51 protein-coding genes and 1 riboswitch (2 of these 52 cut by a window edge) are annotated in these 57671 nt (G+C 60.6%); of the genes, 28 read left to right on the forward strand and 23 right to left on the reverse strand.

Going from position 1 to position 57671, the window contains the following annotated elements; genetic code table 11:
- The 4 genes from ACIOTL_RS13505 to ACIOTL_RS13520 form a co-directional block, all read left to right on the forward strand.
- A protein-coding gene (locus ACIOTL_RS13505; protein WP_105657996.1) for an MFS transporter crosses the window boundary here: on the forward strand, positions 1–1141 show its 3' portion. The gene continues 482 nt to the left of window position 1, outside the view; 1141 of the gene's 1623 nt are visible here — the last part of the coding sequence; its start codon lies beyond the left edge, outside the window; it ends in the stop codon at positions 1139–1141.
- 8 nt (positions 1142–1149) lie between these two features.
- The gene (locus tag ACIOTL_RS13510; RefSeq protein WP_105657995.1) at positions 1150–1626 is read left to right on the forward strand and encodes a MarR family winged helix-turn-helix transcriptional regulator; all 477 of its coding nucleotides are present in this window, start codon (positions 1150–1152) and stop codon (positions 1624–1626) included.
- A gap of 415 nt (positions 1627–2041) precedes the next feature.
- Positions 2042–2593, forward strand: a complete 552-nt coding sequence (locus ACIOTL_RS13515) for a hypothetical protein (RefSeq protein ID WP_400343090.1) — start codon at positions 2042–2044, stop codon at positions 2591–2593.
- Between the two features lie 181 nt (positions 2594–2774).
- Complete coding sequence (locus ACIOTL_RS13520; RefSeq protein WP_105657993.1) at positions 2775–4061, forward strand: aspartate kinase; 1287 nt, start codon at positions 2775–2777, stop codon at positions 4059–4061.
- Positions 4062–4140: 79 nt separating this feature from the next.
- Here ACIOTL_RS13520 and ACIOTL_RS13525 read toward each other — a convergent pair whose 3' ends face one another.
- The gene (locus ACIOTL_RS13525) at positions 4141–5748 is read right to left on the reverse strand and encodes an alkaline phosphatase D family protein (RefSeq protein WP_400343092.1); all 1608 of its coding nucleotides are present in this window, start codon (positions 5746–5748) and stop codon (positions 4141–4143) included.
- A gap of 139 nt (positions 5749–5887) precedes the next feature.
- Here ACIOTL_RS13525 and ACIOTL_RS13530 point away from each other — a divergent pair, with 139 nt between their 5' ends.
- Positions 5888–6643 carry an aminoglycoside 3'-phosphotransferase gene (locus ACIOTL_RS13530; protein WP_105662405.1) on the forward strand — a complete coding sequence of 252 codons (756 nt, stop codon included), beginning with the start codon at positions 5888–5890 and terminating at the stop codon, positions 6641–6643.
- 12 nt (positions 6644–6655) lie between these two features.
- On the opposite strand, the gene ACIOTL_RS13535 is transcribed toward ACIOTL_RS13530, so the two are convergent.
- Entirely contained in the window at positions 6656–7327 is a 672-nt protein-coding gene (locus ACIOTL_RS13535; RefSeq protein WP_105657990.1) for a response regulator, read from the reverse strand.
- Complete coding sequence (locus ACIOTL_RS13540; protein ID WP_400343094.1) at positions 7324–9018, reverse strand: ATP-binding protein; 1695 nt, start codon at positions 9016–9018, stop codon at positions 7324–7326. Before ACIOTL_RS13540 ends, ACIOTL_RS13535 begins: the two co-directional genes overlap by 4 nt.
- 186 nt (positions 9019–9204) lie before the next feature.
- Here ACIOTL_RS13540 and ACIOTL_RS13545 point away from each other — a divergent pair, with 186 nt between their 5' ends.
- From ACIOTL_RS13545 to ACIOTL_RS13560, 4 genes are all read left to right on the forward strand, one after another.
- Positions 9205–10629 carry a CitMHS family transporter gene (locus tag ACIOTL_RS13545; protein ID WP_105657989.1) on the forward strand — a complete coding sequence of 475 codons (1425 nt, stop codon included), beginning with the start codon at positions 9205–9207 and terminating at the stop codon, positions 10627–10629.
- A 335-nt stretch (positions 10630–10964) separates the two neighbouring features.
- Positions 10965–11858 (forward strand): LysR family transcriptional regulator, encoded by an 894-nt coding sequence (locus tag ACIOTL_RS13550; RefSeq protein ID WP_105657988.1) that lies wholly within the window; start codon positions 10965–10967, stop codon positions 11856–11858.
- A 167-nt stretch (positions 11859–12025) separates the two neighbouring features.
- Positions 12026–13426, forward strand: coding sequence for an LCP family protein (locus ACIOTL_RS13555; protein WP_400343096.1), 1401 nt, complete (start codon positions 12026–12028; stop codon positions 13424–13426).
- 160 nt (positions 13427–13586) lie between these two features.
- Positions 13587–13967: a twin-arginine translocase TatA/TatE family subunit gene (locus ACIOTL_RS13560; protein WP_400343098.1), complete on the forward strand. Its 381-nt coding sequence runs from the start codon at positions 13587–13589 to the stop codon at positions 13965–13967.
- 231 nt (positions 13968–14198) lie between these two features.
- On the opposite strand, the gene ACIOTL_RS13565 is transcribed toward ACIOTL_RS13560, so the two are convergent.
- The 3 genes from ACIOTL_RS13565 to ACIOTL_RS13575 all read right to left on the reverse strand — a co-directional run bounded on the left by ACIOTL_RS13565 (position 14199) and on the right by ACIOTL_RS13575 (position 17608).
- Positions 14199–15329 (reverse strand): ferrochelatase, encoded by a 1131-nt coding sequence (locus ACIOTL_RS13565; protein WP_105657986.1) that lies wholly within the window; start codon positions 15327–15329, stop codon positions 14199–14201.
- Positions 15330–15482: 153 nt separating this feature from the next.
- A complete protein-coding gene (locus tag ACIOTL_RS13570; RefSeq protein WP_400343099.1) occupies positions 15483–16832 on the reverse strand; it encodes a TIGR01777 family oxidoreductase in 1350 nt (449 codons plus the stop codon).
- A gap of 221 nt (positions 16833–17053) precedes the next feature.
- Entirely contained in the window at positions 17054–17608 is a 555-nt protein-coding gene (locus tag ACIOTL_RS13575) for a DinB family protein (protein ID WP_400343101.1), read from the reverse strand.
- 77 nt (positions 17609–17685) lie between these two features.
- Between ACIOTL_RS13575 and ACIOTL_RS13580 the strand changes: the two genes are divergently transcribed.
- From ACIOTL_RS13580 to ACIOTL_RS13590, 3 genes are read left to right on the forward strand one after another with little or no spacing between them, the layout of a single operon-like run.
- Positions 17686–18585 carry a 3-methyladenine DNA glycosylase gene (locus tag ACIOTL_RS13580; RefSeq protein WP_400343103.1) on the forward strand — a complete coding sequence of 300 codons (900 nt, stop codon included), beginning with the start codon at positions 17686–17688 and terminating at the stop codon, positions 18583–18585.
- Positions 18586–18617: 32 nt separating this feature from the next.
- On the forward strand, positions 18618–19049 hold the full coding sequence (locus ACIOTL_RS13585) for a hypothetical protein (RefSeq protein WP_400343104.1): 432 nt from the start codon (positions 18618–18620) through the stop codon (positions 19047–19049).
- Between the two features lie 48 nt (positions 19050–19097).
- Positions 19098–20675, forward strand: coding sequence for a sodium:proton antiporter (locus ACIOTL_RS13590; protein WP_105657981.1), 1578 nt, complete (start codon positions 19098–19100; stop codon positions 20673–20675).
- On the opposite strand, the gene ACIOTL_RS13595 is transcribed toward ACIOTL_RS13590, so the two are convergent.
- Positions 20672–21802 (reverse strand): methyltransferase domain-containing protein, encoded by a 1131-nt coding sequence (locus ACIOTL_RS13595; protein WP_400343106.1) that lies wholly within the window; start codon positions 21800–21802, stop codon positions 20672–20674. The two genes, ACIOTL_RS13590 and ACIOTL_RS13595, sit on opposite strands and share 4 nt — an antisense overlap.
- A gap of 179 nt (positions 21803–21981) precedes the next feature.
- Between ACIOTL_RS13595 and ACIOTL_RS13600 the strand changes: the two genes are divergently transcribed.
- Entirely contained in the window at positions 21982–22974 is a 993-nt protein-coding gene (locus tag ACIOTL_RS13600; protein ID WP_388024565.1) for an ankyrin repeat domain-containing protein, read from the forward strand.
- Between the two features lie 3 nt (positions 22975–22977).
- Here ACIOTL_RS13600 and ACIOTL_RS13605 read toward each other — a convergent pair whose 3' ends face one another.
- Positions 22978–23388, reverse strand: a complete 411-nt coding sequence (locus tag ACIOTL_RS13605) for a YchJ family protein (RefSeq protein ID WP_400343108.1) — start codon at positions 23386–23388, stop codon at positions 22978–22980.
- A 220-nt stretch (positions 23389–23608) separates the two neighbouring features.
- Between ACIOTL_RS13605 and purS the strand changes: the two genes are divergently transcribed.
- From purS to ACIOTL_RS13630, 5 genes are all read left to right on the forward strand, one after another.
- Positions 23609–23860: a phosphoribosylformylglycinamidine synthase subunit PurS gene (purS, locus tag ACIOTL_RS13610; RefSeq protein ID WP_102598679.1), complete on the forward strand. Its 252-nt coding sequence runs from the start codon at positions 23609–23611 to the stop codon at positions 23858–23860.
- Entirely contained in the window at positions 23860–24612 is a 753-nt protein-coding gene (gene purQ / locus ACIOTL_RS13615) for a phosphoribosylformylglycinamidine synthase subunit PurQ (RefSeq protein WP_400343110.1), read from the forward strand. The genes purS and purQ overlap by 1 nt, the downstream gene beginning before the upstream one ends.
- Complete coding sequence (purL, locus tag ACIOTL_RS13620; protein ID WP_400343112.1) at positions 24609–26924, forward strand: phosphoribosylformylglycinamidine synthase subunit PurL; 2316 nt, start codon at positions 24609–24611, stop codon at positions 26922–26924. Before purQ ends, purL begins: the two co-directional genes overlap by 4 nt.
- Before the next feature lie 244 nt (positions 26925–27168).
- Positions 27169–28212 (forward strand): LLM class flavin-dependent oxidoreductase, encoded by a 1044-nt coding sequence (locus tag ACIOTL_RS13625; protein WP_332595241.1) that lies wholly within the window; start codon positions 27169–27171, stop codon positions 28210–28212.
- Positions 28213–28228: 16 nt separating this feature from the next.
- Positions 28229–28900 (forward strand): NADPH-dependent F420 reductase, encoded by a 672-nt coding sequence (locus ACIOTL_RS13630; RefSeq protein WP_400343114.1) that lies wholly within the window; start codon positions 28229–28231, stop codon positions 28898–28900.
- Here the strand turns inward: ACIOTL_RS13630 and ACIOTL_RS13635 are convergent.
- From ACIOTL_RS13635 to ACIOTL_RS13645, 3 genes are all read right to left on the reverse strand, one after another.
- Positions 28892–30274: an FAD-dependent oxidoreductase gene (locus ACIOTL_RS13635; protein ID WP_400343116.1), complete on the reverse strand. Its 1383-nt coding sequence runs from the start codon at positions 30272–30274 to the stop codon at positions 28892–28894. The genes ACIOTL_RS13630 and ACIOTL_RS13635 overlap by 9 nt on opposite strands.
- Positions 30275–30427: 153 nt before the next feature.
- On the reverse strand, positions 30428–31057 hold the full coding sequence (locus ACIOTL_RS13640) for an isochorismatase family protein (protein ID WP_400343118.1): 630 nt from the start codon (positions 31055–31057) through the stop codon (positions 30428–30430).
- Positions 31058–31117: 60 nt separating this feature from the next.
- On the reverse strand, positions 31118–32173 hold the full coding sequence (locus ACIOTL_RS13645) for an LLM class flavin-dependent oxidoreductase (protein WP_400343230.1): 1056 nt from the start codon (positions 32171–32173) through the stop codon (positions 31118–31120).
- Between the two features lie 103 nt (positions 32174–32276).
- On the opposite strand from ACIOTL_RS13645, the gene ACIOTL_RS13650 reads away from it, so the two are divergent.
- Complete coding sequence (locus ACIOTL_RS13650) at positions 32277–32873, forward strand: ABATE domain-containing protein (RefSeq protein ID WP_133834332.1); 597 nt, start codon at positions 32277–32279, stop codon at positions 32871–32873.
- 135 nt (positions 32874–33008) lie between these two features.
- On the opposite strand, the gene ACIOTL_RS13655 is transcribed toward ACIOTL_RS13650, so the two are convergent.
- The gene (locus tag ACIOTL_RS13655) at positions 33009–33356 is read right to left on the reverse strand and encodes a zinc ribbon domain-containing protein YjdM (RefSeq protein ID WP_133834331.1); all 348 of its coding nucleotides are present in this window, start codon (positions 33354–33356) and stop codon (positions 33009–33011) included.
- Positions 33357–33563: 207 nt separating this feature from the next.
- Here ACIOTL_RS13655 and ACIOTL_RS13660 point away from each other — a divergent pair, with 207 nt between their 5' ends.
- The 6 genes from ACIOTL_RS13660 (at position 33564) to ACIOTL_RS13685 (ending at position 41258) form a co-directional block, all read left to right on the forward strand.
- Positions 33564–34757 carry a siderophore-interacting protein gene (locus ACIOTL_RS13660; protein ID WP_400343120.1) on the forward strand — a complete coding sequence of 398 codons (1194 nt, stop codon included), beginning with the start codon at positions 33564–33566 and terminating at the stop codon, positions 34755–34757.
- A 112-nt stretch (positions 34758–34869) separates the two neighbouring features.
- Complete coding sequence (locus tag ACIOTL_RS13665) at positions 34870–36636, forward strand: lipase family protein (protein ID WP_332595208.1); 1767 nt, start codon at positions 34870–34872, stop codon at positions 36634–36636.
- A 154-nt stretch (positions 36637–36790) separates the two neighbouring features.
- Positions 36791–37816 carry a Fe2+-enterobactin ABC transporter substrate-binding protein gene (gene fepB / locus ACIOTL_RS13670; RefSeq protein WP_400343123.1) on the forward strand — a complete coding sequence of 342 codons (1026 nt, stop codon included), beginning with the start codon at positions 36791–36793 and terminating at the stop codon, positions 37814–37816.
- Positions 37817–37958: 142 nt separating this feature from the next.
- Entirely contained in the window at positions 37959–38666 is a 708-nt protein-coding gene (locus tag ACIOTL_RS13675) for an HNH endonuclease family protein (RefSeq protein WP_332488394.1), read from the forward strand.
- Positions 38667–38836: 170 nt separating this feature from the next.
- Complete coding sequence (locus ACIOTL_RS13680) at positions 38837–39049, forward strand: hypothetical protein (RefSeq protein WP_105657967.1); 213 nt, start codon at positions 38837–38839, stop codon at positions 39047–39049.
- Between the two features lie 175 nt (positions 39050–39224).
- Positions 39225–41258 carry a 5'-nucleotidase C-terminal domain-containing protein gene (locus ACIOTL_RS13685; RefSeq protein ID WP_400343125.1) on the forward strand — a complete coding sequence of 678 codons (2034 nt, stop codon included), beginning with the start codon at positions 39225–39227 and terminating at the stop codon, positions 41256–41258.
- A gap of 70 nt (positions 41259–41328) precedes the next feature.
- Here ACIOTL_RS13685 and ACIOTL_RS13690 read toward each other — a convergent pair whose 3' ends face one another.
- The 9 genes from ACIOTL_RS13690 to ACIOTL_RS13730 form a co-directional block, all read right to left on the reverse strand.
- Positions 41329–41652, reverse strand: coding sequence for a putative quinol monooxygenase (locus tag ACIOTL_RS13690; protein WP_400343126.1), 324 nt, complete (start codon positions 41650–41652; stop codon positions 41329–41331).
- A gap of 4 nt (positions 41653–41656) precedes the next feature.
- On the reverse strand, positions 41657–42076 hold the full coding sequence (locus tag ACIOTL_RS13695; protein ID WP_105657964.1) for an MmcQ/YjbR family DNA-binding protein: 420 nt from the start codon (positions 42074–42076) through the stop codon (positions 41657–41659).
- A gap of 10 nt (positions 42077–42086) precedes the next feature.
- Positions 42087–42503, reverse strand: coding sequence for a CoA-binding protein (locus ACIOTL_RS13700; RefSeq protein WP_332502855.1), 417 nt, complete (start codon positions 42501–42503; stop codon positions 42087–42089).
- 104 nt (positions 42504–42607) lie between these two features.
- Positions 42608–44026, reverse strand: a complete 1419-nt coding sequence (locus ACIOTL_RS13705; RefSeq protein WP_400343128.1) for an NtaA/DmoA family FMN-dependent monooxygenase — start codon at positions 44024–44026, stop codon at positions 42608–42610.
- Positions 44027–44028: 2 nt separating this feature from the next.
- A complete protein-coding gene (locus ACIOTL_RS13710; RefSeq protein WP_400343130.1) occupies positions 44029–45270 on the reverse strand; it encodes an acyl-CoA dehydrogenase family protein in 1242 nt (413 codons plus the stop codon).
- A gap of 38 nt (positions 45271–45308) precedes the next feature.
- Positions 45309–46931 carry an ABC transporter ATP-binding protein gene (locus tag ACIOTL_RS13715; protein WP_133834323.1) on the reverse strand — a complete coding sequence of 541 codons (1623 nt, stop codon included), beginning with the start codon at positions 46929–46931 and terminating at the stop codon, positions 45309–45311.
- Positions 46932–46959: 28 nt separating this feature from the next.
- Positions 46960–47652 carry an ABC transporter permease gene (locus ACIOTL_RS13720; RefSeq protein ID WP_286172245.1) on the reverse strand — a complete coding sequence of 231 codons (693 nt, stop codon included), beginning with the start codon at positions 47650–47652 and terminating at the stop codon, positions 46960–46962.
- Positions 47653–47861: 209 nt separating this feature from the next.
- Positions 47862–48818: an ABC transporter permease gene (locus ACIOTL_RS13725; RefSeq protein WP_133834321.1), complete on the reverse strand. Its 957-nt coding sequence runs from the start codon at positions 48816–48818 to the stop codon at positions 47862–47864.
- An 11-nt stretch (positions 48819–48829) separates the two neighbouring features.
- On the reverse strand, positions 48830–50461 hold the full coding sequence (locus ACIOTL_RS13730) for an ABC transporter substrate-binding protein (RefSeq protein ID WP_388024584.1): 1632 nt from the start codon (positions 50459–50461) through the stop codon (positions 48830–48832).
- A gap of 123 nt (positions 50462–50584) precedes the next feature.
- Positions 50585–50676: riboswitch (SAM riboswitch) on the reverse strand.
- Positions 50677–50961: 285 nt separating this feature from the next.
- On the opposite strand from ACIOTL_RS13730, the gene ACIOTL_RS13735 reads away from it, so the two are divergent.
- The 3 genes from ACIOTL_RS13735 (at position 50962) to ACIOTL_RS13745 (ending at position 55174) form a co-directional block, all read left to right on the forward strand.
- Complete coding sequence (locus ACIOTL_RS13735) at positions 50962–51825, forward strand: NAD(P)H-binding protein (protein ID WP_400343132.1); 864 nt, start codon at positions 50962–50964, stop codon at positions 51823–51825.
- 215 nt (positions 51826–52040) lie between these two features.
- Entirely contained in the window at positions 52041–53864 is a 1824-nt protein-coding gene (gene ggt, locus ACIOTL_RS13740) for a gamma-glutamyltransferase (protein ID WP_400343133.1), read from the forward strand.
- A gap of 203 nt (positions 53865–54067) precedes the next feature.
- Positions 54068–55174, forward strand: a complete 1107-nt coding sequence (locus ACIOTL_RS13745) for an IS110 family transposase (RefSeq protein ID WP_400343135.1) — start codon at positions 54068–54070, stop codon at positions 55172–55174.
- 291 nt (positions 55175–55465) lie between these two features.
- Here the strand turns inward: ACIOTL_RS13745 and ACIOTL_RS13750 are convergent, their stop codons facing one another.
- Complete coding sequence (locus tag ACIOTL_RS13750; protein ID WP_400343137.1) at positions 55466–56869, reverse strand: LLM class flavin-dependent oxidoreductase; 1404 nt, start codon at positions 56867–56869, stop codon at positions 55466–55468.
- A 57-nt stretch (positions 56870–56926) separates the two neighbouring features.
- Positions 56927–57671 carry the 3' portion of an acyl-CoA dehydrogenase gene (locus tag ACIOTL_RS13755; RefSeq protein WP_400343139.1) on the reverse strand. It continues 587 nt past the right edge of the window, so 745 of the gene's 1332 nt are visible here — the last part of the coding sequence; its start codon lies off the right edge, out of view — the gene reads right to left on this strand; the stop codon is at positions 56927–56929.

The raw sequence follows: 57671 nt of genomic DNA on the forward strand, positions 1-57671 counted from the left end.
GATCGGCGGCTTCGTTACTGACACCATCAACTGGCGCTGGAACTTCTTCATCGCCCTGCCTTTCGCCATCGCTGCGGTCATCCTGATCCAGCGCACCTTGCACCTTCCGGCCATGGCCAAGCGCAAGGTCAAGATCGACTACTGGGGCATCGTCCTGCTTTCCTCCGGCGTCTCGCTGCTGCTGATCTGGATGTCGCTGGGAGGCTCGCAGTTCGAGTGGGCCTCGACGACCAGCTACCTGATGATTGCCGGTGCGGTAATCCTGCTGGCGCTGTTCATTCTGGTCGAAGCCAAGTCCTCCGAGCCGCTGCTGAGCCTGGGCCTGTTCAAGAACCGCACCTTCACCTTCGCGGTCATCGCCTCGCTGGCCGTTGGCGTCTCGATGTTCGGCACCTCGGTGTTCCTCAGCCAGTACATGATCATGGCCCGTGGCGCATCAGCCACCATGGCCGGCCTGATGACCTTCCCGCTGATGGGCGGCCTGCTGGTCATCTCCACCATCGGCGGTGCGATGATCTCGCGCACCGGCAAGTGGAAGGCACTGGTAGTCACCGGTTCGGTGCTGATCGTCGTTGGGCTGTTCCTGCTGGGAACCATCCACTACGACACCAACTACGCGTTGGTCGCCGCCTACATGTTCATCCTCGGCGCCGGCATGGGCCTTGTCATGCAGAACATGGTGCTGGTGGTGCAGAACTCGGTCCACGTCAAGGAACTGGGTGTAGCCTCCTCGGCCGTGAACTTCTTCCGCACCTTGGGCGGCACTGCGGGTACCGCAGGCCTGGGCGCCATACTGGCGACCACTGTGCCGAACATGATCGCCGACCGGCAATCCGATTTGGCCGCAGCCCTGGCTTCCCTGGGCGACCAAGCCAAGGAGCTGACCGCAGCATTGGGATCGGGCACCCTGCCTTCAGTTGCAGCGATGCCTGAACCGGTCCGCGTGATCTTCGAGTCCATCTACGGCGACGCAGTGCCTTCGCTGTTCACCATTGCCGCTCCGCTGTCGCTGCTCATCGTCGTGGCTGTCTGCCTGATCCCCAACCAGTCGCTGAAGACCCAGACTGCAAGTGAACGCATGCAGGAGCTGGCTGCTGAGGACCAGGACGCAGCCAAGGCAGAAACGCCAGCTGGCAACTAGGAGATCCGGTGCAGGTTTCAAGCAAAGCCGAAGACGTTCCCGCCGCTCAACGCCCCGATCTCTATGCGTCAGCCGAACAGGAATTATTTTCACTGATCGCGCTGACGGCGCGTGCCAAGCGGGAACTGGCCACTCGGCTCGACAGCCGGCTCACCCCGGGATACCTGCCCGTGCTCGGGATGATTCTGCGCAGCCAACGCATCACCCAGTCTGAAATCTGCGAACACTTGCTGGTCGATAAAGCTGCGCTATCGCGCATGATCACCAAGCTGGAACAGCTGGCGCTGGTCAAGCGTGAAGTCGACCCGGAAGACCGGAGGGTGTTCCACATCCTGCCTACCGAGCTTGCGGTTGAAAGGTGGCATGAATGCTTCCAAGGGTGGCGTACAGAGCTCCGCTCGCGCATGACCAATTGGGACAATGAGGATCTGTCGGCACTCATCGACCTCCTGAGCCGATTGAATTTGGAAATCAAGTCCCTCTAAAGCAGTCCAATCCCTGGCCGGTCTTCTCGGAATTACCGAGAAGACCGGCCAGGGGCTTTTAAAGCCCACTACATGCACCGGCAGTTCACGGCTTCGCACAGCGCCCTCGCTCACGGCCCATTCCCCGGCGCCAAACAGCGGCGCCGCGGCCACCTTATTGTTGGAGCTTGCCAGGTTTCGGCACATGAGCACTTCAGTGGGCAGATCAGGGAAAATCGAAATCCGCACGGGTTCAAGAGTGGAAGGAATGGGCAGGCATCATGGATGCCGCGGGCCTGCGCGACATGACGCAGAACGAATGGATTCAGAGGCTGCTTCCGCTAATGCAGGACCCGCAGGAAAGCGGCAGGCTCCTGCGGGCCCGGCGCATCGCTTCGGAGTACCGACAGCTCCAAGTCCGCCCTAGACTGTCCTCATGGCAACAAAAAGCAGCAACCTCCCGGCCATCGCCAAGGCCACCGGCATTGAATGGGATCAGTGGTGCGCCAAACTGCGCGCTGGCGGAGCCGATCAACTTACGCACAAGCAGATAGCCGAACTGGCTTTCACCCACATGCCCCCAACCGTCGATACTCCGGACTGGTGGGCTCAATCCGTGGCTGTAGCCTATGAGCAGCACATTGGCCGACGCCTGCCCGGCCAATCCCAAGACGGCACCTTCCAAGGTTCGGTGAGCAGCACCATCGATGCTGATTTGGATACCGCGCTGGAACGCTGGATCGCCTGCGTCCAGGGGCGCCAGGAGTTCAACGGCCACCAGCTTTCCGAACCTGCACGCACCAGCGGCTCAGAGCGATGGCGCTATTGGCGAGCTGATTTCAGCGACGGAACCAAGACACAGGTAGACATTGGCCTCAAAGGTGGAAAAACCTCGGTTGCCATAAACATTACTAAGGCTGGAACACCTGAACAGGTGTCTGGATGGAAGAGCTTTTGGCGACAAATTTTGGCTGAATTCAAGGGGTAGCCAGTGTTTTTCAACAACCTGCATTGAGGTTCCTAGGCAATATGACCAATGGTTACCTTCACAACTAGGACATGTCGCCCCGTAGCTGTCACAATATTTATCTGGTAGATGTCTCGCGCCACAGTTCCATCAAAAAGCACCGGCGGCGAGGCACAGCTTTCAACAGGTGGAGTGAGTGCCCATGGGCCTAATTGTTCAAAAGTTTGGCGGTTCTTCCGTTTCAGATGCCGAAGGCATCAAGCGTGTAGCGCGCCGAATTATTGATACTAAGTCCAAGGGCCATGACGTCGTTGTCGTTGTTTCCGCAATGGGCGACACCACCGATGACTTGCTGGATCTGGCAGGCCAGCTTACCGATGATGCACCAGCCCGCGAGATGGACATGCTGCTCTCCGCTGGCGAACGCATCTCGATGTCGCTGCTGGCGATGGCGATCAACCAGCTCGGCGAGCAGGCCGCTTCATTCACCGGCTCTCAGGCAGGATTGATCACCGACTCGACCCACGGCAAAGCCCGCATCATGGAGGTCTCCCCACAGCGCGTACGCCGTGCTATCGACCGCGGATTCATCGCCATCGTCGCTGGGTTCCAGGGCATGAGCAAGGAATCCAAGAACATCACCACCATGGGCCGTGGCGGCTCGGATACCACCGCCGTCGCGCTGGCCGCAGCGCTGGGCGCCGATGTCTGCGAAATCTACACCGACGTAGACGGCATCTACACCGCCGACCCGCGCGTGGTCGCCTCGGCCAAGAAGATCGAGAAGATCACCAGTGAAGAAATGCTGGAAATGGCCGCCAGCGGCTCGAAGATCTTGCACCTGCGTTGCGTGGAATACGCCCGCCGTTTCGGCGTGCCGCTGCACGTGCGCTCTTCATTCAGCACCAACGAGGGCACCTGGGTGCTCCCGGATCCCGAAGACAAAATCAAAATTCAAGAGGGAGAACCCTTGGAACAGCCAATCATCTCAGGTGTCGCCCACGACCACTCCGAAGCCAAGGTCACCATCATTGGCGTTCCGGACATCCCCGGTAAAGCAGCACAGATTTTCGGTGTTATCGCCGCTGCGCAGGCCAATATCGACATGATTGTGCAGAACATCTCGACCCGCGGTTCGGGTGCCACCGATATCTCCTTCACCCTGCCGATGACCGAAACCAAGCATGTGCTTGAAGCACTGAACACCGCGAAGCCGGAGATCGGTTTCGAGGAAATCGAGCACAATGACGAGGTTGGCAAGCTCTCGTTGATCGGTGCCGGAATGCGCTCGAATCCAGGAGTCTCCTTCACCTTCTTCGAGGCCTTGCACCGCGCGGGCGTGAACGTGGACATGATCTCCACTTCAGAGATCCGCATCTCTGTGGTCACCGACGCCGACAAGCTCAACGATGCAGTACGCGCTATCCACACCGCGTTCGATCTGGATACCGATGTGGAAGCCACCGTCTACGGCGGCACCGGCCGCTAAGCGCCGACAAGCTGATAAGCTGATAAGGAGAACGCCTGCGAAACAATTACTGTTTCGCAGGCGTTCTCCCTATTAACTGCTATTTATTCGGTTCCAGTGTCTTGGTATAGACGATTTCGCCCAAGCCATTGCGCAGCGTGACGGTGAACAGGTCCTGCTCATCCAGCTCGACGTGGCCGAAGAACTGGCCCTTGCCATCGCGCGGCGACTGGTTGGTGCTGCCAGCCAGCGAGAAGTCCACACGTGGTCCGAAAGTGCCATCCATTTGGTTCGGCCCGAAGGAACCGGCATTGACTGGACCGGCCACGAATTCCCAGAACTCATTGAACTCGCTGAAGGCAGCACGCTCTGGAGAGTAGTGGTGCGCCGCGCAATAGTGCACATCCGCGGTCAGGAAGACGACATTCTTGATGCCGCGGTCCTTGATGGCCTTGAGCAGGCGGGCAAGTTCCAGCTCGCGGCCTAGTGGTGCGCCGTGGTCTGCATTGGAAATTGATTCCTGCGCCTTGCCGTCCGGAACAATGATGCCCAGCGGCAGGTCGTTGAGAATGACTTTCCAGGTTGCCTTGGACTTAGCCAAGGAATCGACCAGCCAATTCAGCTGCTCTTCGCCGAGAATTGAAGTGGACTTCTCTTCCATTCCGGCGGTGTTCTCGGACTTGTAGCTGCGCATGTCCAATGCGAACAGGTCCATTGCTGGACCACGCGAGATTTTGCGGTAGATGCGTGCTGCCTCGAATCCGGTGCCTGCGCGCATGGCGCGCGGGTCGGCGATCGGCTGGTATTCCTGCCAGGCCTGGCGGCCGCGGGCGGCAAGGGTGTTGATATCGCGCACGGTGTAGCGCTCATCTTCGATGACCTCACCCGGCCACCAGTTGTTATGGGTCTCGTGGTCATCCCACTGTGCAATCACCGGAACCTCTGAATACATGGCACGCACATTGTGGTCCATCAGGTTGTAGCGGTGCCGCCCACGGTACTCGGCCAGGGTCTCGGCCACCTTGGAGACTTCCTCGGTGACCAAGTTGCGCCAGATCTGGCCGTCCGGTTCCACAACTTCTGCGGCAATCGGACCGTCGGCGTAGATGGTGTCGCCGCTGTGCACGAAGAAGTCCGGCTTGGTTGCATGCATGGCCGCGTAGGCGCGCATGCCACCGATTTCTTCGTTGATGCCCCAGCCCTGGCCAGCGGTGTCGCCGGACCACACAAAACTCTGGGCACGGGAGGCGTCGTGGTTGCGGCGACCGGTCAACGCCGGTGCGGTGCTGAACCAGCCGTTCTGAGTCTCGCCAAGGGTGCCGTTATCGTCCTCGAAACCGATGCTGACTGCAAAACGGGTTCCGGCAGGCAGATGCTCGGCATTGATCTTTGCAGTGAAGTCAGTGGCCTCGCGGGCGTAGGCACCGCGCAAAGTCTTGGCGAAGGATCCACGGCCGCGGATGATTTCCCCTGCTTCGTCCACCGCACGCAGCTGCGCGCGCAAGCGGCCTTCCCCGGAGCTGCGAGCCCAGAGTACGGCGTTGCTGGCAGAGACATCCCCCATGGAAAATCCGCTGGTCAATCCCAGGCGGGAACGCACGAGTCGGGGACTGCTGGAAGCCAGCGCTGCTCCAGTGGGCCCAACCAAGGTCAATGCACCTGCGCCAATGGCGCCGGTGAGCAATTTGCGTCGCGAAATATTATTCATGGGATTCAGTGTTCACGACTTGATCAGCCATTTCCTTGAGCCCAGATGAACACCAAGAGAAATCATTCGTGTCCAGTCCACACCACGAATCCAGAGATCCTGAACTCCAAAGCACGCCCATTACTGGCAGACTAGAAAAATGAGTTCACCTCAAGTCATTTCTGGCCCGCCGTCGGCTGGCCACCCAATTCCTCCGGCTGTGCGCACTGCAGCCGGCCAGGCGGAAATCGAGGGTATCTGGCAGAACGCATTAGGCGGGATAACATACCGGATTGGACAGGGCGAGCAGATGCGCTTCGCCAAGTGGTCGCCGGGATGCCCTCCCGCAGAGGACGGCGATCTCCTGGCTGAAGCCCTGCGCATGCGGTGGGCGGGAGAATTCATCAGAGTCCCCGAAGTGCTCAGCTGCGGACAGCATGCTGACGGCCAGCTGCTCGTCACGGCAGCATTGCCCGGGCACAGTGCAGTCAGCGAGCTTGGCAAAAGCGATCCGGCGCGATCCGCGTTTGCAGTAGGCGCCGGTCTGCGCCACCTGCACGATCGGCTGCCGGTCGACCAGTGCCCCTTCAGCTGGGATCTGGAATCCCGCATCCAGCACCTGCCTGCCCGGGAGCAAGCTGCTTTGCTGGCTGAAATCCCGGAGCTTGATCTTGTGGTCTGCCATGGCGATGCTTGCCTGCCCAACACGATCATCACCGATAGCCATGATTTCAGCGCGCATGTGGATATGGGGAAATTGGGTGTCGGAGACCGCTGGGCGGATCTCGCCGTTGCCGCATGGAGCACCGAGTGGAATTACGGGCCTGGTTTCGAACAGCATGTCTACGCCGGGTACGGAATCGAACCCGATGAGCGGAAGGTGTCGTTCTACCGAAAGGTCTGGGACGCAACCTAGGAGGCCGAGCCGCTAGCGTGCCACGTAACGGTGCTCGGGACGGCCACGGGTTCCGTATCCAAGCTGCAGCTCCAGGGATTCATTGGCCACCAGCGCCGCCAAATACCGTTGCGCTGTCGCACGGGCAACCCCAATTGCCTCCGCGACCTCGGCGACGCTCATGGGTTCGGTAGCGTCCTTGACGCAGGAAAGAACTGCCTGTTCGGTGGGGGCGGCACCCACCGATGCGTTAGTTTCTTCGCCCCCTTGGAGCGCCCGGTACAACCGGTCCACGCCCTGCTGGTTGAACTCCGCGGTCCCGGTCAATTGGCGACGATAGCGAGCCCAGCCTTTGAGCTTGGCGGCCAGGGTCTTGGCCTCAAAGGGCTTGATGATGAACGCCAGTGCTCCCGAGCGCAGCGCTTTGTCAATATTCTTCGGTTCAATCGCCGCGGAAATCATGATCGCATCAACATCGAGTTCTCTCAGCAGCTCGATTCCACTGACATGCGGCAGGTAGAGATCCAGCAATACCAGATCAGGTTTCAGGCTCTGCACCATTTTGGGCACAACACGCGGATCCTGCACAGGCTCCAGGGCCTGGAACCCGGGAATGGCGTTGACCATCTCAGCGTGCAGCTCTCCTACCCGGAAATCGTCATCGACAATTAGCACCCGGTAGTTGCCACTGGAATTCTCGCTCAATGTTGCGCTCCTTCAATCTCGTCGTTTTCCGTATTGGCTGGCTCGACCAGTACCGCCGGCAATCTTGCTGCGATAACCGCCCCGGAACCATCCGTCCCGCGGTCCGCTATCCAGACGTCCCCGCTGCGGGCTTGGGCGAGCCGTCTGATCAGCGGCAATCCGACGCCATGCCCATGATCGCCACCCAGATGGGATCCGGTGCTGACATCCCGGGCGAAGATATCCTCGTCGGTGGTAATGCCGGGTCCAGAATCGGCCACGGCGATGTGCAAGGTGCTCCCTTCGGAGAGCAAGTCGATTTCTACCCAGGGTTCTGCATCTGTGCAAAGAGCTGCAGTGAAGGCGTTATCCAGCAGATTCCCCAGGACTGCGGTGGCGTCTTGGGCATCGTGGGCCGAGGCGATGTGTCCGAAAAGCATGGATTGGGCAGACACTCTCAGTTCTATGCCTTGTTCGTGGGCGCGCACCGCCTTCGCCGAAATAAAAGCCGAGAGGTAAGCGTCCTGGATGGCCTCCAGCCCGGGAACCTGAGCGATCTTCGGCCCGGATTCCATCACCTCACGCAGGTAGTCTTCTGCCTGTTCGATCTTGCCCAAGTTGATCAGCCCGAGGACTGCGTGCATCCGGTTGGCGAATTCATGGCGCTGGGCGCGCAGCGCATCGGCCATGTCCTGGACTGCATCGAGTTTGGTGCCCAGCGCTTCAAGGGTGGTGACATCATGGAGCAGCACGACCAGTCCGAGGTCCACTCCGTCACGGTCGACCTTGGTCACGCGGGCTATGAGCGAGTTGCCATTGGCCGCAAAGCGCACCGGTGCCGGGTCGCATTCCTTGATCGCCCTGACCAGCCGGTGATCCAAACCAGCGGATTCAAAGTGGCGGCCGACCACGTCTTCCAATTCGGTGCGGTGCGGCAGTCCCAGCAATTGCCTGGCGGCCCTGTTGCGCACGGTAATCCGGCTATCGGCGCCAATGCCCATGACACCTTCGGTAACACCGTAGAGCACGGCCTGCTGGTCCCTGACAAGCTGGGCAATTTCGGCCGGTTCCAGCCCAAGGGTCTGGCGCTTCAAACGGCGTACGGTGACTCGTCCGGCAAGCACTGCCAAGGCTGCGCAAATCACCGCAAGCAATACAATCCAGGCGAAGGACCCAAGCAGTGCCCCGGTCAAGGAGTCAGTGGTCACGCCCACGGAAACCTCTCCGATGACCGCACCCGCGTTACTGTAGACCGGGACCTTGGCGCGCACCGATTCACCAAGGGTTCCGTGTTCCCGGGAGACCGCTTCAATGCCTTCCAGCGCCACCGGGTCAGTAGAAACCATTTGGCCCAGTTCCTCGGGGTTCGGATGGCTCAAGCGCAGTCCGCGGTCCTCGGTAATCACCACGAAATACGCTTGCTCTTGCCCAATGACAGCGCCTGCCAGTTGCTGCAGTTTTCCATCGGCGAGCGCCTTGGCATCCAGCTCGTCCAGCTTTGCATAGTGCGAGACCTGCTCAACTACTTCCGGCAAGACGGCCACCGAACGAGCTATGGTCAGCGAGGTATCTTCGGCTTTTGAATAGACGCGGTCATAGCTGGCGAAAAGCGTTCCGGCGGTAACGAGAACAATCAGAACACCTACGACCAGAAATTGAAGCCGCATGATGCGTGATGCGAAATGCCGGGTGCCGGCGCCAGAACGGAACATGCCACCCAGCATAAACCCATCTTTCCACTCTCGTGATTTTAATGAGCAAAAAGTTGGCAAAGAACTTAAGCCTTCAACAATAAGCACAAGACGCGCAAAGTGAGCACCGACACGTACCTTGAATGGGTGCCCCTCCTAGCTTGTGGGGACTAAGGATTCACTCACACTGAAATGGAGGTCGGGTCAATGCTCGTTGTACTCGGATTCCTCATGGTCGCCACCTTCATGGTGCTGATCATGACAAAACGCATGACGCCGCTGCTGGCATTGATTCTGGTTCCAACCATCTTCGGCTTGTTCACCGGTGCTGGATTCGGCCTTGGCGACATGGTCATGGACGCGGTCAAGGACATGTCCAGTACCGCAGCCCTGCTGATGTTCGCCATCATGTACTTCGGCATCATGATCGACGTCGGCTTGTTCGACCGATTGGTCTCCGGCATCCAGAAGCTAGTGGGCAACGACCCCGCCAAGGTCGTCATGGGCACTTCGCTGCTCACCGGCGTAATTTCCCTCGATGGCGATGGCTCGACCACCTTCATTGTGGTTACCGCGGCTCTGCTGCCGATCTACCAGCGCCTGGGCATGAGCCCTGTGGTCCTGACCTGTGTTGCAGGCCTGACCAATGGCACGCTGAACATCGTTCCCTGGGGCGGCCCAACGGCCCGCGCGGCAGCGGCACTTGGCGTTGACGCCTCGGAAATCTTCGTGCCGATGCTCCCTGCGCTGGGAATTTCCCTCATTGTCATTGCCCTGTTCGCATGGCAGATGGGCGTATCCGAACGCCGCCGCTTGCAGCGCGAGCGTCCGGAAATCTGGGGCACCGAACTCGGTGGCGGCAACGTTTCCACCCCAACCGGAGGAAAGAGCCCTGCTGGCACTTCCCCTGCCGGAGGCAACCTGGCCGTACTGGAATCCGTGGCTCGCAAGGGCGATGGCACCGAAGCTTCCACCTTGGACGGCACCGTCCTGGATCCGGATCGCGAGACCCTGCGCCCCAAGACCTTCTACTTCAACCTGGCACTGACCGTCGCCATCATGGTGCTGCTGGTAGTCGATGTCACTCCGTTGCCCTACCTGTTCATGGTGGGTACCGCGATCGCCTTGATCGTCAACTTCCCCAAGGTCTCCGACCAGGTGAAGATGATCGCCGCGCACTCCAGCGAAATCATTGCCGTGGTCTCCATGGTGCTCGCCGCGGCAGTGCTCACCGGCGTGCTCTCCGGCACCGGCATGGTTGATGCCATGAGCCAGTGGCTGGTGGATGTCATTCCTACCTCCATGGGTCCATACATGGCAGTACTGACCGGGCTGATTTCGATTCCAGCTACCTTCCTGATGAGCAATGACGCCTTCTACTTCGGTGTCTTGCCAGTTCTCGCCGAAGCCGGCGCGCATTTCGGTGTACCAGCGGTGGATATGGCTCGCGCCTCCATCACCGGACAGCCAGTGCACATGCAGTCTCCGCTCGTTCCAGCCATCTTGCTGCTGGTGTCGCTCTCTCGTGTGGACTTGGGCGATCACCACAAAAAGGTGCTGTGGCGTGCGTTGGTGGTCTCCTTGGTCATGCTCGCTTCGGGCATGCTCCTTGGTGTCATCCACATGGGCTAACGCCCCAGGACCAAAGGTCCGTCGTCAGCCAGGCTCCGTGCCACCCGGACATTTCCAAGCGGGTGGCACGGAGTCCGGTGTTTAACCCGGGCTGACCCTGTTGGCAGCCCGCCGGAGGCTGCCGCATGCAGCTATTCGAGCACCCAGTTGCTTCTTCCCGCCAGCCATTGACGGTCTGCACAGGGCGCCGGTTCAGCAAGCACAGTTTCCCGTGAAAAACTGGAGGCAGGGCAAGACGTGCACAGCGCGTGCTTCCCCTGGACCGGATGGACACGCCACTGGGCCACACCGCGAATTCGACCGTCTTCTCCCGACGCAAAGGAAGGCTCCAGCGCATGGAAAGAGAACCTCTGGACAACAGCATCTCCCTGGCCCAGCTCGAAGCGGTTGTCATGATTGTGGACTATGGTTCCTTCACCGCCGCCGCGGATATCCTTGGTATCTCCCAGCCCTCCTTGTCCCGGCGCATTAGTGCGTTGGAGCGCACTCTTGGCATGCCCGTGTTCCGGGCCGCTGGAAGGGACATGGTGCTGACCGAGGTTGGCCGGAGCATCATTCCTGCCGGCCGCCGCGCACTGCGTGAAGTCGCCGCGATCGGAACCATTGCCTCTTCCACGCGTGCATTGGCCACCGGATCCCTGCGCATCGCGGGGTTGCCTTCCCTGGTTGGAGGAATCATGCCCGAATACATCGGCCCCTTCCATCGCCAGCACCCCGGTGTCCGGATAGAGATCCTGAGCGTGGAGGACGACGAGCAGCTTGCCGATGCGCTTCGCCTGAATCGCGCCGATGTGGCTTTTGGCGTGAACGAGCGCATCCCCGCGGACCTCATCGGCAAATCCCTGCGCGATCAGCAATTCTCGGCGGTCGTATCCGAGGATACCGAGGTGGACCCGGACACTGGGCTAAGCACTGAATTGCTCAATTCCCTGACTCTGGCCACCCTCCCCCAGGGCACGTCGATTCGCAAGATCACCGACGAAGTTTACCGGAGCTTGAAGGCCACCGCTCCGCGGCTCATCACCACAACGCAACGCGACGCATTGGTCCATCTGGGCATCGCCGCCGGCGGCATCACCTTGGTTCCACGGATCATGGCCAGCACCGCAGTGATCTTCGGCGGCAAGCAGGTCCCGCTGAGCTTGCCAGCCAGCAGGCCCCTGGGCGTCATCTACCGCCGCGAAGAATACCGCAATCCGGCGCTGGGCGAATTCCTCGAATACCTCTGAGACAGAGATCTCCAGGCGGTTTCCGCTCTCCTGAACCTGCGCGCGAAATCGGCCTTTCATGCGCTGCATGCATGGCTCTAATCAATCATGCTATTGGTTCCAGCGGCGTTCCACGTGGTCAGCTTGATGGGTAATCCGGCCATGGTCCTACCAAGGAGAGCAAGATCGTGAATTCCCAACGAACACCTTCCTCTGCCAGGCGTAGTTCCAAACGGCCGCGGCGCCGGGTAGCTGCCATCATTGCAGCGGCGCTGGTGCTAGCAGTAGTTGTGCCGACCAGCATTGCCTTCCTGCGCCTGCAGGGAAATATTTCCGTCTCGGCGCTCAGGGCGTCTGAAGCGGATGTCCCGGACTCCAGCGAAGGCCTGAATCTGCTGGTGCTCGGTTCCGATAGCCGGGATTTCAGCTCCACCGGCTTCGGCACGGATAACGGTTCCCGACGCAGCGATTCCATGCTGCTTGTCCACTTGTCGCCAGGCAACGAGCGCATCGAGGCGGTCCAGATCCCACGCGATACCGTATTGCAGCGCCCGGCCTGCGCGGATACCGGGTCCGGCGCCTATGCCGGAGGATACGGCATGATCAATTCTGCGCTGAATTACGGTCCCGCATGCTCTGTCGCCGCGGTGGAAACGCTCACCGGAGTTCACCTGAACCACTTCATTGAGGTGGATTTCGAGGGATTCATTTCAATCATCGACGCACTCGACGGAGTCAGCGTGTGCCTGGCCCAGCCAATGACCGATCCGAAAGCGAACCTGGATCTTCCAGCCGGGCTGCAGGAGCTGGACGGAGCCGATGCGCTTGCCCTGGCCAGGACCCGCCATGCCGTTGGCGATGGAAGCGACCTCGCTCGGCTCGGAAACCAGCAGAAGGTCATGTCCGCAATAGTCCAGCGTGCCACCAGCAAGGAAGTTCTCGCACGCCCGGACCGGCTCTACTCTTTCCTTGACGCGATTACCTCCTCGATGACCGTTGACCCGGAACTGAGTTCGCTACCGGAACTTGCAGGATTGGCTGCGCGGGTCAAGGACGTTCCCACGGACAAGATCACCTTCATGACCATGCCGACCCAGCCTGCACCATCAAACGCCAACCGGGTTGTCCCGGCTCCCGACGCGACCCTCATCTTTGAACGCATCAAGCAAGACATCCCGGTGAATCCGGATTCCGAGTCCGAATCCGGCTCCGAATCCGATGCAGGAGAAACTGCCACGGCGAAAACCTCCGCCCGGCAGCTTCCTGTCAGCATAGCCAACGCAGCGCGAGTGAGCGGACTGGCCGGCAAATTCGCCAACGAAGCCACGGAGCAAGGCTTCACCGTCACTTCAATCACTACCGCGGCGTCCTTGCAGGCGCAAACACGGCTGCTGATTCCGGATACTGATGCAGCCAGGAAAACAGCCGACGCATTCGCCAAGGCAGTCGATCTCGACATCGAGGCAACAGTCGCCGATGTCGAAAGCATCGAATTGATCCTGGGCCAGGATTACCAAAACCTGGGGCGGCCAGAAAAGCAGCCCGTCAAGGTGAACAGCCGCAAAGCAGACCAGAAACTCTGCGGCTGAGCCGGCCCCAAGGGCAGGCCGCGCCACCGGAAAATCCTGCCATGCCGCGATGGCTGCCAGGCGAATCTCCGTTTGCCCGCGGCTGTTGGCCTTCGTATTCCGGCTGGGCTGCACCTGCCAATTCCGTTTGACCGCGTCCCTTGCAGCGAGGTGATTCACAGTGAGCATTGCAGGCATCAATGGCAATGAATTCATCGTGCTGGCCATTTTGGCGGCCGTGCTGCTCGGACCTGAAAAATTGCCGGACTACGCAAGGAAACTAGCCACGCTGATTCGCGAGTTGCGCCGACTCGCCTCTGGTGCCCAGGAACAACTCCGCGAGGAGCTTGGCGAGGATTTCGCGGACATGGATCTGAAGAAGTTCGATCCGCGGCAATATGATCCTCGAAGGATCATCAGCGAAGCGCTGCGAGATCAACTCGAAGAGCCGCCTGCCCAAGGATTCCCGGATTCTGCCCGCTCAAGGGGACCCGAGACAAGGAGTTCATCATCACCGCCAGAACCCTCCGGTCCGGTCCCTTTTGACGACGAAAGCACTTAGGACGCCACTGCTCCTTGCCGCAAGTGTCCGCTGGCCGCGCGAGCAGTGAATACGGATCCGGTGGACAGGATTCATTCATCGCAGTCCCCAAAGCTCCACCCGGTTCCTTCATCCGGATCGCACGGATTCCGGCATCTATCCGCAACCGGTCCAGCTTCGCTGATTCGTCGGCCAACCGTGATGGCCGGCCGAAAAAGGATTCCCGGGATCGGCCACCAGCCTGCTGCCGGCCTAGCTTGCAGGCATGCCGGCGCTCCAATTCGGAACGGTATTTTTCCTAGTAGTGCCTTCACAGCAATTCAGGGAGCAGGCGCCACTGCCCGGGCCCAGCGCTTTGCTTCCGGCGATGGTCGATGACTCCGGCTGCTCGCCACGCACTTGCGCTGCCCGTTCCAGGACCAGATCGACCAAGCCGCTGACAAACGACGGTGAGGTGCCAACACTGCCGGCACGGAGAAACGCCATCCCCAACTCGCGCGCGGTATCTGCCGCTTCGGTATCCAGATCGAATTTGACCTCCATGTGGTCCGAAACGAATCCGAGGGGTACAACCAGAACGCCCTCAGTTCCAGTTTCCGCAAGCTCGCGCATGCGGTCATTGATGTCCGGTTCCAACCAGGGAGTGTGCATGGATCCAGAACGGGAGCAGTACACCAGTTCGGCATCCAGCTGCTCCTCACCAGCTAGTTCCCCGCCAATCCAGGCCATGAGCTCCTCATGCTGCCGCTGGTAGCCGGCGGTGAACTTCTGCGATGATTCTTGCATCGCAGTAGGGATCGAATGGGTGACATATAGGATCTTGTGCCGGTTGCGGTCCAGGCCGCCGACGAGCTGCTTGAATTCCTTCAATCCCTTCCGCACGCAGTCCAACTGCGCATGAGCGAATCCCGGATGATTGTAGTACTGCCGGACTTTATCGATCACCACCTCGAGGCCCTCTTCTTGCAGTGCCGCCACAGTTCCGGCGAAATCCTCACGGTATTGCCGGCACGAGGAATATGAGGAGTAGGCCGACGTATCGATGGCCAGGAACCTTCTCGAGCCGTGCCTGCGCGCATGGTTTCCGACCACTTCGGTGAGGTACGGTTCCCAATTCCGGTTCCCCCAGAGCAGTGGCGTATCGATGCCGCGGGCTGCGAATTCCTCTTGAACGGCTTGCTGCAAAGCCTGGTTCTGCTCATTGATCGGAGATTTTCCGCCGAACATGTAGTAGTGCTCGCCCACCTCTTCAAGGCGCTCGTCCGGAATCCCTCGTCCCCGGGTAACGTTTTGCAGGAAGGGCAGAACATCTTCGGGCTTTTCCGGCCCGCCAAAGGACATCAGCACAACTGCATCAAACGGCGCTACCTGCATGTTTCCCATCGGGATCGTCCACGCTTTCTTCTCGGGCAACTGCCGCCATGGGCAAAATTCCCCGGAGCTGGCAGTCGCAAGCAATTACCTAGATTAGCTTTTATCTAGCCAAGCTAACAATAATTGCTTTGCCTCCTAATCGCCAGCGGGCGTCGCCGACCCCTAACGACTGCCCAGGCTATGAGCCAGTTCCAGCTCAATGCGCTCATTGCGGAACTGATGACCGGCATCGAGCAATTTGCGCGGGACAATTTTCTGATCGGCCATGGCCAGAAGGTGGGACCCTTCGGCTCCCAGCAGCAATTTGGGAGCCGCGGCAGGAACCGGAATGATGGCAGGCCGCCGCACTGCGCGCGCCAAGGCCCTGGTGAATTCGGCGTTGCTCACCGGCTGCGGTGCCACCGCATTGACCGGACCTGCCAATTGCGAATCCCAGAGCGCGCGATGGTAGATGTCCAGCAGGTCATCAAGCCCGATCCACGAAAGCATCTGCTTTCCCCCTGCAAGGGGACCGCCCAGGCCTGCGGAGAATACAGGACGCAAAACGGCGAGCATCCCGCCTTTGGGGCTCAGCACGATACCGGTCCTGATCTGCACCCGGCGCATGCCGCTGTCCCCGGCATTCGCCGCACGTTCCCAGCGGTCCACCACGTCAGCCAGGAAATCCGGAGTCCCGGCCCGCGGGGAATCGGTCTCGTCCAATGGGTGCGGTCCGGCTGAAGCACCGTAGAATCCGATGGCCGAAGCGCTGATGAAGGTCCGGACACCTGAACGTGACGCCAGCAGGGCAAGGGATCGGGTCGGTTCGATGCGGCTGGAGAGAATTGCCTGCCGATGCGCTTGGCTGAACCGGCCGAAGATGCTGACTCCGGCCAAATGGATGACCGCGTCGCAGCCATCGAGCAGGCCCGGGTCAGGATCCAGCGGATTCCAGCGCCGTTCGCTTGCCGATTCCGGCTCGTGCCGCACGAGCTTGACGACCCGGTGCCCGCCGGTGGACAAGAAGGCGCACAAAGCCTGTCCGACTAATCCGCTTGAACCGGTCAGCGCTATCACCAGCGGCTTCAACCCGGCCTGCGCCGCCCGCTGGTGTGCGGCAAAATCGTCTGCCAGCTGGCGGTGGCGGTATGCAAGCATCGATTCGATCTGCCGTCCTGGCATATTCGACTGGATGCAGTCACCCACGGTCGTGCACTGTGCGCCCGCGGGCTCGAAGTAATGCTCATGCCGCCACTGCACCACCCGGGCAGGAAGGCCGCGAACCCCTTCGGGTTCAAGCTGGTCGACGAAACTGCGGTTCTCCGCGAACCCCTCAGGCTGGTGCTTGGCATTCCACAGCACTCCGCCGGGAAGGCCCAGCACGGCCGTCCCGTCCTTCAGCGAACCGGCTTCTTCAATGACCTTCAGCGGAAGCCACGGTGGCAAGAGCCGCTGCATGGCCCCGGGTCGCGAGAACCAGTCAAAGACAACGGATGCAGATGCCGGAAGTTGGCTGGAGCGCTCAGTGTTCATGGCCCCATCCTAGAGGCTTCAGGCAGGCCGGTTCCCGAGGATGGGAAATTGCTGGATTCCGTCGCAATGTCTGGTCCGGCGCCGCAATGAATCCCTCGGTTTCCTGCAGCACGCTATCCCGGCAGACTTGGAGCAGGAACAAGAACTTCTGGACAGAGCTTGATTGCGGACAACTAACGGACCGGCTGTTGCCCGAAGCGGCTGCCAATGCAACCAGAAAGCTAGGCATACCATGCAGGAAGATAGTCGAAGGGAGGATCCTCGCCCACCCGCCCGTCGATGGCTTCACGCAAGAGATCCGCATGCCCTGCATGCCGCCCATACTCTTCAATCAGGTCGCAGATGATTCTGCGTATCGACGCATGCTTGCCTTCGAAGGCCAACCCCGAGCCCGTGTCCAGCTTCCTTTCCTCGATAACGGACTGCTGGATTCCTCGGCTTTTGGCCACGGCCCGGTCGTAGCGTTGATAAAGATTCTCCGGATCCTCTTCCAGATCAACCACGAAGTGCTCGCGCCCGTTGGCAGTGAACCCAAGGAGGACTTCAGGTCGTTGCCCGGCAATGAAGTAGGTGAATTTCTCATCTTCGACAAGGGCAAGATGCTGGAGCAATTCGCCCAGGCTGAGCTGGCTGCTGGGCAACTTGGTTGCCAGCTGTTCGATGTCCAGCCCGTCGGCCTTGTATCTGAAAGTGGCGCGCAGCCTGTCAAGCATCCCGAACAGATGCTGCTGGTCGGAGCCGCTCATTGGCGGTTCCCAGGGAGGCAGGATTTCCATGGCGTACCCCTTTGCGAGAAGTGTGAGTTGGCGTACCAAACTGGTTTCATCGGCCCATGAATTGAATAATTAGAAGTATGCCTCTGACCGCCGCCATTTTGGAACCCTCGCAGTGGATGCCGCATGCCGCTGAGCATGAAGCACGGGCTCGGGCCTTTGGCGAACCTTTCGTGGAACGGCGGATGAAGGGCAAGAAGCATCCCATCGAGGACTTCCTGTTCACCTATTACACGCAAAAGCCGGGCCAGCTCTACCGCTGGCATCCAGGGATGAACGTGGTTCTAGCCGGAGACGCGGCCCAAGAACGCGGCGAGTGGAAGTTCTACCGCAGAGTCCAAACCGGACACGGTACGGGATACCACTTCGATGCGGAGGCATTCGGCAAGGCGCGTGCCCGGGCCATCGAGTTTGCCCGCATCATTCTGGCCGGCACCGCGCAGCGGCCAGGAAACTTCTCCTGCTTCGGCCTGCATGAATGGGCGATGGCCTACAAATCCGAGGCCAACGGCATCCGCCATGAATACCTCCCGCTGCGCTTGGGTGCGCAGGGAACCGACGAAGTGGTGGAAACCCACAAGATCCGTTGCACCCACTTCGATGCATTCCGCTTCTACACTCCCCAGGCGATCGAGTTCAACGAGCTGCAGCCGACCAGGGAAACCCAGCGCGACCTGGAACAGCCCGGTTGCTTGCACGCCAACATGGATCTGTATAAGTGGGCCTATAAGCTCTCCCCTGCGGTGCCAAGCGGCTTGGTCATGGACTGCTTCGAGCTCGCCTGGGACATTCGCACCATGGATATGCAGGCATCCCCCTATGATCTGGGCGATTGGGGCCATGAACCCATCCGCATTGAAACTCCCGAGGGCAAGGCCGCGTACGTGAGATTGCAAAAGGAATTTGCCCAGCGTGCCGACTCGCTGCGCAATCAATTGCTGGAAGTCGCCAACAACCTGCCAATCTTCCCGGAAGACTAGAACTTATTCGCGGCCGCAGGCAAGATTGATCCATGGTTACTGCACGGGGCCTTCGCCTGATTCCGGCCGGTATCGCGCTCGGCTGCGTGAGCCTCTCGCTGGCTTCCTGCGCCACCAGCATCGGACAGGGGCCGCAGACCCAATTGGAAATCACCATTCGCGATGACGGCAGCGAAATTTCACAGCAGTACTCCCTGGAATGCACCGGCGAACAAGCCGCTGAATCCAGCACATTGCCGAACGCATCCAAAGCTTGCTTGCAGCTCGAGCTTGAACCCGGTGCCATTGCCGGAGAAGTTGATCCCCAGGAAATCTGCACCGAAATATACGGTGGACCGCAACGGGCCGAAATAAGCGGAATCCTGCACGGCGAGACGGTGAGAACGAGCTTTTCACGGCATAACGGCTGCGCCATCGATCGTTGGGATGCCGCCTCATTTCTACTCGGTTCCGTGAAAACATGAGTCGATAACCCCTGAATAACTGCGCGGAGAAACTAGAATAGTAAGACTATGGAGTTTTTCCTGCTGGTTATCGCGCTGCTATTCGCCACGATCTTGATTGTCGGCATCGGGGAACGCATTAAATTGCCCTACCCGATCTTGATGCTGATTTTCGCGACGCTGGCAGGTTTCTTGCCGTTCATGCCCGAAATGCATATTGAGCCCGAGCTGATCCTGCCGATCTTCTTGCCGCCTTTGCTTTTCGCTACGGCCCAGCGCAGCAGTTGGTCGGTGTTCCGCTTCCGCTGGAAGGCCCTGATCCGGCTGGCCGTGGTGCTCATCGTGGTGACAGCAGGCACCGTGGCCGCTACCGCGCTGGCCTTCTCCCCCATCGCTTCCATTCCGCTGGCATTGGCGTTGGGCGCAGTAGTGGCCCCGCCTGACCCGGTCGCGGTGGATGCAATTGCCACCAAGGTGAAAATGCCGCGGCGCCTGACGTCCCTGCTGGAAACCGAGGGCCTGTTCAACGACGCAATGGCCATCGTGATCTTCCAGCTGGCCGTCCAGGCAACCCTGAATGGCTCGGAAGTCGGACTCGAAATCATTCCGCAGTTCCTGCTCGGTGCCGCAGGGGCGGTAGTCCTGGGTCTGGCCATGGGCTGGGCCATCGGCGCCTTGAACCGCTTCGTTCCCAACCTGGCAGCGCGTTGCGCGGCCACCTTGGTGGCACCTTATGCGGTCTACATGATTGCGGAGGAGCTGCATATTTCAGGGGTCATCGCAGTGGTGGTGACGGCCCTTGAAATGGTGCGGCGGGACCGCCCCCAGGACTCTGCCGAACGCCTAACCCGGCAATCCTTCTGGGAAGTGCTCGAGCTGCTGGCCACCGGCCTGGCTTTCGGCTTGATGGGCATCGAGATGAACCAGGTGATCCAGGAGGAAGGCAGCAACCTGATCGGCTTCATCCCGGGCATCGCCGCGATCTGCTTCGTGGTCATCGCAGTGCGTGCGCTGTGGATGCTGGCGACCTACTACCTGCCCAACCGCAGCAAGCCCAAGATTCCTGCGCGCAAGGATGCGCTGGTGCTCACTTGGTGCGGCATGCGAGGGCTGGCGACTTTGGCCTTGGCCCTGGCACTGCCCAAGGTCGCAGCGGATGGATCGGCCATCGAGGGACGCAACTTCGTGGTGGTCGCCGCTTGCTCCGTCTTGCTGTGCACTTTGGTGCTCCCGGGCCTGACCTTGCCAGCGCTGATGCGCGTGCTGAAGCTGCGCAACAACGAGCAAGATGCCAAGCGTGCCCGCCGGGCCCTGGCCCGTCGCGCCGAGGCTGTCGCACTGGCGGCGCTGCGCAAGAACGTGCAGCTCGAAGAGCTGCCGGAGAATTACCAGCAGGCAGTGCGCCGGCGCATGAACTCGCTGCATACCATCCTGGCCAAGGACCCGGATCCGCACGATGCGATCTCGGACGAAAAGTACACGCAGATTCGCGCGGTGATCGCCAAGGCCGATTCGATCCAGGCCATCGCCCTGGAAGCCGCCCGCGACGAGCTGCTCAAGGCCCGCCGCGAACCGAATATCGACCCGCACATCGTTGACGAGATTGTCGGCCGCCTTGACCGACGCACCGCAACCCTGGATCGCTAGGCGGCCTTGCGCTCCAGCTTCACGATGACTTCGTAGTGGCTGGTCTGCGGGAACATGTCCATGACGCGAGCCTGCTGCGGAGCGTAGTTCTCCAAACGCTCCAGGTCCCTGGCCAGTGACTTCGCGTTGCAGCTGGAGTAAATGATGTGCTGGACATCGGACTCGTTCAGCCACTTCGATAGCTCTGCGGAGATACCGCGGCGCGGAGGATTCACGATTACCGCCTCTGGCGCCCAGCCGGCACCCAGCGCGAATTCGGTTGCGTCTTGGACCCTGAAATGGATGTCATCCAGCTCCATGGTCTTGGCGCTGGTCTTTGCCGATTCAACGGCTTCCCCGCTGGTCTCGATGCCGTACACGGTACGGTCCTCGGTAGCGCAATGCAGTGCGAAACCACCCACCCCGCTGTACAGATCCCAAACGCTTTCGGGGTTGGCATCGTTGATCCATTGGCGGGCCTGCCGGTACAAGGCGGCAGCGATCTCGCTGTTGGTCTGGAAGAAGCCCTGGGGGCGCAGGTGCATCGGTACGCCGTTCAGCCCGAATTCCAAGGTGGTTCGGCGGGTAAGAATGATTTCTTCTTCGCCTTCCAGCACTGCCTTGTGCTCAGGCAAGAAGTTCACCGACACCACGCTGTGGCGTGGAAGCTGCTCAAGGAATTGCGGCAGCGAATCACGCAGTGCCACAAAATGCTTCTTGGTGCGCAATACCCAACGGACCATCACCGAACCGGTATCCGACAGGGTGAGAATCACATGCTTGAGTTCGCCCTTGCGCTTGGGAACGTCGTAGGGAATGAGCTTCAGATCATGAATGAACTGCTCGATGACCGGGAATACGGCACGTAGCGGTGCTGCGATGACTCCGCAGTTGCGCAGATCGACACCGTGGCCGTCGGCATCCAGGATGCCGATGGTCGGCTGGCCGGTGGTTCCGGAAATGACCATTTTGGCTTTGTTGCGGAAGCCCTGTTCGCTACTGGCTTGGGGCGGAAGGAATTCCAGGCCTGGGAAGCCGGCCAGCAGCTGCTGGCAATCCGCTACCTTAGATTGCAGTTGCTGGGCGTAAGGCACCGTCATCAAGGCGCATGAGCGGCAACGGGAGGCAGAAAAGTAAAGGCATTCCATGGTGCTTATGATTTTAGCGAAGATCGGCCGGCACCGAGCACAGAGAAATCTTGGCGCTGATTGACCGCAAATTTTCAGCTTTGGCCGCTAAGCTCGCAATTGATCAAAAGTTACTGAGCAGAATCCCTGCATGATGCGAAAGCCATACGGGGAAGGGTTGTTTAACCGCGAAAGGACAGATGGCACTTCATACCGGGCTATCCACGCATCGCCGTGGCATTGCATTGCTTGCACTCCCCCTTGCTGCCGTGATCGGCGCCTGCACGAGTTGCGCCGCTTCTTCACCCCAGGCTCATGAAGTTTCTTCCACCCCGGTTCCCGCCCCGTCTTCCAGCAGTGCCACCGAAAAATCCCTGCCCGCTCCGAGCAAGGCCGCAGCAAGCTCCAGCGTCCCGCTTCCGGCTCCAACCGGGAACAATGCCACTGCTCCCACCACGACTCCGAGCAATTCAGCCAAGCAGCCCGCCGGCACTCCGGCCAAGCCCGAAAGCTCCAAGACATCGCTGTCGCCCCTGGCCTCGGGTGCCAACACTGGTGCCTCCATCAAGGCGCTTCCCAGTTCAGCGGCCGAAATGTCCAAGGCCACCACGCAGCTGTTCGCTGCAGTGAATCGAGGCAAGCTGAAGGACGTCAAGGCGGCGCTCAAGGATGGAGCTGACCTCGACGCGCAGGACGAGGCCGGTCGCACCGCGCTGATGCGTGCAGTCATCAACAAGAACCCTGCCATCGCCAAGACCCTCTTCGAAGCAGGCTCGGATCCCGACAAGAAGGACGACTTCTACGAGTCGCCGTTCCTGCGCGCGAGCGCCAATGGCCAGGTTGAAACGCTGAAGCTTCTCATTGACGGCGGGGCCGACCTCACGGCGGTGAATCGCATGGGCGGGACCGCTTTGACCGTCGCCAGCGAGAATGGCCGGGTTCAGGCCGTGCGCCAGTTGCTCCGCACCGATATCCCGGTAGACCAGGTTAATGACCTGGGCTGGACGGCCCTGCACGAAACCATTGTCCTGGGCCAGGGCACCGCCAATGCCATCACCATCGCGCGTTTGCTGATTATCAACGGGGCGGACCCGCATTTGGAGGACCACTCCGGTTCTGATGCATTCAAGCTAGCGCGTGAACGCCAGCAGAGCCAGATGCTGACCATGCTGCAGGCTGCAGCCAAGCGCTGAATCCTAGAGGGCGTCGAGGTAGAACCAGGCGCCGTCCTGCTTCACGAAGGTGCTGACCTCATGCTGCTGCGCTTCATGCCGGCCGTCGCGATAGTACGCAGCGAATTCAACCACCCCGCGGGAGGCCGCCGCGCCGCCAGCACGGGTTGAAATGATCTCCAAGCCGGTCCAGCGCATCCGCGAATCCACGTCCAGTTCCTTGGGCCTCGTGCTCTCATGCCAGGTCGCCAGCAAATACTGCGACAGCCCCAGCACGAAGGCGCTGTAGCGTGAGCGCATCAGCTGCTCCGCGGTCTGCGGCAGCAAGGAGCCATCTTCCCTTCCGTCATGCAAGGGCTTGCAGCAGTTTTCGTAGGACGGCTTCACAGCGTCCAGGACTCGGCAGGCGCAGACGGTTTGACTAGCATTTTTCACAGTTTCAGCATACGCGTCGAGCGCGCTTCGACAACCCGTGAGCCTAAGATCACATGACTTAAACCGCAGGATATCGGTGCTATCGCGCACAGGGACGTTTTCCCCATCACATTCACGGGTAGACTATGAAGGCAAGCTCGCGGAGCGCCAAATCCCCCTGGTGTGAGACGGCATCTCCGTGTGGCATTTAACTTAACCTCGCCAACAGGAGATATGCCGGATGCCCCGCATCGTTGTAGATGTCATGCTCAAGCCAGAAATCCTTGACCCTCAGGGCAAGGCCATCGCGGGAGCTCTTCCCCGCCTAGGCTTCACCTCCTTCGAAGCTGTCCGCCAGGGCAAGCGCTTTGAACTGTCCGTGGACGGCGAGGTGACCGAAGAAATCCTCGCCCAGGCTCGCGAGGCTGCAGAAACCCTGCTTTCCAACCCGGTGATCGAAGATGTCGTCAACGTCGAGGTATTCGAAGACTAATGAGCGCCGAACTTCCCCTGATTGGCGACTATTCAACGCCAAGCACTGAACTTTCCGGAGCGCGCATCGGCGTGGTGACCTTCCCGGGCACCCTCGATGACCGCGACGCCGCTCGCGCCGTGCGCGCAGCCGGTGCCGAAGCGGTGTCCCTGTGGCACGCCGACACCGACCTGCAGGATGTCGACGCCGTGGTGATCCCCGGCGGCTTCTCCTACGGCGACTACCTGCGCGCCGGCGCGATCTCCCGCTTCGCACCGATGATGGCGAAGATCGCAGATGCCGCGAACTCCGATGCCAAGCTGCCCGTGCTGGGCATCTGCAACGGTTTCCAGATCCTCACCGAGTCGCACCTGCTGCCCGGATCGATGATCAAGAACGACCACTTGAAGTTCATCTGCCGCGATCAGCTGCTGCGCGTGGAGAACAACCAGACCGCATGGACCAACGGCTTCGAAGCCGGCCAGGAAATCACCATCGTGCTGAAGAACCAGGATGGCCAGTACGTGGCCGACGAGAAGGTCCTGGACGAGCTCGAAGCTGAAAACCGCATCGCGTTCTCCTACATGGGCTGGAACCCGAACGGCTCGCGCCGCTCGATCGCCGGCGTGGGCAACAAGGCCGGCAACGTTGTCGGCCTGATGCCGCACCCGGAGCACGCCATTGAGGCCGGCTTCGGCCCGGACCACCGCGGCACCGACGGGCTGGCATTCTTCACCAGTGTTCTGACCCACCTTGTTGGAGGCAAAAAGTGAGCCAGGAAGCCACTAAGGAATTCAATATCGACACCGTCGATAACGCAGCGGGCACCCCGGATGTAGAACTGCCATGGGCAGAGCTGGGCCTGAAGGACAACGAGTTCGCCGAGATCGTGAAGATCCTGGGCCGTCGTCCGACCGCCGCTGAATTGGCCATGTACTCGGTCATGTGGTCCGAGCACTGCTCGTACAAGTCCACCAAGAACCACCTGCGCCAGTTCGGCCAGAAGGTCACCCCGGAGATGAAGAAGGACCTGATGGTCGGCATGGGCGAAAACGCCGGTGTCACCGACCTGGGCGACGGCTGGGCCGTGACCTTCAAGATCGAGTCCCACAACTCGCCTTCCTACGTCGAGCCGTACCAGGGTGCCGCTACCGGCATCGGCGGCATCGTGCGCGACATCATCTCCATGGGCGCCCGCCCGATCGCCGTGATGGATCCGCTGCGTTTCGGCGCGATCGACCACGAGGACTCGCAGCGCGTCGTGCACGGCGTGGTCTCGGGCATCGGCGGCTACGGCAACTCGCTGGGCCTGCCGAACATCGGCGGCGAAACCGTCTTCGACCCGATCTACCAGGGCAACCCGCTGGTCAACGCACTGGCCGTGGGCGCACTGCGCCACGAGGATCTGCGCCTGGCCAATGCCTCGGGCGTGGGCAACAAGGTCGTGCTCTTCGGTGCGCGCACCGGTGGCGACGGCATTGGCGGCGCGTCGGTGCTGGCCTCGGAGTCCTTCGACGACACCAAGCCCTCCAAGCGCCCTGCGGTGCAGGTGGGCGACCCGTTCGCCGAGAAGGTGCTCATCGAGTGCTGCCTGGAGCTGTTCAAGGCCTCGCTGGTCGAGGGCATCCAGGACCTGGGCGCTGCGGGCATCTCCTGCGCCACCAGCGAACTGGCCTCCAACGGCGAAGGCGGCATGCAGGTCGAGCTGACCAATGTGCTGCTGCGCGACTCCACCCTGACCCCGGGCGAAATCCTGATGTCGGAGTCCCAGGAACGCATGATGGCCGTAGTCACCCCGGAGAACATCGAGGCGTTCGAGGCCGTCATGGCCAAGTGGAACGTGGAGTTCTCCTGGCTGGGCGAGGTCACCGACACCGACCGGTTGATCATCACCTGGGATGGCGAAGTCATCGTGGATGTGGATCCGAAGACCGTCGCCCACGACGGCCCGGTCTACGACCGCCCGTATGCCCGCCCCCAGTGGCAGGATGCGCTGCAGGCTGACACCTTCAAGTCCTCGGAAGCCGGCGCCAACCTGCCAGCTACCGGGGAAGAGCTGAAGGCCGCCGCCCTGGAGCTGATCGCCAGCCCGAACATGTGCGACAAGTCCTGGATCACCAGCCAGTACGACCGCTACGTCGGCGGCAACACCGCGCTGGCCGCCCCGGACGATGCTGGCGTAGTCCGCATCGACGAGTCCACCGGACTCGGCGTGGCCATCGCCACCGATGCCAACGGCCGCTACACCTACCTGGACCCGTATGCCGGCGCCCAGCTGGCGCTGGCCGAGTCCTACCGCAACGTCGCCACCTCCGGTGCGATCCCTGCGGCGGTTTCGGACTGCCTGAACTACGGTTCCCCGGAGGACCCCGACGTCATGTGGCAGCTGGCCGAGGGCATCCGCGGCCTGTCCGATGCGTGCATGGAGCTCGGCGTACCGGTCACCGGCGGCAATGTCTCGCTGTACAACCAGACCGGCGACAAGGCCATCCACCCGACGCCTGTGGTGGCGACCCTGGGCAAGTTCGACGACGTCGCCCGCCGCACCCCTTCGGGCTGGCGCGAAGAGGCCGACGGCCAGGCCATCTACCTGATCGGCACCACCGCCGATGAGCTGGACGGCTCGGAGTTCGCCAACCTGCGCGGCCACCTCGGCGGCCTGCCGCCAAAGGTCGACCTGGCAGCCGAGAAGGCACTGGGCGCAATCCTGATCAATGCCAGCCGCGATGGCATGATCGACGCCGCGCACGACCTGTCCGAGGGCGGCCTGCTTGCAGCGCTGTCCGAGATGGTCCTGCGCTACGGCGTCGGTGCCCGCGTGGCCCTGGACGAGATCAAGCAGCGTGACGGCATCGATTCCTTCACCGCGCTGTTCTCGGAGACCCAGGCCCGCGCCTTGGTTGCCGTTCCACGCAGCGAAGAGGTCCGCTTCAACGACATGACCAGCGCCCGCGGTGTCACCGTGGCCCGCATGGGCATTGTCGATGCGCAGTCCGGCGCCCTGGAAGTCCAGGGCGAGTTCACCGTATCGGTGGACGAGCTGCGCGAGGCTTCCGAGGGCACCATGAAGAAGTACTTCGGCTAGTTTCTGGCCCACCCCTGGACGGCGGTTCTCCTCATCGAGGAGAGCCGCCGTTTTGCATGCCTGGATGATGTGGCGCTAAGCAGTGCTCCAAGGTCTGCTCCAGCCCCGAGTCCGATGCGTTCTGGCGCCTGTGCGGCTGGGCTGGAGACCGGTCGAGGCGCAATTTCCGGATATAGTTGACACGTCAATAACTTTGAGTCATGATTGATGCATCAACAAAGTTCTGGACTACAGGGAGCACGCAATGAACGCCTTCGAGAACATCGAATTCGGCCTCGACACCTTTGGCGACGTACCCAGCGACAAGTCAGGCAAGCTGGTAACCCATGCCCAGGGCATCCGCGCCACGGTCCAGGAAGCCATCGCGGCCGATCAGGCCGGCGTCGATGTGATCGCTGTCGGCGAGCACCACCGCCCCGAATACGCCATCTCCAGCCCCGAGACCGTTCTGGCGGGCATTGCCACGGCGACCGAGCGGATCCGCCTCGGATCCGGCGTGACCGTGCTGTCTTCCGACGATCCGGTCCGCGTCTTCCAGCGTTTCGCCACCGTAGATGCCTTGTCCAACGGACGTGCCGAGGTCATGCTGGGCCGCGGCTCCTTTACCGAGTCCTTCCCGTTGTTCGGCCATGACATGGCTGACTACGAACTGCTTTTCGACGAGAAGATCGACCTGTTCCACAAGCTGCTCGACGAGAAGCCGGTGACCTGGCAGGGAACCAAGCGTGCACCGCTGGAGGATATGGAAGTCTTCCCGAAGACCGAGTCCGGCCGCCTGAACACCTGGGTGGGCGTGGGCGGTTCCCCGCAGTCGGTCATCCGCACGGCGCACTACGGATTGCGCATGATGCTCGCTGTCATCGGCGGGTCCCCCGAGCGCTTCGCACCCTACATCGACCTGTACCGCCGGGCCAACGACCAGTTCGGCCACCCAACCCTGCCGGTGGGCCTGCACTCCCCTGGCTTCGTGGCAGATACCGACGAGTTGGCCCGCGAGCACATGTTCGACGCCTACAAGGAACAGCGTGACCGCATCGGCGCGTCCCGTGGCTGGAGCCCAATGGGCCGCGGTGAATTCGAGCACGAGATCAGCGAAGGCTCGCTATACGTCGGCTCGCCGGAAACCGTGGCCCGCAAGATCGCCAAGACCCTCAAGACCTTGGATATCGGCCGTTTCGATTTGATCTACTCCGGCGGCGCGGTAGAAGTTGGCGCCCGCTTGCGTGCCGTGGAACTCTACGGCGAAAAGGTCATCCCGCTGGTACGCGAAATGCTTTCCGAGAGCTAGACCCGGATTCGAAGACATGCCTGAAGGAGAGAAAATGACACAGCAGACCATCGGCATCCTCGGCGCTGGAAAGATCGGCACGGTTCTTGCCCGCCGCGCCTTGCAGGCCGGCTACAAGGTGCTCATCGCCGGCTCCGGCGACCCCGGCACCATTGCCCTGACCATCGAGATCCTGACTCCGGGCGCGCTGGCCGTGGATCCGGCAACCGCCGCGCGGGAAGCCGACATTGCCATACTGGCCCTGCCGCTGGGCAAGTACCGGAATATTCCGGTTGCCGAGCTCGAAGGCAAGCTGGTCATCGACGCCATGAACTACTGGTGGGAAACGGATGGCATCCGCGAGGACCTGAACGGCCCTCAGGTCTCCACCAGCAATTTGATCCAGGAGTTCCTGCCAGGTTCGCGGGTCGTCAAGGCCTTCAACCACATGGGCTACCACGACCTCGAGGACGAGTCCCGTCCGGCCGGCGCCGAGCGCCGCAAGGCCATCGCGCTGGCCGGCGATCTGGACTCCGACGTTGACCAGGCAGCCCGGATCGTTGATGATTTCGGCTTTGACCCGCTGCCGATAGGCTCCCTGGCTGAAGGCTTGCGCCTGCAGCCTGGCCAGCCTGCCTTCGGCGCGAACAAGCCGCGGGCCGAGCTCGCCGAACTCATCGATGCCGCGCAGGTCCAGGCCTCAGCCTAGCTGCGCGAGCACCTCGTTCAGCGCTTCGGTGGACGAGGGGTGGGTGAAGATCTGGTCGCGCAGTTCAGCGGCAGTCATGTGCTGCCGCATGGCCAATGCCACCAGGTTGACCACCTCCTGGGAGTCCACGTGCATCAGCGCCGCTCCGAGGATCTGGTCGCTGCGCGCATCGATGACGAACTTGATGATGCCCCGCGGGTCGCCCACGATCTTGGGGCGCGGCATCGCGGCGATCTCGGAAACTTTCTTCACCGCGATCTTGGCTTGGAACCCCTGCTGCGCTGCCTGCTCTTGGCTCAAGCCAACGCGAGCCAGCGGCGGAGTGGTGAAGATGGTGTACGGAACAGCAACCCGGTCCTTGGTGCTGCGTGATCCGTCTCCCAGCAACTGGCTGGCCAAGACCCGGTGGTCATCGAGCGAGACATAGGTGAACTGGGGTCCGCCGTTGGCATCGCCCAGGGCATAGATGCCCTCGACATTGGTGGCCAGGAACTCGTCAACCGCGACTTCCCCGCGGGAGCCCGTCTGGACCCCGGCGGCTTCCAGCCCCAGACCGGCAGTATTCGGCACGCGCCCAAGCGCAATCAGCACGGCATCCGCCTGCAGCTGGTGCACCTCGCCCCGACGCTCGTAGCTGACGGTGGCGCCTTGCTCGTCCTGGCTGATCGAACGCACCGAAGCCGAACTGATGATCTCGGCTCCGGCATCTTCCAGGCAGGCCTGGACTTCCCGGGCCACATCCGGGTCTTCCTTGGACAGTGCACGGCTTCCGCGATCCAGCACGGTGACTTTCGATCCGAACTGGGCAAACATGGAGGCGAACTCGATGCCGACATATCCCCCGCCCACCACAGCCAGGGTCTTGGGCAGCTGGGCATGCTGGATCGTTGTGGAGTCATGCACCCGCCCGCCGATCTGCGCTCCTTCGATGTCCGGGATCGCAGGTAGCGCGCCGGTGTTGATGATAATCTTCGCCGCGCTCAGCTCCAGCTCATCGGAACCGGCAGTGACCCTGACGCTTCGAGGTCCGGTGAACGCGGCCTTGCCGTTGACCAGCAGCACCGACTCCAGGTCGTCGAGCATGGAGAAATTCTTGGCGCGCATCATGGCAGTGAGCTTGTCCCGGCGCTGGACGGCGGCTTGGAAGACCTGCTGGTCGTATCCGGCGCCATCGCGGGATTCGGCATCGTGGATCAAGGCCTTGGTCGGCACGCAACCGATATTGATGCAGGTACCGCCATGCATCTGGGTGGACTGCTCGATTAACGCCACCCGCTGCCCGGCCCGGGCCAGGGTGCCTGCCAGGGTCTTGCCGCCTTTGCCCCACCCGATGATGATCGCGTCGAGTTGTCCGTCCGCGCTTGCTGAACCCACGATGAACTCCTAGCTGTTGCCGCCTTGTCCTAGCACGAGTCTTGTTCGCGCAGGCCGCTTGCGTCAACCTTTGCCCGGACAGCCCGGAGATGAAAAATGGCGGACCACACCTTCTACAAGATGCGATCCGCCAGTTACAGGACGCTCACCAGGCTATTGGCCGGCACGGCCACGAGCAGCTGATTCGATGAGGTTATCGCCGGGCAGTGCAGCACCCGAGGCCACTGCCTCGATCCAGGTAGCGGTCGGGGCCACCGCAGCCCAGCTGGAATTCAGCACGGCCATCAGGGTTTCATGCACCTGCTGGGCGGGGATGGAACCGGCAGCGTTGACAATGTCGATCGCGCCGGTAGCATCGGAGAGCACTTCCACGGCGAACCCCAGCGGTTCGGCAGCCGCGGCAGAACCGATCACGCAGTTATTGGTCATGTAGCCCACCAGGGTCAACGTGGTGATTTCACGCTCGCGAAGCCACTCTTCCAGGCCTGTACCCGCGAAGATGCTGGCATAGTTCTTGGAGAATTGGTGCTCTGCAGCTTCCATCCGATCCTGGATCTGCGGGTGCAGGGCATAGGTAGCGGATTCCGGGGCGAAGACGGGGAATCCCTCGGGCGCTTGGTGCTGCACGACAACCACCGGGATCCCGGCCTTTGCCGCTTCGTCCATGGCATTGGCGATGGTGGCTACCGACTGCTCGCGATCCGGGTACTGGATCTGCAGCAGGCCATCAATGTATTCCTGCTGTGCGTCGATGACGATTAGTGCTCTGCGTGGTGCGGACATAGTGAGTTCCTCTTTCCGATGTGTCGAGATGGCGCCATACGGCACCGGGTGTTTCAGGTTTTATTTAGCCGGCCGGTAGTGCTGGGCCATGAGCTGCACGGTTTGCACCGCTGCGCCAGGGGTGTGGCTGCCAAGGACCATCATCAACTCATCCGCTCCGGTCCACTGCTGCAGCGCTTCCAGGCGCTGGGCCACTTCGGAAGGCGTGCCGGCCAGGGTGCGGTTGGTGTACATGTCAATGATCGCTCGCTCATTGAGCGTGGCCGGATATCCTGCGACCTCCTGGGCGGATAGCAGTGCAAAGGGTTCACGCTTGAACATCCGCAGCATGGCCATCGCCATGGTCGAGGCCTCGGCACGGGCGTATTCTGGATCCTCGGCCGCGATGACGCTTTGGCTGATGAGCACGTACGGACGGTCGAGCACTGCCGAAGGCACGAAGTTCTCGCGGTAGATGCGCAGCGCGGTGTCGATATCGGCATCGCCGAACTGCAAGGCGAAGGCGTAGGGCCGGCCCAGCCGCGCGGCCAGCTGCGCCGAATACGGCGAGGAGCCCAGGATCCACAACGGGGTCTGCGTTTCCGATGCGGGCAGGCGGTTCTGCTCGTTCTGCCACGGGCCGGGCACTGCATGGACTTCGCTGTAGGGGTGCCCTGCGGGGAAATCATCATTCAGGAATCCCACCAGCTCGGCCAGTTGCTCGTCGAAGGTTTCGTTGGCTCCGGTTCCGCGGCGCAACGCGGCCGCGGTGGCCCCATCGGTTCCTGGCGCGCGCCCGACTCCCAGGTCGATGCGCCCGGGAGCCAGCGCTTCGAGCATGCCGATCTGCTCCGCAACCACCAGCGGCGCATGGTTGGGCAGCATCACTCCGCCCGCGCCCAACCTGATCCGCTGGGTGTCGGCGGTGAGCCGGGCCATCATCAGCAGCGGCGATGCCACGGACAGCGCGGGCATGGCATGGTGCTCGGACATCCAGAAACGGTGATATCCGGATTGATCCGCAGCCTTGGCGATATCGATGGTGTCCTGCAGGCCATCTTGGGCGGTTTGCCCTACACCGGGTCCGCCTCCGGTGTGAACCGACAGGGCGAAGGGAGCGGAGCCGAATCGTGGCACTGGCTGCAAGGCCAACCTCTTTTCTCATGTTATTTCTACTTTTTACCGTGATATACACACTAGCAGGTGATCACGGTAAAGCAATACTGATACCATGAGGAACATGTCCCAGATGCCCCTTCCCCCGAGCCCCGGAACCGCGCAGCACTGCAGCATCGATCTGGCCAACAGCGAAATCCAGCTGCCTGGCGGCAAGAGCTTCGACGCGCTGGCTAGCCCGGCGGACACCACGCAATGGCTCATCGTGCGGGGTCTCGTGCCCCAGGAAGCGGCGCTGCAAAGCTATTGCCAGAATCGGCTGGTCACCCTTCGCAGCCAGATCAGGAAAGCTTTCCATGCCATCGCCACGGGCACACCCGTGGCCCGGGAAGTGCTGCAGGGCATCAACGCCGCACTGCTGGCAGCACCGAGCACCCCATTGCTGCACCATGAGCCGGGCAAGGGATTCTTCCGCGCATTGGAACACCCCGCCACGCAATTGACCGAGCACGCCATGTCGCGACTTGCCGAGGACGCCGCAGCACTTCTGAGCAGCGAAGAAGCGGGCCTGCTGGCCCAATGCGAAGCCGAGCCATGCACCCGCTACCTGCTCAAGACCCATGGCCGCCGGCATTGGTGCTCCACGCGTTGCGGTGATCGCGTGCGGGCGGCCCGTTCGTACGCCAAGAAGAAGAGCCAGCAGGATTCTTCTGCCGCCTAGCCCATGGCCTGAGGATTCCCGCCGGCGGCGCAGCCGAGCACCTTGCATGCCGTGGCACGTGCCAAGCAGCATGGAACACTAAAGGCTCCCACCATCCGTAGATGCTGGGAGCCTGAGGAACTGCGGGCGGAACGCCTAGATCTTCTTGACGATGGAAGACTTCAGTTCCATCTGGCCGAAGCCGTCCACCTTGGCGGCGATATCATGGTCGCCAGAGCCTTGGACCAAGCGGATATTGCGCACCTTGGTTCCAGCCTTCAGCGCACTCTGCGCGCCCTTGACCTTCATGGTTTTGGTGATGCTGACGGTATCTCCGTCCTGCAGCTCATTGCCGACAGCATCCTTGATCACTGCTTCGACAGCTTCGGCTACTTCGGCCTCAGCGTTCCATTCATGTGCGCACTCTGGGCAGACAAGCAGGGCATCCATTTCGTAGGTGTACTCGCTGGAGCAGTCAGGGCACGGTGGCAAGGTATCAGACATGAAGCTGATTTTAGTGACCGGATATGCCCCATGTCGAATGAATCGGATATCGAATAATCCCCGGAATTCCGCGCTGGAAATGGCACGAACCCCAGGCCTTGAACACTTCCTGCCCTCCAGCTTGAAATTACTTGTTTTCCACGCCGGATATACCCCATACTCAGGCATACAGGCTGGTGCCCACACCGGCCGGGTTAGGGGCACACCATGTCTAAGCACCACAAGTACAAGAGCTACGGTTCGCAGTACACGGTGACGCCAAGGGAAGGGCTCACCCTGGAAATCCTCGCTCAGGCCGAAAAGGCCGGGGCAAAGGCAGGATACGCGATGGCCAAAGAGCAGCTGTACCGGAACATCGGCAACAGCTCTGTGCTCAACGAGCAGGAAACCGACGAATTGCTGGCCGCTGCCGAACGTGCCGGCGCCGCGGCGGCACTCACCGCGGCACGCAAAGTCCTGGATAAGACACTGCGCACCTCGTTCAAGCACTACCACCACTCAACGGCGCAGGGGCCCGCGCAGCAGCTTGCCCCGCAGCCATTTGCTCCTGCGCAGACGCGCAGCTACTCGGAAACCTACGAGGAGCCCTTGGCCCAGCACACCCCCGCCTTGGGATATCTGGATCCGCCAAGGGAAAAGGTGGATCAGCACATTCTGACCATCACCCGGGTAGAACAGCTGAACGCCCAGATGGTGCGCATCATTGCCGGCGCCCCCGATCTGGATGGCTACCGTTCCAACGGGGCGATTGATGAATACGTGAAAGTCTTTGCCGCTGACCCCGCCCTCGGATTAGAGCCTCCCTATGATCTGCGCGCCTTGCGGCAGCGCCTGCCCCGCGACCAGGTTCCGCGTTCCAAGTCGTACACGATACGTTGGATCAACGCGGTTGTGCCGGAAATAGCGATCGACTTCGTAGTTCATGGGGAGCCTGGGACTGTTGGCCATTGGGCCGGGACAGCGCAGCCCGGGGACCCACTGGTTATTTCCCCCTCACGGAGCAAGTCATCATTGTCGCTGAATGCCGACTACTACGTGCTGGCCGCGGATGAAGCAGGCATCCCGGCGATCTGCAAAGCCCTCGAAGCATTGCCCTCGGATGCGCGCGGTCTAGCGTTGCTCGAAGTTGCCGATCAGAACGCAATGTTTGACGTGAAACATCCTCCAGGCGTTGATTTACGCTGGCTGCCGCGTGACGGCGTTCCGGCGGGCCGCAGCTCACTGCTGGCCGATGAGCTCCGTTCCTTGCCGCTGCCCCATCTGCGGCTTGGGCTAATCGCTCATGCCGAGCGTTCCACGGTTAAAGAGATCAGCCAAGTTGCGCGGCACTGGCACCTCGACAAGCGTTCCTCCCACATTTCCTCTTACTGGACCCTGCGCGAGGGGAGATTACGCCGCTAAAAGCTGGATCAGAGTGATCCGCAGCATCACAACGGCACGCACAGGGACAAGCTCTTTAACTACGGATAACCTTGGAAGCATCGCATCCGCACTGGTTATCCGAGGAGTGTCCATGGCTCAGCCCGATAGCACCAGCAACTTCGCGCGCTTTCTCGGCGGTGTCTTGCTGATTGCCCTCGGACTCGTCCTGATGCTCAACTCGGCGAGCGCGGTCCGGCTGATTATTTGGCTGCTGGGCGCTGGCCTGTTGATTGCGGGCCTGGTGCGCCTTGCCGAGGCTCAACAGGACTCCGTTCGCCGCTGGCCAGTGATGCTTTCTGGCGGCCTGCTGGTGCTCAGCGGGGTCGCCCTCCCGCTCTGGCATCGCGCCAGCTTGCCGGTCCTGGCTTTGGCGACTTCACTGGTTCTTCTCCTGGGCGGAGTGCTCAGACTTGCAGCGGTGCTCCGCGGGCAGCGGCAGCATTCCTTCCGCGGCGCTCTCACAGCACTTGCCGGTGTCTTTGGCGCGGCTCTGGTGATGTTTTGGCCCAGGCTTTCCTTGTGGGTGCTCGGCGTCGCTTTCGGCGGCTGGTTATTCCTTTTGGGAGTCCACTGCTTGTGGTCTTTTCTCCGGCCTCGCCTTCCGGCAATTCCTGGCTGGCTCCGCGCTGCGCGTAGCGCGAGCCTGACAGGATTGAGCGCCATTGGCCTCATCGCCGTGCTCGGGCTCGGAACGATCACCGCTTTTCTGCATAGCCAAAGCGATACGGCCGCCGCGGATGATTTCTACTTGCCGCCAGCTAGCGTTCCTGCTGCCCATGGCCAGTTGCTGCGCGCGGAACCGCTGGCCAAGAGCACTCTGCCGAACACTCTCGCCTGGCGAATTCTGTATACGACGCAAGGTCACGATGGCTCTCCTGCAATAGCTTCGGGCGTGGTGACCGTGGCCGAGTCCGCCACGGGAACCCTACCTGTCATCTCATGGGCCAATGGGACCAAGGGCGTCATGTCCCAGTGCGCGCTGTCCATGGGACCGAATCCTTATGATGATGGTCCAGCTGCTGCCCGTGAAACCATGTTGGCTGGCGGATGGGCAGTAGTCGCTACCGATTACGTCGGCTTGGGCACCGCCGGCCCTCATCCCTATTTGATTCCGGCTGCCGAGGCGTACGCGGTGCTTGACGCGACTCTTGCTGCAGGTCAGCTGCAAGACCTGCATTCACGAGGAGTCCGGCTAGGACAGTCCAGCGTAGTGTGGGGCCATTCCCAGGGCGGGCATGCGGCTCTGGCTACGGCTGAAGCCGCCGGGGACTACGCTCCGAACCTGGAGATTCTCGGCATCGCCGCCATGGCCCCGGCAACCAACCTTCCGGAATTGGCCGAGTCGGTTGCTGATACCGCGGCGGGAAAAATCATTTCCAGCTACATTGCCGCCAGCTGGAACCAGCTGTATCCGGATCTGGGCATCGACGAGCGGTTGACGACCCGTTCTCGAATGGCGGTAAACCAGCTATCCCAGAATTGCTTTTCCGGTACGGGCGCGCTGACCGGGTTGGCCCAGGCCAGCCAGCTCTTCGAACCGATTCTCAGTTCCGAGGCTCTCGACGGCCAGCTGCACTCGGTGCTGAAACGCAATTCGTCCATCGTTCCGGCGGGCTACCCGGCGTTCATTGCCCAGGGCGCTGCTGATTCATTGGTCTTGCCCTCGATGCAGCGCGAGTTCTTCAGAAGTTCTTGCACCCCGGATGCCCAGATTGGTTACCTCGAGTACTCCGGACTGGACCACATGCCGCTCGTCGGGGCAGACTCGGCACTCAATGAAGATCTTGTCGCCTTCACCCACTCGCTGCTTGAGGGGAAGCCAGCTTTCCCTGAAGGCTCCACCCTGTGCAGGAAATAACCGTTTGCGATGCCACTCTGATTCCTTTTGTTCTTGTACCAGCGCACGGGCCCGTGTCTGGGGAACATAAAATAGGTTCGGAAAGACTTCCAGTAATTCATTGCCGTTCAATGCCGCCTAGCCATTTTCTGGCCGTCGGCCCAGGAGAATCCTAGTGCGTCCCAGCTTGTCCCGAATCGCAGTTGCCTTGTGCCTTGGCATCTTGGCCTTTTCCCTTGGCTCTTGCGCGGCGTTACCTGACGAGCAAGGGAGAGATGCGGGCACCGCGGCATTTGAAGCCGGGCATTGGCCACGCACCTTGACTGATTCAATGCATGACCCCATACGGATCCAGGCAAAACCTGAACGTATCGTCTCGACCTCGGTAGGACTCACGGGTTCACTGCTGGCCCTGGACGCGCCGGTCATTGCCAGCGCAACGGCGCCGGCGGGGCCTGATACCGATGGCGACGGTTTCTTCAAGCATTGGGCTGATGTTGCCTCGGACCGCAAAGTTGATCCGCTCTACGAGATCGGGAAGTTCGATCTGGAAGAAATCGAGGACCAGAAACCCGACCTCATCATCGTGGCGGCAACAGGAGCAGACTCCGAAGTCGACAACGTAGGTGCGCTGAGGAAGATTGCACCAACCATTGTCGTGGACTACGCAGATAAGGACTGGAACGAACTTTCAAAGTTGCTCGGGGAAGCCACTGGTACCGAAGAACGAGCAGAGCAGAACTCTGCAGCCATTAACGAACGGGTTTCAGCACTGAGAAGCATGCTGGCAATCCCATCCGGAACCACGGCTTCAATCATTTCCTACGCAGCCCATGGCATATCCCCGATCGCTAAAACCACCGGGCCGCATGCACAGCTGTTCAGAGGACTCGGCTTCACGGTGGTATCCACGCCAAAGAAGTTCGACACTTCCACACAGCCAAGGGAAGATTTCAGTTTCGTCAGCTACAGGGATCTGCCAGCAACGCTCACTGGAGATGCCACCTTCCTCTTGGCCGCAAACAAGAAAGCGACCACGGCATTTACCTCGGATGAATCACTAGCCCAGCTGCCATCGGTGCAGAGCGGCAGCGTCTTCCCGCTCACCACTGCCCACCTTCTGGACTACTACGCAACCCAGAAGATCTTGGACTATTTCGAACACGATTTTCCAGGTCTGGGCTCTTCTGAGCTCGAGTAGCAGCATTCCTTGAAGCCGGTACATCCGACCTCACGCCACAACACGGATCATGGACGGCTAAATGGTCCGCTCCACTGCCTATAGTTCAAGTCAGAGCATCTTCTAGCTCAAGCACCAGCCACCTTAGGAGTAGTACTACCGCATGCGTTCGCTGCGTCGCACCTTATCTTTGTTCGCCCTCCTGTCCACCCTGGCTCTGAGCTCGTGCTCTTCATTGGAGACCATTGAGTTCCCGCCCCTTCCTGATGCCCAAGCCGCACCGACGCCAAGCACCGCAGAACAACGTGATATCTACGCAGAATCCCTTGAACTGCTCAATGAAGTTACGGTCAAAGGCCGCGCACCAAAAACCGGCTACGACAGAGCGGAATTCGGCAAGGGATGGAAAGATCCGGACCGCAATGGATGCGATGCGCGCAACGACATCCTTTCGCGCGATTTGGTGGACGTGACATATAAACCGGCCACGCGACCCTGCGTTGTATTGAGCGGAACGTTCGATGATCCCTACACGGGCAAGACCATCGAATTCAAGCGCGGCCAAGGCACCAGCACCTCCGTGCAAATCGACCATGTTGTCGCCCTGTCCGATTCCTGGCAAAAGGGCGCGCAGCGCTGGGATGCCGAGACCCGCTTGGAATTTGCCAATGACCCGCTGAACCTGCTGGCTTCCGATGGCCCCACTAATGCTTCCAAAGGCGACAAGGACGCGGCATCATGGTTGCCACCCAACAAGAGCTTCCGTTGCACTTACGTCTCGCGGCAGACCCAGGTAAAAGCCAAATACGACGTTTGGATGACCAAGGCAGAGCACACCGCGATCGGGAACATCCTCAAATCCTGCATCTAGCAGTCAGGCAGCTTCGCCGGGCCTCATAGCCGTACGCAGGACATCGCACGGAAACATCCACCTTAAGGCTTATCGTCAAATCGATGGACTTGTGGCAAAATGGATATTACTCAACACGTTAGCGATTATGTTCTGCGATGGCTTGGCCTGATCCTCTACTGCAAGGGCGCATGATGAAGACACGAATCCCCGGAGTCCTCCTACTGGTTTCCAGCGTGTGCATCTTCAGTTTTGCACTGACCACCACGCAGCGCGAGGCAGCCACTGCCTGCTGGGTCGTCTCCACCCTCATGTTCATTGGAGCAGCCATGCTGCTGCTGAGTGCGATCCTTGGAACTTCCACCGTCACCGCAGGTGACCCGCGGCATAAGCGTCAGCAATAACTGCATACTCCTCTAATCAGAAGCAACCTCTTGGCCTATGGCTGGGAGGTTGCTTCTGTTGAATAACCGACAGTACTTGTACTTCTGCACCTAAATTTAACGCCAAAGCATCGACAGGTTCATTCAGATGCGATAGACATATGTCTTGTCACACTCGTCACTTTTAGGAGTACCCATGCCTGCATTCAGGCAGATAAGAAAACTCGGTCTCGCTTCGCTGGCAACGATTTCGCTGGCCGCCACCGGTGCCGCAACAGCTCAGGCTACATCCACGCAGAGTGCTTCCCTGTCGCCAGCTGCGGGTACTGAAGCCGTCACCATTGATCTAGTTGGCATCAATGACTTCCATGGCCGCATTTCTGCTGACAGAAGCTCTGCCGGCGCTGCTGTGCTGTCCGGTGCTGTAGATGGAATGCGTGCAGAAAACGAAAACACCCTATTCGTCTCCGCCGGCGATAACATCGGCGCCTCAACCTTCGCTTCCGCCTCGCAGGATGACGAACCAACCATCGCTGTCCTGGGTGCTGGCGGCCTGGATGTCTCGGCAGTAGGCAACCACGAGTTCGACAAGGGATTCGCGGACCTGACCGGACGCGTCATCGACAGCTACGCCGATTCCAGCGGTGTCAACGGCGCAGACTTCGCACTGGGCGCCAATGTCTATGAAAAGGGCACCACGGCTCCTGCCCTCCAGGAATACGCGATCCGCGAGATCTCCGGTATTTCCGTGGGCTTCATTGGCACCGTTACCGAAGACATGCCTTCGCTGGTTTCCCCAGCTGGCATCGCCGACCTGGATTTCGGCAGCGAACTGGAAGCAGCGAACCGTGTAGCTGAGCAGCTCTCCGATGGCGATGAAGCGAACGGCGAGGCAGATGTAGTGGTGCTGCTGACCCACAACGGTTCCGCTGGCGATCAGTGCGCAGATATTGCCGAAGAAGACAGCGCCTATGGCGAGCTCGTTCGCGAGGCCAGCAACGAGATCGACGCGATCTTCTCGGGCCACACCCACCAGTCCTACGACTGCGAAATCGCGGGCCGCCCGGTGATCCAGTCCCACCAGTACGGCACCACTTTGGGCAAGGTTTCCTTGCAGGTAGATCCTGAGACTGGCGAAGTCACCGAGGCCGCTACCGAGCGCATCGCCTTGGCAACCGAGGGCGCTGACGGCGAATGGGTGGGCAACTTTGATGCCAATGCCGAGGTCGCAGAAATCGTTAGCGCCGCTGAAGCCGAAGCTGAAGTGGTCGGCAGCGTGAAGATCGGCGCCATCTCTGAAGACATCCTTCGTGGTGGAGAAGAACCCGGCCAGGACCGAGGCGTTGAATCCACCCTGGGCAACACCGTAGCCGACATCCACCTATGGGCTACCTCTAATGAGGATTTCGCCAGCGAACCAGCCGAGATCGCATTCATGAACCCAGGCGGCCTGCGTGCCGACCTGCTCTACGGCCAAGATGGCACAGTGTCCTACAAGGCCGCAGCCGAGGTCCAGCCATTCGCCAACACCCTGATCACCTTCAACCTCACCGGGGCGCAGATCCGCGAGGCCTTGGAGCAGCAGTGGCAGCCTGCAGGATCGGAACGCAACAAGCTGCATCTGGGCATTTCCGAGGGTCTCGCCTACACCTACGTCGAGGACGCTGCCCAGGGCGAGCACATCAAGGACATCACCTTCAAGGGCGAGCCACTGGACGAGGAAGCAACCTTCCGTGTCGCAGCCAATGCATTCCTGGCTACCGGTGGCGATAACTTCGCCGCGTTTGCCGCCGGCACCGATCATGCTGACTCCGGCCAGATCGATTTGGACGCCACCGTGAACTACTTCAAGGCACATGACGTTGTTGAGCCGGCTCCGCTGGGCCGCGCGGTCCTGCAAGAGCCTGTTGCGCCAACGCAGTCGCCGGATCCTTCGGATGAGCCAACCGGGGATCCAACTGATTCGCCGGAACCATCTGAGGATGCAACCGACGACGCGACCGAAGAACCTACCAGTTCGCCAGAGCCAACCGGGGACGCGACCCGGTCCCCTGACTCGTCTGGCGAGCCTAAGGACGAGCAGAAGGATGATTCCCAGAACCGGGACTCCGAAGACCTAGCTGATACCGGATTCGGCACCAGCTGGATCGGCATCGTCGCCGGTGTCGTTGTCCTGGCAGGCATCGCCTTGGTACTGATACGCCGCTTCGGCAACAAGGCCGGACGCTAGAGCCCAAGGGCAAAGATAAAGGCAAAGGGAAGAACCAAGAGGTTCTTCCCTTTGCCTTTGTCCCAATAACCTAGTCGATGACCAGTTCGCCCATGGAATCCCAGCCATCGCCGTCTACCTTGCGGGAAACGATCTTCGGGGTGGAGACCAGGTGTGGTCGCATGGACTCAAGACCGGCAGCGAAGTGGGCGGAGTTCACGTGGTTTGCCGCGGCTTCGTCATCGCGGAAGGCCTCAACCAGGACGAATTCGTTGGGGTCTTCGACGCTCACGGACCAATCGAAGAAGATGTTGCCCTCTTCGGCGCGGGTTGCCGCGGTGAATTCAGCGACATGGCCCATGAAGTTCGGGGTGGATTCTGGCTTTACTTGGTATTTAACAACGATGAAGTACATGTCTCTAGTCTAGGGTTCCCTTGTTAATTGCGCCTTGCAAACGAATGTATTCTTTATCCCTTTGGGGCATGCCGTCGACCACTAAATCGTATGAATCCTCGATGAGCTCGCCCATCAGTTGCGGGTCGAGTCCTGCACGAACCGAATTCCAGTGCTTCTTATTCATGTGATAGCCCGCGGTGATCTGCGGATGCTCGCTGCGCTGCTGGTCTGCCAGAGCCGGTTCGCATTTCAGGTTCAGCACCAATTCGCCTTGCAGGTGCATGAGCAACCCAAATATTTTGCCTTTGCCCGGATCACTGCCCGCCACCTTGAATACGGTGCTGTCAGGGCCGAAGGGGTAATCGGCGTAAGCGCACGGCATGCGCAGGCACAGCTGCGCCCACGCATTTTCCAATTCTTCTTGCCCAGCTGTTGTTGCCATCAATGCCTCACTAGCGAAATGGGTACTCGATCTTGGGGCAGGTATCCATTACTACGTCCAGTCCCGCATCCTTGGCCCGTCGGGCGGCAGCTTCGTCAATGACGCCCAGCTGCAACCACACCGCCTTCGCTCCTACGGCAATGGCTTGGTCAACGATGTCTCCCACCTTGGAAGAGTTCACGAAGCAATCCACCACGTCAATGGGGCCTGGAATGTCGGCAAGCTTCGCGAAGCCCGGTTCGCCCATTACAGTTTCCGCGCCTAACGACACCGGAATAATCTGCATCGACAGTTCATCACGCAGGAAACGGGCGATAGACGGAGCTACGCGAGCTGGGTTGTTGGTCAGCCCGACAACCGCCCAGCGTCCAGGCGTGCTCAACAGCCTGCGGATTGTTGCCGAATTATTTACGTGCTGCGTGTCCATGCACGACACCATACCGCGTTGCTGGCACTTTTGGCGTCCAGGTACTGAAGTACGTCCAATTGGCAGGACCCGCCCATGCCACTGGCCTTCCAAGCGTTCGGAATTCACTGCTGCAGCTGAACCGCTTTCCCAGTGGCTGCCGCGCTGTTCTGCGAGAACGCCCCGCGGTGCTTAGCCGCCGGATGATGCGCGGGCAGGTAATCGCCACGGCCAAAGACCTTCTGGCGCAGGCTGCCCTCTGCATATCCACTTTGGGCCAGGCCACGGCGGCGCAGTTCGGGCAGCACTCCGTCAATGAAGTTGTCGTAGGAGCCGGGAAGAACATGATTCATCACGTTCAGGCCATCGATACCAGCATCCTGCCAGCGTTCGAGCTCATCGACAATTTGTTCCGGGGTCCCCGAAATCTGCTGTGCCTTGGCGCGGTAGTAGGCCAAGTCGCGCAGGGTCGGATTGCCGCCGGGCACCGAAGCCCGGGCTGCTTCAAGTACTCCCTGCGCGCCCTCGGTCTGGATCTGGCCGATCGGGGTATCCAGGTCCAGTCCGCCCAGATCCACTCCGATACCGCCGCCGATGTGCGCGATGATGGCGTCCAAGTCCAGGTACTCGTCGTATTCGGCTTCCAATGCCTTGGCTTCAGCTTCCGTGGAACCGACGAGGAAGGACAAGCCGGCAAAGACCTTGATGTCATCGCGGCCGCGTCCGGCAGCAGCCAGGTGCTCGATCAGCTGGGCATTCTTCTTCGCCACGTACTGTGCGTGCGGGGCAAAGAGGAAGGTCGCCTCGGCGTGAGTGGCCGCGAACTGCGAACCGCGTGCCGACGAACCAGCCTGGAAAAGGAACGGGGTGCGCTGGGCACTTGGCAGTGCCAGGTGCGGACCGTCAATGGAGTAGTAGTCGCCGCGGTGGTTGATTTTGTTGACCTTGGCCGGATCTGCGTAGATTCCGGAAATCTTGTCGGCCAGCAAGGCGTCCTCTTCCCAGGAGCCCTCCCACAGCTTGTAGGCGGCGTCGACGTATTCTTCGGCCCAACCGTAGCGGTCATCATGCCCGACCAGTTCTTTCCCGCCGAAATTGCGGTGCGCATTTTCCAGTACGCTGGTGACGATATTCCAGGCCACACGCCCCTGCGAGAGGTGATCCAGGGTGGAGATCTGCCGGGCAAACTGGAATGGATGGGATTGGATGACCGAGCTGGTCATCGCCAGGCCGATGTCCTTGGTGCTGGCGGCCAATGCCGAAAGCAGGACCAGCGGATCATGGCTGGGGACCTGCAGTCCCTTTCGTACGTGCGATGCCCAACCACCCTCATGCTCGCCGTAAAGGCCAACCACGTCAGCGAAGAACAGCGAATCGAACTTTGCCTCTTCCAGCTTCTTGGCCAGGTCAACCCATAGGCCCAGTTCATGGAACCGATGCTGCTGCGTTTCGGGGTGGCGCCACATTCCGCCAAGGATATGGCTGGAGGTGTTCATCAAGAAGGCCGAAAGCAGCAAGCGCGGGCGTTCGTTGAAAGTACCCATGATTATTTTCCTGCCTTTGCTTCGCCGATCGAGTTCAAACCAGTAGGAATGGTGCCGTTGATGAAGTAGTCCCCCACCGAGCGTGCCTTGAAGGCCACCGGATTGTGGGTGGCCACCGTGCGGGCATTGCGCCAGAAGCGGTCCAGCGACTTGGAGGTCGAAATCGCCGAGGCCCCGGTGACGTCGAAGAGCTCGCTGGTGGCGTCCAGGACCAGCTTCGGCGTGGCCACGTGGGCTTGCTGGACGGCAAGCTCTGCGCGCAGGTAGGCCGCTTGCGGGTCCAAGCCCAGATCCTCGTCGAGCGCCGAATCCAGTTCCCGGGCTGCGGTGACCACGATGCTCTCTGCAGCGAAGACATTGGCCGCCAAACGGCCGACAAGTTCCTGGATCTGCGCGTCATCCTTGAACAGCGCGCCGGAGCCGGTGTTGAAGGTTCGCGTGCGGTTGGCAACGATGCCTGCTGCGGCATTGCGGGCCCCCTTGCCGATACCTGCCAGTACGGCGAGCAGGCACAGCTGGAAGAAGGCAGGTTCGAGGGTGGAAGCTATCTTGCGCTGAATGATATTGGCTTCTTCCACCGCAACGTCAGTGAATATCGCGGTGCCGGTACCGGTCAGCGGCTGGCCGAAGCCATCCCAGTCGTCAAGGATCTCCACGCCCTCGGCATGGCGATCGACGATGGCGTATTGGCGCCCCTCAATCCCGTCGGTGGTCGCCATGACCACTACCCAATCGGCGAAGATCGAGCCAGTGGTGTAGTACTTCTCGCCGCGCAGCACCCAGCCTTGCCCGGTCTGGACCAGCTTGGTATTGGTGGTGCCAAGGGCATTGCCGCCACGCTCGGTCGCAGCGTTGCCGAAGATTTCCCCGGCAAGCACCCGCGGGAACCAGCGGTCCTGGAACTCTGCCGGCTGCAGGGAGATGGTTTCTACGAAGGAGAAGTGGCTGCGCAGCAGGTGCGCCACATTCGAGTCCGCCGCGGCCAGCTCGATCAGCAAGCGGAACAGATGCTCGTGGCTGATAGGCGAACCGCCATGGCTTTCTGGCACACGCAGCGTGGTGAAACCGGCATCCTTGAGCCACTGCACCTGCTCGAAAGGCAGGATGCGCTGCTGCTCGCGTTCGGTAGCGCCCTGCGCGACACGGGTGAACACTTCGTTGAAGTGTGCCAGCAGTTCCTGGTAAGCCGCTTCGGTATGCTGCTGGGACGAAGGGCGGAAAATTGCCAAGGCTTCAGCGCTCATGGTTGCTCCTTTATGATCTGGGAAATGGTTTGGAATGGCTAGGCGCTGCGCGTGCCGGCCAGTTCGCGAAGTACGTTGCCGGGATTCGCCGCAAGCAGCGTTCTGGTGTACTCATGCTGGGGGTTGGAGTAGACCTCTTCGACAGTGCCCGACTCGACGATTTGCCCTCGGCACATCACGCCGACGCGGTGACTAATCCGTTCCACTACATGCAGGTCGTGGGAGATGAACAGATAGGTCAGTTGCTCTTCACGTTGCAGCTGGTCGAGCAATTCAAGGATCTGTTCCTGGGTCAGTACATCCAATGCACTCAATGCTTCATCAAGAACCAGAACTTTTGCGCCGCTAGCTAGAGCACGGGCTATAGCTACCCGCTGGCGCTGGCCTCCGGAAAGTTCACCCGGACGTCTGCCAACCAGCTGTTCAGGAAGGTTCACTTGTTCCATCAGCTGCGCTGTACGCTTCGCACGCCAAGCACTATCACCCAGGCGGTAGTTGACCATTGGCTCAGCGATGATCGAGCCGATTGCCTGGCGGGGGTCAAGTGCCGAGTCAGGGTTCTGGTAGACCAATTGCGCTTCCCGCCACAGATCATAGCGCTGCTTGCCGCTGATGCCGGCAACTTCTTTTCCGTTGACCAACACCGAACCTTCGGTGGCTGGGTGCATTCCCATGATGATTTTGGCTGTAGTGGATTTTCCTGAACCCGATTCGCCGACCAGCGAGAACGTGGTGCCTCGCTGCACTTCAAAACTGACGTTGGAAAGAACTTGGTGTTCGTCGCGGCCTTTGCCGAAGACCTTGCTGAGGCCATCCACAGTGATTGCCATATCCTCCGAGTCTGAAGGTTGCTGTCGATCCTGATGCGCATAGGCCTGATCGAGCAGTGCCTTGGTATATGGTTCGGTGCTTTGCGCTACCAACGCTGGAACGCTGCGGTCCTCCAGGATCCGGCCAGAATTCATCACCAGTACGCGGTCCGCAATGTCAGTCGCAACAGCAAGATCATGGGTGACAAAGAGGACTGTGGTTCCCCTCTGGCGTGCCAGTGACACGAAAACTTCCAATACCGTGCGTTGCACGGTGACGTCCAAGGCGCTGGTTGGTTCATCAGCGATGAGCAGCTGAGGGTTCAAGGCAAAGGCAATCGCAATCAGCACGCGCTGCTTCAGGCCACCAGAGAGTTCGTGCGGGTATTGGTCCAGTCGGCTTTCCGCACGGTCGATATCAACGCTCTCCATCAGCTCAATTGCCTTGGAACGCCATTGCGCCTTGGGAACTGAACGTGACGGATGCAAACGGAAGACTTCAATGATCTGGGAGCCAATGGTCTTCACCGGATCCAGAGAAGCACCAGGATCCTGTGGAACTAATCCAATGCCTGCGCCACGAATCGCACGCCAATCGGCCATGGAAAGATTAGTGACTTCTGTACCGCCGAAACGCACGCTTCCCTTGACCTTCGCGCTTTGCGGCAATAAACCGATGAGTGTCTTGGCCAGGGTGGATTTGCCCGAGCCGGATTCACCAACAATGGCAATGATCTGCCCCGCGGGGACTTCCAAATTGATATTGTCAGCAGCTACTGTGCCCTGGTCGTACTGGACCGTTAGATCTTCAATGCGGATCGCTGCTGAAGAAGCGTCGTTCGTTGCGTTCATGGTCTTGTCCGTTCATCAAAGAGTAGGGCTAGAAGCGGAATGCCTTGTTGATGGCACGTCCCAGTACTGCTGTCAGCATTACCGCCGCCACGATAACCAATCCCGGCAAAGTGGTCAGCCACCATGCCACCGAAAGATACTGGCGTCCTTCGGAAATCAGCAGTCCCCATTCAGGGGTCGGCGGTGGCGAGCCGAAGCCCAGGAACCCCAAACCGGAAATTGCAAGAATCGCAGCACCCAGATCTACAGCCAGCAAGGAGAGAACCGGACCGATGATGTGCGGGATGATGTGGCGACGTAGCACAGTGAAGTATTTGCCGCCGCTCATCAAGGCCGCCTGCACGAAATCGCGTGATCGGACCCTGAGCACTTCAGTGCGCACGAGGCGAGCGAATGCCGCGATCGAAGCGATACCCACACCTAGGCCCAAGGACAGCGGTCCCGGTTCAGTTGCGGTAACCAGAATCAGCGCGATCAGGAAGGCAGGAACTGCCAGGACAACATCGACAAAGCGCATTGCAACGGTGTCTGCGAACCGTCCGGCGGTCGCCGCCAGCAGTCCGAGGACCGAACCCACTACGCTTCCAACCAAGCAAGCCAGACCGGCGGTCAGCAGTGTCTGGTGAGTTCCGTAGACAACTCGGCTGTATACGTCACGCCCCAGATGATCTGTTCCGAACAGGTGCTCCGCATTTGGCGCTAGCAGTTTGTCAGCCGGCACACCCGTAATTGGGTCTTGTCCAGTAAAGAACGAAGGGAAGAAAGCCCACGCCGCAAATAAGAACAGCGGAATGAGAACCCACCAGGCAGCTAACCAGCGTACTGCTGGATTACGTTGACTGGTTACAGTGCTGGTTGGAACTTGGCGCTGATCTTCATTGGCCACTGATCCAATGTGCTTGGTCAAGAGAGTCATTAGTCCTTCTTTCCTTATGCAACCAGCGAGCGGGTTGACCTGCTTGTCGAAGCGACGATTCGCGGATCAATCTGAGGGTGGATGAGATCTACCAGCAAGTTGACCCCCGTGAAGACAATGGCTGTCAGAAGCACCAGTCCTTGGACCAATGGGATATCCTGCGCGGTAACTGACTGCAAGATCAGCTGGCCTAATCCTGCACGCGAAAACACCGTCTCCGTGATAACCGAACCAGCAAGCAGAGCGCCAATGGTGATACCCGCAATGGCTAGTGCGGCAGGGGCCGCGTTCTTCAAGGTGTGCCTGTAGAAGATCCACGCTTCGCTGGCGCCTTTGGCTCTCAGCACGTCGATGAATGGCTGCCTATTAACTTCCTGCACGCTTTTGATTAGCACCTGGGCGATCGGAGCGCTCAGGTGCACGGCGAGTACGAAGATAGGCACTGCCAGCGACATGAATGAGCCGTCCGGGAACAGTGACATCACTCCGAGCTGCACTGCCAGCAGCTGCAGGAGCACCAGGCCCAACCAGAAAACAGGAATGGACACCATTAGCGGTGGCAGATTCAGCAGCGTCTTGCGCAGTTTTTCGCCCTTGGACAGGCTCGCCGCTGAGGCGATGATCAGGGCGAATACCACCGACAAAACGAATGCGCTGCCAGCCAGAATCAGGGTGGATCCAGCTACTTCACCGATTCGATTCGCTACTTCCGAACCGCTGGACAAGGAATATCCGAGATCTCCGCGAAGCAATCCCAGCAGCTGCGTGAAGTACTGCACGAAGACCGGCTGGTCGTATCCGTAGTACGCCTTCATCTGTGCAATGGTGGCCGGATCCGCGGCTGAGTCAGTGCTCAGGAAGATCGTGACCGGGTCATTCGGCAAGGCCTGCACAGCGATGAAAACCGCCGTGTAGGCCAGCCAAATGACCAATATTGCCTGTCCCAATCGTTTTGCGATGTAAATGCCCATGAGCTCGGTTCCTAGCCGTCGTTCTTCCAAGCACCTTGGAAGATTGGTGCGGTACCGGAAGTGAATTCAACGTTGGCGGAGTTATTGGCCCCATAGACCTGAACTTCGTCCCAAAGAATCAAGGTCAAGGCTTGGTCAAGCACCAGGGTACGCTGTTCTTCTTCCACCAACTTCAGGTGCTCTTCTTCGGTGGTTGCTGACTGCTCTTCGGCGAAAAGCTTGTTCAGTTCAGGATCGGCGCGAAGTGTCTGATTGTTGTTCGCAGTTGCGTAGACCGGGCCCAGTCCGCCGTATGCGAACTGGCGGGTGCCGAAGAACTCCACTTTGTCGTCGACAAGCGCGTTGGTCAGGAAAGTATTGTCCGCCGCGCGGTTGACCAGCTGGACGCCAATCTCTCGCCATTGCTGTTCAATCAGTTCGAACGCTGGCTTGATGACCACGGAGTTATTGGAGGTGGAGACCGTTACTTCCAGTTTCTTTCCGTCCTTCTCGCGAATGCCATCCGCGCCCGGCTTCCAACCGGCTTCATCCAATAATTGCTTGGCCTTTTCTGGGTTGTACGCCAGTTCGGAAGATAGGTCTACGAAACCTGGAGCCTTATGGTTCAGGATCGATCCGGAGATGACGTAGCTATCCGAGAGAACGGTTTCCTTAATGGCCTGGCGGTCGATTGCAATCTGCAGCGCTTGGCGGACTTTGACGTCTTCAAGCTTTCCCGAGCCAACACGTACTGCTGCGTGGTTGGTGGTCAGGTCTACGCCTTCAGCAGCTAACACCTTGCCACCGTTGGTACCCAGCACTTGTTCGTCCACCGGTTGCAAGCCTCGGACGAGATCTACCTGCGCGGACTGAACTGCCCCGGCACGGCTAGCTACCTCAGGAAGGTATTTGATAACCAAGGTATCCAGGTATGCATCGCCCTGGTTAGAGGCAGATTCTGGTGCCCAAGCGTAGTCATCGCGGCTGGTGAAAACCACTTCTTCATCAGGCTTTTCCGATTCAAAGACAAACGGTCCGGAACCAACGATCTTGGAGATCGAGGACTGCGCGGCGTTATCCAGTTCAAGGGTTTTCGGGGACACCAATCCAGCAGTTACTGAAGAAGTCGCCCGAAGGAAATTGGCATCCGGACGCTTGAGCGTGACCTTGACCTTGTTGTCCCCAACGACCTCTGCCGACTTGTAGGCGGCAAAGTCAACGTTCGGTGCAATCTGAGCTTCCTTGATGCCCTGACCCAGCGCGTCCAGGTTCAGTTTCACGGCTTTGGCATCCAGTTTGGATCCGTCTGAGAAGGTGACTCCGTCGCGAATGGTGAACGTGAACTCGGTCTTGGCATCGTTGGCTTCGAATCCGCTGGCGATCCAGCCAACCAGCTTGCCAGCTTCCACGTCGTAGTAGGTCAGGCGATCAAGGACGGAATTCAGTACGTTGGCCTTCTCATAGAAACGCGCTGCCTGAGTCTGCCAATTGTTGATGGGGGTAACTTCAGCAAAAGTGAAGGTACCGCCTTCTACTGGTTCCCCTGGATCGGCTGCTGCTTCAGCGGCGCCAGTAGTATTGGCGTTGTTTCCGCATGCAGTGAGTGACAAGCCCAGAACGGCAAGGATTGCAGTGGCCTTCAGGCCAAAATGTGCTGTACGCATGGTTACAGATGTCCTCTCGGTTGGTGCCCCGAGGATTACGCATAGATTCCCTGTACGTTCTGCCTTGATTCCGGGACTACCCACGGCGAGTTTCTTCCGGCAGACCGTTGAGAAATTTAGCAATCTCCATCGGTCCTGGCCTTAGCACCGCTCCCGTTTACGGGTGGTTGCTGCGACTTCAACGAGCCAGGTCTCTCGGTCGCTCTGGATGGGGTGTCCGGCTGTACCGGCCGAACAGTTCAAGTCTGCAACCCCTGAATTCAGCAGACAAGCGTTACGTAAGCAGGGGTCATGAAGTCGCAGAACGCGTCCTGAAACAGCCGATACACGTCATACTGCGCGTCATAAAATGCAATGCGCCGGACATAAAACGCTTTGTGACGCCAACTGTGGACAGATCCATGCGAATCCTTGCTTAATCGGCATTCCCATTCGATGGTTCCGGGAATTACCTCACGTCCTCGCCGGTTGTAGCAGATGCAGACCAACGAGAGGACCCCATGAAGATCGCAATTACCGGTGCCACCGGACAGCTTGGAAATCTAGTCATCGACGCGCTGCTGGCGCGCGGGGCGAATGCCGCTGATCTGGTCGCCATTGGCCGCTCCGAGCAGAAGCTGGAACCGCTGGCAGGCAAAGGCCTGGAAACCCGCGTTGCCGATTACAACGCCCAGCCAACTCTCGTGTCCGCACTCGAAGGCATAGACAAGCTGCTGCTGATTTCGGCCAGCGAGGTGGGCCAGCGCGTTGCCCAGCATGAGAACGTCATCAATGCCGCCAAGCACGTGGATGTCTCGCTGATCGCCTACACCTCAATTGCCAACGCCCTGTCCGGCGGCATGAAGCTCGCCGAGGAGCACATCGCCACCGAACGGCTGCTGGCCGGATCCGGCATCGACTACGTGCTGTTGCGCAATGGATGGTACATCGAGAACTACACCGACCAGCTGATGGGCTACCTCAACAGCGGCACGGTGCTCGGTGCCGCCGGCGACGGCAAGATCAGCGCTGCCGCCCGTGCAGACTATGCGGATGCCGCTGCGGCCGTGCTGCTTTCCGAGGAAAACCAGAACGGCAGGATCTACGAGCTGGGCAGCGACAAGCCATTCACCCTCGCCCAGCTTGCTGGCGCTGTTGGCGCTGCCGCCGGCCAGGACATCGCCTACCAGGAAATGGATCCCGAACAGCTGGAAAAGATCTACGCTGATGCTGGAGTCCCCGGACCATTCGCGCATATCCTCGTCGATACCGACGTGCGCATTCGCGAAGGAGCGCTGGAGGTGAACTCCGGGGAGCTGGCCAAGCTGATCGGCCGGACCCCAGCCTCCTTGGGCAAAGTCATCAAGGACAACCTGAACAAGTAGCCCATTCGCAATCGGTTTCCAGCGGGCAGGCATTCGCGGCGATCGAGGCCGTGGTGCCTGCCCGCTGCTTCAAAGCGTCATAACCAAGAATATTTGCGCGACCAGGGCGAAATTGCCGCGCAAACCCATAGTGCCGCGTGTCACAACCGTGCGGCGAGTTCCCGCTCCCGTAATTTTGGGCATACTTCATCCCCACCTCCAGAGGAGATCAAAGTATGTCACGAGCACGTTTAAGGTCAGTTGCCTGCGCGGCAGCCCTCGCCTTGGGCCTGGGAGCTTTCTCGGCCTTCCCGGCGAGCGCGGAACCACGACACACCCAGAAGGACCCGACTGCTGTCGGAACTGGTGGCGCTGTCTCTTCGGTAGACCCGGAGGCCACCGCTGCCGGCATCGAAGTCCTGCGCAAGGGAGGCAACGCCGTCGATGCGGCCGTGGCAACCGCAGCAGCACTCGGCGTCACCGAACCCTATAGCGCAGGCATTGGCGGTGGCGGATACTTCCTCTACTACGATGCGAAGTCGGGCAAGGTCAGCACCATCGACGGCCGCGAAACCGCACCGGCAGGCATTGCGCATGATGCATTCATCGATCCTGAAACCGGCGAGCCGTATAACTTCACCCCGGAACTGGTCACCAGTGGCGTGTCCGTGGGCGTGCCCGGGACCTTGGCCACGTGGCAGCGCGCACTGGATAATTGGGGTTCGCAGAACCTGAAACAGGTTCTGCGGCCGGCGACCCAGATCGCTTCACGCGGCTTTGTCATTGATGAGACGTTCCGTGAACAGACCCTGGATAACAAGGAACGATTCGCCGCGTTCACCTCCACGAGCGAATTGTTCTTGCCCGGCGGAGATGCCCCGGAGGTCGGGAGCATTTTCAAGAATCCGGATCTCGCACACACCTACCGGATGCTGGCCAAGCAAGGCCTCCAGGGATTCTATGAGGGCGAATTGGCTGCCGAAATCGCCCTAACGGTGCAGGCTCCGCCAAAGAGCGAAGACACCGCCCTCCCGGTTCCCGCAGGGCAGCTGGGCACTGCCGACCTGGCCGGCTACGAAGTGGTGGAGCAGGCACCAACTAAGGTGGACTACCGGGGCTATGACGTCTTCGGCATGGCTCCTTCGTCCAGTGGCGGAACGACCATCGGCGAATCGCTGAACATTCTGGGCGAGTTCGATTTGCCAGCTATGGAAGCACCCGATGCCTTGCATCATTATTTCGAGGCAACTGCGCTCGCCTACGCTGATCGCGGCAAGTACGTCGGCGACCCCGCTTTCACCAACGTCCCGACCCAGACGCTGACGGACAAGTTATTCGGCACGGATCGCGCTTGCGCCATTGATCCGGAGCAGGCAGCAACGAAGCCGGTCGCTCCGGGCGACCTTGAAAACTATGATGGGCAATGCCCTGCTGCCACCAGCGAACCGGTAGAAGAGCAGGATACGGAGAACATCTCCACCACCCATCTGTCGGTCGTGGATCGTTGGGGCAATGTCGTTTCCTACACGTTGACCATCGAGCAGACCGGTGGCTCGGGCATGGTGGTCCCCGATCGCGGTTTCCTGCTGAACAACGAACTGACCGATTTCTCCACGGTGTACGACCCGCAGGATCCGAACCGCATTGAACCTGGCAAGCGCCCGCGTTCCTCGATGGCTCCGACCATTGTCCTGCAGGACGGCGAGCCGGTGCTGGCCATCGGCTCCCCCGGTGGTTCAACCATCATCACCACGGTGCTGCAGACCCTGGTGAACCGCATTGATCTGGGCATGGATATCAGCGAAGCCATCGCCGCTCCACGTGCTTCCCAGCGCAATACGGCAGTGGTCACCGCGGAACCGGAGTTCATCCAAGCCCATGGTTCGGCGCTCGAAGCCTTCGGGCACAAGCTCGCGCCAGCTGGGGATTCCTTCACTCCGCAGGCGGAAATCGGGGCGGTTGAAGCGGTGGAAATCGCTGCCGACGGCACACTCACCGCCGCGGCCGAGCCCACGAGGCGCGGCGGCGGTTCAGCCATGGTGCTGCAGCCAACCGAATAGGCCCGCAGGCAGACGGCGGCCCCCGGCAACTTCATTCGAAGGTGCCGGGGGCCGCTGTCTGCTGCGCTAGCAGGCGATGCGCCTAGACCCTATGAGTAAGAGGTTTTTTCGCCAGGCCTCTTGCGGATCAGGGCCTCACGGTGCAGATTCGTGGATCATCCCCGAGAACGGCTCGGGGATGCCGACATGCAGCGGAGGCCCTGATGTTTACCCAGCGTACTGCGATCGGACTGGATGTGCACGCACGATCCATCCGCGCAACAGCCCTCGACACCCGCACGGGTGAAGTCCTCGAAGCGAAACTCCCCGGCGGGAACGAAGCCATCACGACATGGATCAACGGGATCGCTGCCGACCACGGACCCGTCGCGGTCGCCTACGAAGCCGGTCCTACCGGATTCAGCCTCGCCCGCACCCTCGCGGGCATGAACTACCCGGTGACCGTCGCGGCCCCGTCGAAGCTCCTGCGCCTTTCCGGGGACAAGGTCAAAACCGATGCCCGCGATGCCCTGCTGCTGGCACGACTGATCAAAGTCGATGAACTCGTGGCAGTGCGCGTGCCGACGCTCGTCGAGGAATCCGCCAGAGACCTCGTCCGAGCACGCGAGGACGCCAGGGTTGAGCTGATGATGTGCAGGCATCGGCTCTCGAAGCTCCTGCTGCGCCATAGCTTCATCTATGACGGCAGTACGTGCTGGGGCTCCAGGCATGAGGCATGGCTGCGGCGTATCAGGAAAAACGAGCTCGCAAGCCTTGGCACCGGAACGTTGGCGGCCTTCGACGCTGCCTTCGATGCGGCCACTTTCGGTCTTGCCCGGCGTGACCGGCTCGATGAGCAAATCAACAAGATGGCTGCCGAATCCCAGTTCACTGCCGTGACCAACAGGCTGTGCTGCCTGCGTGGCATCAACACCCTGACCGGGTTCGCTCTCGCAGTCGAGCTCGGTGACTGGGATCGATTCACCGGCCGCACCATTGCGTCCTATCTTGGCCTGGTGCCCAGCGAATATTCCTCGGGGACCAGCAGGTCCTTGGGCGGGATCACGAAGACCGGGAACACCCATGCCCGCCGGCTGCTCGTCGAGGCTGCATGGCATCACAAACCGCGGTACCAGCCGGGGAAAACCATGACCGACCGGTGGGCCAAGGCATCGGCCCAGGCAGCGGCACGGGGCGATGCCGGGAATCGGCGCCTGAACCAGCGGTGGAATACCCTGGCCAGCCACAAGAAGAAGCACACCGTCGCGTGCACCGCGATTGCCCGTGAACTTGCCGGTTGGTGCTGGTCATTGGCCGTGATGGACGAATAATTCTGCAAGACTCGCCTCTCATATCATGCTAAGTGGAGCATGCAGCGTGAAGAGCGCATCAGCGGAAGGCCTATGAGCAGCATCCCAAGAGGTGCCACGCTCGATCCTAGACAAGCTGGTTGCTCTCGCCGAAACAGGGTCATGCGGTAACCAACCCGCGTATGTCAGACTGACCACGCGTCACCAAGACACGCCGCACCACCGGGTCGATCAGGGAGGTGAAAAGCACCCGCTCGGCAATCCAGCCAAGCGGGTGCTAACCCATGCCTACTTGACAATTACGGGCACATATCAGGCCTGCGCGGCCATCCGGTTGGCGATCTTGTACTGGGCTGCGCGGTGGGTGTCCTTCACGCGGTCCCCCTCGCCGAACAGCTTGTGGCGCAGCGAGCCCTCGGCGTATTCGGTCTTGTAGACCCCGCGCGCCTGCAGCTCGGGAACCACGTATTCGACAACGTCCTCGAAGGTGCCTGGAGTGACAGCATAGGCGAGGTTGAAGCCATCAACATCGGTGTAGTCCACCCAGTCGATGAGCTTCTCGGCTACCTCGGCACCCGAACCGACGGAGACCGGGCCGAATCCGCCCACGCCGATCCATTCGGCCAGCTGGCGGATGGTCCATGGCTTTCCGGTATCGCCGCTGGCCTTCTTGAAGGTCTCCACCGAGGACTGGATGGCGTTGGACTTCACGTCGTCGCCGATGACATCGTCTGGTCCGTAGACGGACATGTCGATGCCGGTCCACCCCGAAAGCAGTGCAAGCGACCCCTCGATATCCACGTAGGAGCTGTAATCCTCGAACTTCGCCTGGGCAAGTTCCGAGGTTTCCGCGGTAATGATGGTCTGCATGGCGAAGACCTTGATGTCGTAACGGCCACGCCCAGCGGCCTCGGCAGCGTCGCGGATCTTGCTGACCGCTTCCTTGAGCAGGTCGCGGGTAGGGCAATTCACGAAGATCGCTTCGGCGTTCGACGCGGCGAATTCGGTGCCGCGCTTGGAGGCGCCGGCCTGGTAGATCACCGGGGTGCGCTGGGTGGACGGCTCGGTGATGGCGATGCCCGGGACCTTGAAGTACTTGCCCTCGTGCTCGATCGGGTGCACCTTGGCCGGGTCGGTGTAGACACCGGTTTCCTTGTTGTTCTGCACCGCGTCGTCTTCCCACGAGCCCTCGAGCAGCTTGTAGACCACCTCGAGGTACTCATCGGCGTGGTTGTAGCGCTCGTCGTGCTCCATCTGGTCTTCCTGGCCCATATTGCGGGCGGCCGAGGGAAGGTAGCCGGTGACGACATTCCAACCCACGCGGCCGTTGGTCAGGTGGTCCAGGGTGGCCAAGCGGCGGGCGAAAGCGTACGGGTGCTCATAGGCGGTGCCCGCGGTGACGCCGAAGCCGAGGTTCTCGGTCACGGCGGCCATGGCGGAAACCAGCATCATCGGGTCGTTGACCGGCGCCTGCGCGCCGGAGCCCAGCGGGGTCACGTTGGTGCCCTTGTACACGTCGTAGGTGCCCAGCACGTCGGCAAGGAACAGCCCGTCGAACTTCCCCTTTTCCAGCACCTTGGCCAGGTGGGTCCAGTAGCCCAGGGTGTTGTAGGTCGAGGCCTTGTCCTGCGGATGGCGCCACAGGCCCGGCGACTGGTGCACCACGCAGTTCATGTCGAATGCGTTGAATAGGATCTCGCGCTTGTTCTCGCTCATGGCTTTGCCCCCATAGGTTGGTAATCGTGGAAAGTTGCTGGTGTGCGTCGCAGGCCCTCAGGCCCGCTGGGTCGAATCTTCGCCGGTGACGGACAGCCGCTGCGGCTGGACCCCGTTGATCTCGTAGTCCCCGACGATGCGCGCCTTGTAGATCGCTGGGTTATGGGTGGCGATGGTGCGCGCATTGCGCCAGTGCCGGTCCAGGTTGCAGCCGCTTCTGGTGGAAGAGGCTCCCAGTGCGTCGAAGAGCTTGCTGGTCACGCCGATGGCCAGTGGCTGCACCACGGTTTGCGCGCGGTTGGCGGCCAGCTCGCATACGGCGTAGCGTTCCTCGTCGTTCAGTCCCGGATCGCCCAGGGCGGCTTCAACTTCAAGGACTGCGCCGATCACCACGGAGTCGGCAGCGAAGGACTCCGCGGAAACTTCGCCCACCAGCTGGAGGACCTGGGGTTCCTGGTATACCGGCACCCCGGTTCCAGTGGTGAAGATGCGGGTGCGCGCCTGCACCGCGTGACGCAGGTCGTTCAATGCGGCGCGGGCGATGCCCGCCTGCACGGCCATGAGGACCAGCTGGAAGATCGCCGCTTCGGAGTCATTGGTCTGCTGCGGCATGAAGCAATCCACCGGGACCTGGTGGAATTCGGTGGTGCCGGTTCCGGTGAGGCCCTGGCCGAACCCATCCCAGTCGTCGAGGATCTTGACGCCGCTGCGCTGGGTGGAGACCACGGCGATCTGGCGGCCGGCGAGCTCCGGGTGGGCCACGGCAACGGTGGTCCAGTCGGCAAAAATGGTGCCGGTGCAG

Origin of the sequence: Glutamicibacter sp. NPDC087673 (assembly GCF_044743255.1) — a bacterium.
GTDB lineage: Bacteria > Actinomycetota > Actinomycetes > Actinomycetales > Micrococcaceae > Glutamicibacter.

Bases quoted from the DNA above. Each gene is read 5' to 3' on its own strand.
- ACIOTL_RS13690 (WP_400343126.1), bottom strand. From the start codon at position 41,652: ATGTACTTCATCGTTGTTAAATACCAAGTAAAGCCAGAATCCACCCCG.
- ACIOTL_RS13640 (WP_400343118.1), bottom strand. From the start codon at position 31,057: ATGTCCGCACCACGCAGAGCACTAATCGTCATCGACGCACAGCAGGAA.
- ACIOTL_RS13585 (WP_400343104.1), top strand. From the start codon at position 18,618: ATGGTTACTGCACGGGGCCTTCGCCTGATTCCGGCCGGTATCGCGCTC.
- ACIOTL_RS13520 (WP_105657993.1), top strand. From the start codon at position 2,775: ATGGGCCTAATTGTTCAAAAGTTTGGCGGTTCTTCCGTTTCAGATGCC.
- ggt (WP_400343133.1), top strand. From the start codon at position 52,041: ATGTCACGAGCACGTTTAAGGTCAGTTGCCTGCGCGGCAGCCCTCGCC.
- ACIOTL_RS13525 (WP_400343092.1), bottom strand. From the start codon at position 5,748: ATGAATAATATTTCGCGACGCAAATTGCTCACCGGCGCCATTGGCGCA.
- ACIOTL_RS13700 (WP_332502855.1), bottom strand. From the start codon at position 42,503: ATGGACACGCAGCACGTAAATAATTCGGCAACAATCCGCAGGCTGTTG.
- ACIOTL_RS13715 (WP_133834323.1), bottom strand. From the start codon at position 46,931: ATGAACGCAACGAACGACGCTTCTTCAGCAGCGATCCGCATTGAAGAT.
- purQ (WP_400343110.1), top strand. From the start codon at position 23,860: ATGAGCGCCGAACTTCCCCTGATTGGCGACTATTCAACGCCAAGCACT.
- ACIOTL_RS13515 (WP_400343090.1), top strand. From the start codon at position 2,042: ATGGCAACAAAAAGCAGCAACCTCCCGGCCATCGCCAAGGCCACCGGC.
- ACIOTL_RS13680 (WP_105657967.1), top strand. From the start codon at position 38,837: ATGATGAAGACACGAATCCCCGGAGTCCTCCTACTGGTTTCCAGCGTG.
- ACIOTL_RS13725 (WP_133834321.1), bottom strand. From the start codon at position 48,818: ATGGGCATTTACATCGCAAAACGATTGGGACAGGCAATATTGGTCATT.
- ACIOTL_RS13710 (WP_400343130.1), bottom strand. From the start codon at position 45,270: ATGAGCGCTGAAGCCTTGGCAATTTTCCGCCCTTCGTCCCAGCAGCAT.
- ACIOTL_RS13685 (WP_400343125.1), top strand. From the start codon at position 39,225: ATGCCTGCATTCAGGCAGATAAGAAAACTCGGTCTCGCTTCGCTGGCA.
- ACIOTL_RS13580 (WP_400343103.1), top strand. From the start codon at position 17,686: ATGCCTCTGACCGCCGCCATTTTGGAACCCTCGCAGTGGATGCCGCAT.
- ACIOTL_RS13540 (WP_400343094.1), bottom strand. From the start codon at position 9,018: ATGTTCCGTTCTGGCGCCGGCACCCGGCATTTCGCATCACGCATCATG.
- ACIOTL_RS13625 (WP_332595241.1), top strand. From the start codon at position 27,169: ATGAACGCCTTCGAGAACATCGAATTCGGCCTCGACACCTTTGGCGAC.
- ACIOTL_RS13550 (WP_105657988.1), top strand. From the start codon at position 10,965: ATGGAAAGAGAACCTCTGGACAACAGCATCTCCCTGGCCCAGCTCGAA.
- ACIOTL_RS13730 (WP_388024584.1), bottom strand. From the start codon at position 50,461: ATGCGTACAGCACATTTTGGCCTGAAGGCCACTGCAATCCTTGCCGTT.
- ACIOTL_RS13575 (WP_400343101.1), bottom strand. From the start codon at position 17,608: ATGGAAATCCTGCCTCCCTGGGAACCGCCAATGAGCGGCTCCGACCAG.
- ACIOTL_RS13595 (WP_400343106.1), bottom strand. From the start codon at position 21,802: ATGGAATGCCTTTACTTTTCTGCCTCCCGTTGCCGCTCATGCGCCTTG.
- ACIOTL_RS13735 (WP_400343132.1), top strand. From the start codon at position 50,962: ATGAAGATCGCAATTACCGGTGCCACCGGACAGCTTGGAAATCTAGTC.
- ACIOTL_RS13590 (WP_105657981.1), top strand. From the start codon at position 19,098: ATGGAGTTTTTCCTGCTGGTTATCGCGCTGCTATTCGCCACGATCTTG.
- ACIOTL_RS13705 (WP_400343128.1), bottom strand. From the start codon at position 44,026: ATGGGTACTTTCAACGAACGCCCGCGCTTGCTGCTTTCGGCCTTCTTG.
- ACIOTL_RS13600 (WP_388024565.1), top strand. From the start codon at position 21,982: ATGGCACTTCATACCGGGCTATCCACGCATCGCCGTGGCATTGCATTG.
- ACIOTL_RS13565 (WP_105657986.1), bottom strand. From the start codon at position 15,329: ATGGGAAACATGCAGGTAGCGCCGTTTGATGCAGTTGTGCTGATGTCC.
- ACIOTL_RS13650 (WP_133834332.1), top strand. From the start codon at position 32,277: ATGTCCCAGATGCCCCTTCCCCCGAGCCCCGGAACCGCGCAGCACTGC.
- purS (WP_102598679.1), top strand. From the start codon at position 23,609: ATGCCCCGCATCGTTGTAGATGTCATGCTCAAGCCAGAAATCCTTGAC.
- ACIOTL_RS13745 (WP_400343135.1), top strand. From the start codon at position 54,068: ATGTTTACCCAGCGTACTGCGATCGGACTGGATGTGCACGCACGATCC.
- ACIOTL_RS13530 (WP_105662405.1), top strand. From the start codon at position 5,888: ATGAGTTCACCTCAAGTCATTTCTGGCCCGCCGTCGGCTGGCCACCCA.
- ACIOTL_RS13660 (WP_400343120.1), top strand. From the start codon at position 33,564: ATGTCTAAGCACCACAAGTACAAGAGCTACGGTTCGCAGTACACGGTG.
- ACIOTL_RS13655 (WP_133834331.1), bottom strand. From the start codon at position 33,356: ATGTCTGATACCTTGCCACCGTGCCCTGACTGCTCCAGCGAGTACACC.
- ACIOTL_RS13665 (WP_332595208.1), top strand. From the start codon at position 34,870: ATGGCTCAGCCCGATAGCACCAGCAACTTCGCGCGCTTTCTCGGCGGT.
- ACIOTL_RS13750 (WP_400343137.1), bottom strand. From the start codon at position 56,869: ATGAGCGAGAACAAGCGCGAGATCCTATTCAACGCATTCGACATGAAC.
- ACIOTL_RS13695 (WP_105657964.1), bottom strand. From the start codon at position 42,076: ATGGCAACAACAGCTGGGCAAGAAGAATTGGAAAATGCGTGGGCGCAG.
- ACIOTL_RS13545 (WP_105657989.1), top strand. From the start codon at position 9,205: ATGCTCGTTGTACTCGGATTCCTCATGGTCGCCACCTTCATGGTGCTG.
- ACIOTL_RS13675 (WP_332488394.1), top strand. From the start codon at position 37,959: ATGCGTTCGCTGCGTCGCACCTTATCTTTGTTCGCCCTCCTGTCCACC.
- ACIOTL_RS13630 (WP_400343114.1), top strand. From the start codon at position 28,229: ATGCCTGAAGGAGAGAAAATGACACAGCAGACCATCGGCATCCTCGGC.
- ACIOTL_RS13570 (WP_400343099.1), bottom strand. From the start codon at position 16,832: ATGAACACTGAGCGCTCCAGCCAACTTCCGGCATCTGCATCCGTTGTC.